The organism is Salinisphaera japonica YTM-1, from assembly GCF_003788585.1.
In the GTDB taxonomy this organism is placed as follows: Bacteria; Pseudomonadota; Gammaproteobacteria; order Nevskiales; family Salinisphaeraceae; genus Salinisphaera; species Salinisphaera japonica.
Map to the genome: position 1 here is coordinate 1 of NZ_AYKG01000010.1, position 55,870 is coordinate 55,870.

Sequence of the window (55,870 nt, forward strand, 5' to 3'; positions counted from 1 at the left end):
TGTTTGATCCGGGTCTCACTGATCGCTTGCACGTATGGCGACGATCGCGGCCAGTGTCGCCAGCGCCAGCGCCACGGCCGCCGCGCCGAACAGGGGCAGATAGCTGCCCAGCGGGGTGTAGGCCCAGGACATGCCATAGGCCGCGATGGCCTGTAGCAGGGCGAACGACAGTGTGGCCCAGCCCCAGAGCTGTTGTTGGCGATGGGCAGGGGTGAGTGCTGCGATCGAGCCGGAGGTGAGCGTAACCACGCCGGGCACGAGCATGCCGACGAGATAAGACGATACGACGAGCGCGATCGGCGCCTGGCTGACAAGCACCAGCGCCACGGCGGCGGTCTTCACAGCCAGGGCGATGGCAAGCGCCACGCGAAAGCCCAGCCGACGGGCCAAGGCCCCGGCGACCCACGGCCCGCAGGCCGCACCCACGCCGAACACGATCCAGTACCGGCTGCCGGCCGCCAGGCCACGATCCAGCTCGCGGGCGATATAATCCACCCAGAACAGGGTATGCGGCACGAAGCCGGCCGCATCCAGGCCATAAGCGATCATCACCAGAGCGATCGCGGCTACGGGCAGGCGCGGGTCGCGGTGCGCGTCGGTCTGTTCGTGGGCCAGAGGAACGAGATTTCGGAACTGATCGAGCCAGGCCCAGGCGGCCAGCCCGGTGGCCAGGAGAGCCATGGCCAACCAGGTGACGGCCACGCCGTGCTCGGCCAGCCACGGTACGAGGGTACCGCTGGCCGCGATACCCAGACCGATGCCGGAAAAGACCAGGGCGCCAGTGGTCGGCCGCTCGGCCGGGGCCACCCGTGACAGCGCGGCCGGCACGCCGACCACGACGAGCGCGGCCCCGCTTGCCCCGCAGGCCAGGCGCCAGACGCCGTACCAGACCACGCCCCAATCAAGCGCACAGGCATAGAAGCTGGCTACGGTGACACCGAGTGCCGCGGCCAGCACGGCCCGTGCACCGAACCCGCGCGTGGCCGGATGCGCGCCGGCGGCACCGATGAGATAGCCCAGCAGGTTGATGGCCCCCAGATAATTGGCGCCATGAATACTGAACCAGTCGGCCTCGACCAGGGCCGGAATCAGCGGCGTATAGGCAAAGCGCGCCATGCCGATGCCCAACAGCGTGGCGATGCCCCCGGCCAGGCCCAGTCGTGTGGCAGAAACCGCCATCTCGTCTCTCGGTGTTCTCGGCGAAGCTGCAGCCTACAGCCAAAAACCGATACGATGAACCTTGTTTGATCCTGTTTGCCCTGTCATGACCGGCTATACGCTCGACCAGATCTTCATCGGCACGCCCCAGGCGCTACCGGAAGGCTCGCCCAGTGCAATCTACAAACACGACGTGGCCCGCCGCATCGCCGTCGAGCACGCCGGTTTGGCCGGCGATGCCCAGGCGGATCCTGATAACCACGGCGGGCCGGAGCGGGCAGTGCATCATTACCCGGCCGAGCATTATGACTTCTGGCAGGCCCGACTGAACTCGGCCGAACCGTTCGTGCCCGGCGTGTTCGGCGAGAATCTCTCGATCGCCGGGCTCACCGAGGCCGATGTGCACGCCGGCGATATCTTCACGCTGGGCACCACGCGGCTACAGCTCAGCCAGCCCCGCTGGCCCTGCTGGAAGCCCGGCGACCGGCTGGCGATCAAACCCATGGCCCGTGAACTCATCGAACACGGGCGGGCCGGATGGTTCTATCGCGTGCTGGAAACCGGCGACATCGCGCCCGGCGATACGCTTACCCGCGTGGCGGTCGCCGAACACGGCATCACCCTGGCTCGGCTATGGGCGTTGAAAAACACCCGCGAGCCGGACGCACAGATGCGCGAGGAGATCGCGTTTATGGTCAGCTACGACGGGCTGGCGCCGGCCTGGCAGGACCGGCTGCGCGGGTGATCTAGATCACATCTAGATCCACATCGCGGCCAGACCGATGACACAGGCCGCCGGCCAGACGATTTCATGGTTGGCCTGCAAGCGGGTCAGCGAAAAGCGTTGGGTGTCGCCGCTGGCCCACGGCGTCAGGCGCGGCCAGAAAGCCGGCACGTGCGCGGCATGGCGCGGGGCATCGTCGGGAAAGATTTCGGCCATACGGGCATGCTCGCGTGAAAACTTGCGCGGCAGATAGCCCAGAAAGAACACGCCGATGCCAATGGCGCCGGCCACCCACAGGGTGATACCGGCCGCGCCGTCGTTGTTGCCGGCGGCGATGGCGATGCCCACCAGAATAGCCAACGAACCGAGATAGGCCGGATTGCGCGAATGGGCATACGGCCCGGTCGTGGCCAGCCGATGATTCTTTTCCAGATGACCGAAGGTCCAGGCCCGCAAGGCCAGGCCCGCGGCCACGAAGATACAGCCGACGATAAAGGTTTCGACATCCGGCTCGGCCAGAATCAGCACCGCCAGGGCCGCGGCCCAGACCCCCCACTGGCGCGGGCTCAGCCGTCGGGCGGCCAGACGTTTCCAGAACGGCGGCGTCTGACGATAAGCCTTTTGATCGCGCATGCAGGGTCTCGACGTTGAAAAACACGAATCTACGTCATCATCGCGCGGCATCAGACAACACTGATCAACGAACAATCAAGCTCGCCTGAAGACAGCCTTCACGCGCCGGATCAATCGCGTTGACGGATCAGGCCCTCCTGGGCCACTGAGGCCACCAACCGCCCGTCACGGGCGAAGATCAGCCCGCGCGACAAGCCGCGGGAATCCTGGGCGCCGGGGCTGTCCATGCAATACAACAGCCAGTCGTCAACTGCCAGATCCCCGTGGAACCACAGCGCGTGATCGATGCTGGCCATCTGCATGCCCGGTGTGAAAAACGATACGCCGTGCGGCATCTGTGAGGTGGTCAACAGATTGAAATCACTGGCATAGGTGAGCACCGCACGGTGTACCGCCTGATCCTTGGGCACGGCGTCCTTGGCACGAAACCAGACATATTGCTTGGGCGCGCGCTTGTCCGGCGCCAGCAGGTTCCAGGGCTCGACCGGGCGCATATCGATGGCGATCTCGCGCCCGACGGCCTCCTTGAGCGAGTCCGGCACACGATCCAGCTCGCCGACCCAGGCGTGACGCAGCTCGTCGTGGCTGGCCAGTTCTTCCGGGCCGGGCACGTCAGGCATATCCATCTGATGGGTATAGCCGGTTTCGGCGACATGAAACGAGGCCAGCATGGAAAAGATCGGCCGGCCGTGCTGGATGGCCTGGACCCGTCGCGTCGCGAAACTGCGCCCGTCGCGAATGGCATCCACCTCGTAGACGATAGGCTTGGCCATATCGCCCGGGCGCAGAAAATAACCGTGCAGCGAGTGCGCCAGCTGACCGGGGTCGACCGTACGCGTCGCCGCGACCAGCGCCTGGCCGGCGACCTGGCCGCCGAAAACGCTCTTGCCGCCGATATCGCGCGAGCTGCCTCTAAACAGCCGATCCTCGAGCACTTCCAGGTCCAGCTGGGCCAGCAGATCGGCCACCAGTTGACGAGACGATTTCATGCACTTTCCTGCGTTAGCCCGGTATGACAACGCCCAAGTTTAGGGGCTGTTGCCGCTTGGCACGAGCGCTTCGACCGCAACGCTCATACGTTACGCAGCACGAACGCCGAACGCCCGAAGGCGATCGGCCGATCGACGTGTTCCTGGTAGCACACGGCCTGGGCCTGGGCCACGTGGCGGCCCGAGCGGATCAGGCGCGCGGTGGCCGTACAGCGCACCGGGCCCGCCGAGCGCCAGTAGTCGATGGTCACATCCACCGGATCGGGCAGGCGCGGGGCCGGCATATCGATAAGCGCTTCGAACTGCATGGCCAGCGACAACAACGAGGCCACGGTTCCGCCGTGCAGGGCCGGCAGGCTGGCGTTGCCGATCAGATCATCGCGAAAATCCATCACGTACCGCCGGCTGCCGTCCTCGGCCAGCTCGACGGCCAGGCCCAGATAAGTCGCGTACGGCACCGCCTGTACGAGTGCCGGGTAATCCGCGCCCGCCAGCGCGGCAGTCAACGCATTGGCCCGCGTGCTCATGCCAGCACCGACTTGCCGGTGCGCGTGAAGGTTGCCGTGGCCCGAGCCACGCAGCGGGCCGGGTCATCCTGATGCAGATCGGCGTTGACGAAAGCCATGCGCTCGGTCACGTGATGACACGTGGCCTCGATGACCAGATCCGCCCCGGCCAGAGCCGGGCGCAGATGATCCATGCGCAGATCCAGTGTGGCGATGGCCTCCAGGCCGGGCAGAGCCAGAAATACCGCCAGCCCGCAGGCCGAATCCGCGGCAGTGAAGGCAATACCGGTGTGCCAGAGCCCGGCCTCCACGTTGCCGATAAACGCGGCTTGATAGCCCAGGCGCATGCGCACGGTATCCGTGGCGGCGTCTTCCAGCACCAGGCCGATCGCGGCGTTGTGCGGGATCGCGGCGGCAAAGCGCCGGGCGATCTCGGCGCGCACGGCCGGATCGGTCTTGTCGATAGTGTCATCCATTGATGACACCGTAGCCCGTGCGCCTGACGCTGTCATGTGCGCCCGGCAACGAATTCTGAATGAACGTATGCTGGGGCCAGTATTCTCAGCCTCGGAATCGTCGTGGCGCCAAGCTCTGCCGAGCATCCGGTCTTTCCGTTATCCACCGTGGTCTTTCCCGGTGGCGTGCTGCCCATGCGTATCTTCGAGCCGCGTTATCTGGATATGGTCTCGCACTGCATGCGCGAGGCCAGCTCGTTCGTGATCTGTGCAGCCCAGGCCGTCGAGGACGGCGGGTTCGCTGCCCCCAGGGCGATGGGCACCGAGGTGCGCATCATCGATTTCGACCGGCTGGACGACGGCGCGCTGGGCATCACCGTGCAAGGCCAGGCCCGCGTGGCCCTGGACAACGCCCGCTGCGCGGCAGACGGGCTGTGGTGGGCACGCATGCGCTCACAGATCGAGGCCGACGATGCGCCCTGCCCGATCGAATTCACACAACTCAAGCAGATCGCCGCCGCCCTGATCGACCAGACCGGCCTGCCCTATCCCGAGGCCGAGCGACGCTATGAATCCGCGGCCTGGCTGTCGGCCCGGCTGACCGAGCTGCTGCCTTTCGATGCCGCCACCAAACACGAACTTCTCGCCATGGACGATCCGGCCGAGCGCTTACAGCGTATCCGCCCCATGATCGAGATCGAGAACACCGGCCGCCGCGCCGAATGAATCAACGAGGACACTGCATGAGCTTATTCCCAAGCGCCCGCCGCGGCGTGTTTGCCCCGCGCCTGGCCGCTGGCCTGGTCACCAGCCTGACCGGTCTGGCCCTGCTCGCCGGCGCGCCGGCCGTATTGGCCCAGGATGGAAATCAAACCGCTAGTGAGACCCCCGGCAACAACGCCGATAACCAGCCCGGCCAGCCGTTGAACACGCCGCCCGAGGCCAAGGGCAAGATGGCCAAGGCCGTGGCCCGTCGCCTGGACGGTCTGACAACCGATAACGAGCAGATCAAGGCGATCAAGGCGTTCTACCAGGGCAATGCCTATGCTCTGGCCTGGTTCGACAAGGACGGGGCACCCACCGATAACGCACGCGATTTCTGGCAGGCGATCGATCGCGTGAGCGATCAGGGCCTGAACCCGGCAACCTATCGCGATGACCGGCTGGGCCAGGTTTTCACCGACAATCGTCGGCCGGGCTCGCCCGACCAGCTCGCCGATCTGGATGTCGATCTGTCCGAGCGTTTCATCGCCCTGGCGCATGATCTGCACAGCGGCGTGATCGATGACCCCGCAATCCACGTGCAGTGGCAAGAGCCCAAGCAGCCGCTGGATTTCAAGAGCGCGCTCATGGCGGCCAGCCAGGGCAACGCGGCCGGCAAGCTCGCCGATCTGGCCCCGCAACAGCCGGCGTACCAAGCCCTGGTCAAGGCCTTGGCGCGCTATCAGGATATCGCCGATCAGGGCGGCTGGCCCCAGATCCCCGAGGGCGAGGTTCTGCGCGAAGACATGAAGGATCCGCGTATCGCCACGCTCTGGCAGCGCCTGCAGGTCACCGGCGATGCCCCGGACAATACGCCGGCGCCCAAGACCTATGATTCGACCATCATGTCGGCCATGAAGCACTTCCAGACCCGCAACGGGCTGAAGGTCGACGGTCTGCTGGGCCCGTCCACGCGCGATGCCCTGAACGTGACCGCCGACGAGCGTGTGGATGACATCAAGCTCAACATGGAGCGCTGGCGCTGGATGCCGGCGAGCTTCGGCAAGCGTTATATCGCGGTCAACGTGCCGGCCTTCGAGCTCGATGCCCATGATGCCGATGGCAACGATCTGTCGATGAAGGTCATCGTGGGCGGCAGCTATAACGACAAGGAAACACCGATCTTTGGTGATTCCATGCAGTATCTGGTCTTTCGGCCGTTCTGGAACGTGCCGCCCTCGATCGCCGCCGACGAGATCGTGCCCGAGCAGCGCAAGAACCCAAACTACATGGCCTCGAAGCACTATCAGATCGTGCGCAGTTTCGGGCCCAACGCCGAGCCGTTGGCCGTCACGCCGGCCAACGTGAACGCCGTGGCACAGGGCGATCTACTGGTGCGCCAGGCCGGCGGGCCGAACAACGCCTTGGGGCTGGTGAAGTTCATCTTCCCCAACGACATGGCGATCTACCTGCACAGCACCGCCGCCACCCAGCTGTTCGACAAGACCGAGCGCGATCTCTCGCACGGCTGTGTGCGCGTCGAGAATCCGGTCGCCCTGGCCACGTTCGCCCTCAACGGCGATCCGGAATGGAGCCGGGCCGATATCGACCGGGCCATGCACTCCGGCGGGCGCAAGCGCGTGGATCTGCCGGCCTCGATCCCGGTCTACATGCTCTATTGGACCGCCTTCGTCGAGGACGACACGATCAATTTCCGTGCCGATCTGTATGACCAGGACGACAAGCTCGACAACGCCCTGAAGGCCAAATCCGCTGTTTCGCTATGACCCCAGGCAAGCGATTGCTGGCCGCTGCCACGGTAGCGGTCAGCCTGGCCGCGGGCCTTGCCACACCCAGCCTGGCAGCCGACAAGACTGACGCGGATTTCGCGCTGCGCGTGGGCGACGGCCTACTGGATCGCCACGTGACCAGTGCGTTCGTGGTGCCGGCCGGGGCCATCCGTATCGCGGCGCGCGATCTGCCAAAGAATGCTGTGATGCGCTTGACCAGCACCGCGGATCTGGCCATCACGGCCACCGGCAAGAACGCCTGGCAGGTCGCTGCGCCGAAGCAGCCGGGCGTCTACCCGATCAAGATCGCCAACGCCGAGACCGGCTCGGGCCGGCGTATCAATCTGTTCGTGATGACGCCCTTCGACCCGGACCGGGCCGAGCTGAACGGGTATCGCATCGGTCACTACGAGGCCAAGGCACTGCGCGGCCGCGCGATCTATGCCCCGCCCGAGGCGTTGATGCCGGTCACGCGGCAAACGATCGACGCCCGGCTGTCGCCCCATTTCACGATCGGCCAGTTCCTGTGTCATCAGCAGGCCGATCACTGGCCGAAGTATGTGCGCGTGCGTCCGCGGCTCGTGGCCAAGCTCGAGGCCGTACGGGCCGCGCTGGGCGAACGTGGCATCAAGGCCGACACGTTGACTGTCATGAGCGGCTATCGCACGCCGCAGTACAATCGCGATATCGGCAACACGACCTCGTACAGCCGGCATCTCTACGGCGGCGCGGCCGATATCTTCGTCGATACCAACGACGATGGCCGGATGGATGATCTCAACGGCGACGGGCAGGTGGATATCGAAGATGCCCGCTGGCTGGCCGACCTGATCGCCGGCATAGACGGTGCCCACCCGCGCTTTGCGGGCGGCTTGTCGGCTTATCCGGCCAACGCGGCCCACGGGCCGTTCGTGCATACCGATGTACGCGGCGTGGCGGTGCGCTGGTAGCGCCGGGCCGCGTCGTCGCGCGGCCGGCCGCCGGCTATAAAATGGTCGTTGCTAAGACGATACGCCCGGGCTGATACCAGACGCGATGCCCGAGCTAAAGCCGGCCCCGACGCCTGAGCCGGCGCCCGGGGTGATACTGGAATCGATGCCCGGGCTGATGCCTGGGCCGTTGCTCGCGCCGTTGCCAAGGCCAATGCCGGGTGCGATACCAGAGCTGGCGTTCGTGCCGGCTGCCTGATCCACCAGATCGTCCAGCAGCTCGCGCAGGTCGTCGGTGGCGCCGTCGACGTCGCTCAGGTCGTGGCGGTCGGCCAGGTAGTCGGCCGTGTCGTGATAGATCGTCACGTCGCCGGCCTCGTTCCGCGAGACCAGCACGCGGATCGGCAGATCCACGGCCACGGTCTGGCCGCCGGCGATCAAGCGGCTGACGATATCGGTGGCATCAATCACGAACAGGATCGCCGGGTCGTTGTTGTCGGTCAGCATGGCACCGACCGACTGGGCCGCCGCCCGGTGATCGAACTGGGCCAGTAAAACAACATCGGCGCGCCCGTCGATGGCCTGGGTGAGGTTGTTGACGGTGGCCTGGAAATCGTTGTCGCTGTTCTGCTCGGCGATACCCTCGCCCTCGGTGATCCCGTCCGTGGCTCCGGTCACGGACACGCTATTACCGGCCGTATTGGCTGCCAGGCGCGACAGATCATCCTCGTAGGCATCGAGCGCGTCGTCGACCGCGTCCAGGTCATAACGCGCGGCCAGATAGTCGGCGGCGTTGTAGGCGATGCCGACGTTGGCATCATCAGCGCTCGTCGGCGTGGTCGCACCCAGCCCGGTATCGGTGTCCGGGGTCAGCGTGGTGTCGTTGTCATCGGTCTGGTAGACCAGCACGGCCGGCGGCAGATCCAGCCCGGCGCGTGGGTCGGCCGCGATCAGCGGGCTCACGCGACCCGCGTCGTAATAGAACACCACGCGGGTCGGGCGGATATCGGGGCCGCCCGTGTCGGCCCGGTTCTGAAAATCGACGGTGAAACGCCGAAACGGGAGGCGGCTGTCGATATTGTCGGTCAGGCTATTGAACGTGCTGTCGACGTCGAAGTCCGAGACCGCCAGATTCAAACCGGGGATATCGGTGTCGGCCACCGGCGCGGTCGTATCGCTGCCCTGGCTGTTGTTATCGTCATCGGGATCGAACACATCCAGCCAGTCGATATCACAGCCGGCCAGCGCCACGACAACGAGCCCGAGCAGCACAACGGCCAGCCCGTGCCGATAAGCCCGTCGTGCCGGGCGCCAGGTCGTGATGTCCATCCCGGGTTCCTCTATTCGAAATGGCCGCGCCAGCGTTTGACGGCGACCTGATCCTTGACCAGTTCGAGCACCTCGACCAACGCATCCTGTATCTCGGGCGTGGCCTCGCCGACGTTTTCGGCCAGCAGGCGCTCGATCACACTATCCACGATATTGCCCACCAGCGCATCGAACTCGCGCGAGCTCAGCCCGGCCACGGCCTCGTCGAGCACGTTGTTGACCGTGTCCTGGATCGCGCCGTCCAGTGCCTCGGAGACGAAAGCACCCAGCATGGGCACGCGTTCGAGGTTCCTGAGCGCGGGGTTCTGATCCACTGCGCGATTGACCACGTCGGCCACGTAGGACTGCATCTGCTCGCGGTTGTCGCCATAGGCCGCGGCGATCGCATTCTCGGCCTGGCTGCTGATGGCTGTGGTCAGTTGCGCCCGTCGCGGGGCGATCACATCGTGGACCACGCGCCGGGACAGCGTCTGGCCGCCCGAGCGCATTTCGTCCTGGACCCCGGTGAGCACCTTGGTGACCACGCGATCCGAGATCTCCTCGACCACGATGTCGGCATAGATCATGGCCTGGCGATAGAGCCACCAGTCGCGTATCTCGATGACCTCCAGACGTTGCAGACGCATGAGGATCGAGATCACGCGCAGCACACGCAGCACGCGCAGGCCGGCGACCGGAATACAGCCCAGCACGTCATACCAGTGCGCGAACGGGTAGAAATACCAGCGCAGATACCGCTGCTGATAGATCGCCAGCGCCCAGCCGGCCAGCACGTCGGTGACGAACAGGGCCACGAAGACCAGATCGATGGTCAGAAAATGCGCGTGGATGCTCGCGTCGTACCAGCCTGCCAGGCCCGGCGTGGCGGCATGCAGCGCGTTTTCGACAAAGCCCAGCGAATAGAGCATGTCGATGAGGATCAGACCCAGGTTGATCGAGACCAGCCCGATCATCGCCAGATCCCAGGCCAGCAGTGCCCGCTCGGTCTTCGAGCGATCGGTATCCAGCACGGCCAGCGGATCCGGGCCGCCGCCGGTCCCGCCGCGATTATCACTCACGGAGTGACACCGGCGGCTTCAAGATCGACGGGCTCGAGCATGGCCGACACCTCGGCCAGATGATCCTGCATGGTCTGATACCCCCATTCCACCGCCAGGCGCAAACCATCGACACCGGGCACAAGATTGACCGGTGACAGCGCCCGGTTGAAGCGCACCATCGTATCCGCATACACCCGGTTGGTGCGCATCTGGCCCTGCACGAGCTGGGTGATCGGCCATAGCCAGGCGTTTTTCGGGTCCAGATGCGGTAGAAAACAGTCGAAGGCCAGATAATACGCGTTGCGCGTAATCGCCCGGCCCGCCGCCACGCCGCGCCAGGCCGCACGAGCCGGCACGTTATCGGCGATGCCGCCGTCGACCAGCGCGGCCAGGCGATGATCGTGCATCAGCTCGGCGAATATCTCGCGCGTCACCCCGGCACGGGGGCTGGGCTCGTACTGCAGTATCGAGGGCACCGCGGCGGAAAAACCGGCCGCATCCACGGCATGCACCGCGCGGGTGCGCGCGGATCGGCCCAGCACGATCGGCTCGACCATGTCCGAGCGAAAGAATGTCGTCAGCCGTGACAGCCGAGCGGCCACACGTACCGGCAACGGCAAGAACCGCGCGGCCGTGCCTTCGTGGCCCATGGTGGTCGGCACGAGCCGTTCGTAGGGCTCCTGCTTCAAGCCGGCCACCACCAGGTCCAACGGAATCTCCATTTCGTCCAGGCGCAGCGGGCGTTTGAACTCGCCCACCGACAGGCGTTGATGCAAGGCCGACAGATGCAGATGCAAAAGCCCCGGCATGCCGAACTCGGCCCGGCGCCGGGCCACGGAGAACAGATCACGATTGCGCAGCTTGGCCGCGAACGTGACGTGATCGTTCAGGCCGGCGTGACGTTTCTCGGCGCGCATGAGCCCAAGAATCGCGCCCATGGAGTTGCCCACGATGTAATCCGGCACCAGCCCGGCATCGTCCAGACAGGCAAAGGCCCCGGCATAGACGTAGCCGGCCCCGCCGCCGCCGCCGGCCACGATCACCAGCGCCCGGTGGGCGATCTCGTGATCCAGCATGGCCGACGAAAACTGATCCGTGTGGGCGGCCAGCAGCGCCGCCCGTGCCTCACGCGCCCGGGCCGTGGCCTGGCCGGCGGCATCGCTGGCATAAGCCAGTTTCTCGTCGTCGGTCGCCGGGCTGCGCAGGGCATCGTGCAGATGATTGAGCAGCCAGTCGCGCAGGCTGCGAATCGGGGCTCGCGACAGCTCGATCGTCTCGTGCCCGTCGCGGGGCAGCACATGCAGCCGGGCCAGGCCCAGCGCATAGCGCAAACCGGCATAGCCGGTCGTCGACAGCTTGCCCGGCCGCGCACGATGCGCCCGCACGAGCGAGCGCTCCATGCGTTGCAGCGCCAGGCGGCCGCGCTCTTCGGCCTCGTCGCTCAGGCGCGCGGACATGGCCGGCCTGCGACGGGAAACACGGGGGCAAGTGCGGCCTCGTGGCACGGTTTCACCGTTCAGTCCTCCTCGCCTTCCGGGCCATCGGCATAATCGGTGATCAGCGGGGCGGCATCGATGCCAACGCTCCCCAGATAATTCACGAGTACATCGGTGCGCCCGTGGGTGGCCAGCACGCGACGGGCCCCGGTCGCTCGGATGGTATCGATCAGCCCCGGCCAGTCGGCGTGGTCGGACAGCACGAATCCGCGGTCGTAGCCACGGCGACGCCGGTTGCCGCGAATACGCATCCAGCCCGAGGCAAAGCCGGTGCGATGCTCGCCGAAACGCCGCATCCAGCGCGAGCCGGCCGCCGACGGCGGCGCCATGATCAGGTCGCGCGAGAAATCGTGATCCTTGTCGGTCTCGCTGACCGGGCAGGTATCCAGCATATTGACACCGGCCTCCCGATAGAGCCGCGTGATCGGGACCATTGCCCCGTGCAGATAGGCGGTGCCGGTGGTCAGGGCACCGATCTCGGCCAGCAGGCGCTGGGCCTTGCCCAGACTGTAAGAGAACACCACGCTGGCCCGCCCGGCCGCGGCATTATCGGCCCACCAGGCCACCAGATCGGCGGCCACCTCGCGACACGGTGCCCAGCGATAGACGGGCAGCGCGAAGGTGGCCTCGGTGATGAAGGTGTCACAGGGCACCACCTCAAAATCCTCGCAGGTGGGGTCGGCATCGCGCTTGTAGTCGCCCGAGGCCACCCAGACCTTGTTGTCATCGGCCACGCGAATCTGGCTCGAGCCCAGCACATGCCCGGCCGGGTGAAACGACACGGTGGTATCGCCGAACGTCAGCGCCTGACCATAAGCCACGCCGGTGATCGATATATCCGCGCCCAGGCGTTGTTGCAACAGCGCCACGCCCGAGTTCTCGGCCCAGTAGTGGCCGTGTCCGGCGCGGGCATGATCGGCATGGGCATGGGTGATCAGCGCCCGCTCGACCGGCCGCCATGGGTCGATATAGAAATCGCCGGCCGCGCAGTACAGACCGTTGTCCCGGGGCTCGATCAACATGGCGTGCCTCATATCTTGCAGTGCGCAGTGACACGATATCAGGCGCGAGGCCGACCCATCGCCCCCGACCGGTGCACGACTCGGCCCGAGTATTGCATATCAATCGATTCGATCGATGCGGGGCCCAAAAGCCTCGGCACACGGGCCGTATTGGCGCAAACAACGTTTCAGTCGTAACGAATAGAGTGGTATGTTCGCGCCGCGGATTCGGGGTCCGCACGATCTGAAGGGGGATCTTTCGCACCCAACGCTGAAAATACGCGTGCGCAGACTGCGCCCAACCGCGTATGGCCGGTGTGTGTGATCCCGTGTATCACGGTTTGGGCACGGCGAAGCGTGTCACCAAACGCTTGCAACGGCCGCACTCATCACGCGTCGTCGCACCAGCTCAGGGAGTCAGACAAGGATCATGCGCAAACAACAAGCACGAGCGCTGGGACTGATCATCGCGGCCGGCACGCTGGTGGCATCAGCACCGGTCATGGCCCAGGGCGCCGACAGCGCGACGCTCAAGCAGCTCCAGGAACAGATCCAGATGCTGCAACAGCAGGTACAGACCCTGCAGCAGCAACAGGCCAGGAACACGAACTCGCCGTATCCGGACAACGCAGGCACCGAGTCCACGGCGCTGCAGAACGCCGCCGGCGATGTCGGCGTCGAGGAGAACCCGGGCGCGGAGACCCAGACCGCGGAAATCGGCGACGAAGAGAACCAGACCGAGCAGGTCGCCAGCCAGGACGGCGTGGACGATCGCGAGTCGAAAAAAGACATCGAAAAAGCCGAGAAAGGCCCGGTCAAGAAACTGGCCGTGGGCGGCGCCGTGGCGGCCAACTATCAGGTTCGCGGCGACGACGTGCCCAACCAGCGCGACGGCGGCAACCTGAACTTCAACTATTTCGCGGTGAACTTCTCCGGCCAGTACGGCAAGCTCACTTATGCCGCCGAGCAGCGCTTCTCGGAAGTCAACTTCGGCGACTCGAGCTATCTGCACTATGGTTGGGGTGCCTACGACTTCAACGACCATCATCAGTTGAAGGTGGGTTACTTCCAGCGGCCTTTCGGCAATATCCCGATCGGCTATCAGTCGTTCTGGGGCAACCTGGGTTTCTATACCGGCTTCAACGACAACCAGGCCGGCGGCGCGGGCTATCGCTACACCAACGGCCCGTGGCAGGTCGACGTGGATTTCTTCAAGAACGCCACGCTCAACCAGCCCAGCACCTACGGTGCCAACCCGGTCGATGGCTATGACCAGGTCAACGGCGGCAACGGGCGCCTGGGTTATACCTTCAACCAGGGCGGCGACAAATCGGTCAACGTGTCGCTGTCGGCGCGCGGGGGCGAGCTTGAAGTGGGCGACGGCGCACCGGGCGAAGGCACGACCAGCGATTACGGCAGCCACTGGGCGGTCGCTGCGGCCACCCACGCGGTGCTCAATGACTGGACGCTCGACGGCCAGTTCACGACCTACAAGTACAACGTGCCCGACGGTCGCACCGCCGGCGGCAACGATCTGCCCACCGACTCGGTCACGATCCAGAACTACGGTTTCCGGTATCAGATTCCGGCCGAGGGCAATCTCTACACCGCCGATATCGGCCACAGCTTCACCGTGGATCGTTGGACGTTCAACAACTTCAACGTCTATGCCGAGTACGGCTATCTGGATGTGGGCACCTCGGACGGCACCTACAGCAGCGGCCTGCCGGTCAACGGCAACATGGGTGAAACCGGCAACGTGCAACTGGCCACGGTCGGCGCCTATGCCAATGCGGGCCCGTTCTATGTCTGGGCCGACATGATCTATGGCCGCAACGCTGCCATGGCCTTCACCGGGCCCAACGACGGCGACTGGCATCCGCGCTTCAACCTGGCGCTGGCCTACTACTTCAGCGCCGACGTGATCGACTAGATCAATCGTCAAAGCCTGAAACGAAAAGAGCACGCCGCGGCGTGCTCTTTTTTTGCCTGGCGTTATCGTGTCGTTATTCGTCTGCGAGGTTGCGATCGATGGCTCGATGACCAATATCGCGGCGATAGGTCATACCGGGCCAGTCGATGACGGCAACGCCTGAATAAGCGCGCTGCTGGGCCGCGGCCACATCCGTGCCCGACGCACAGACGCTCAAGACCCGCCCGCCGTCGGTGATGACGTCCCCGGCTGCGTCGAGCTGTGTGCCGGCATGAAACACCACGCAATCCGTTTGGCCGATGGCCTGTAGCCCGGCGATCCTGTCGCCCTTGTCATAAGCGCCGGGATAACCGCCGGCCGTCAGCACGACGCCAAGTGCGGCCTCATCGCGCCAGCGCGCCTCGGTTTGATCGAGCGTACCGGCCAGGGCGGCCTCGATGAGTGCCAGCAGATCGGACTCAAGACGCATGAGGATCGGCTGGGTTTCGGGATCCCCCAGACGCACGTTGAACTCCAGCACCCTGGCGCTGCCGGTCGCGTCGATCATCAGCCCGGCATAGAGAAAGCCCGTGAACGCCCGGCCTTCTTCGGCCAGGGCGGCCACCGTGGGCTCGATGATCTCGGCCATCGCACGCGCCGCGATCTCGTCGGTGACCACCGGCGCCGGCGAGTAGGCGCCCATGCCGCCGGTATTGGGCCCGGTATCGCCGTCGAATGCCGCCTTGTGATCCTGGGAGCTGGCCATGGGCAGGATGTTCCTGCCATCGACCAGCGCGATGAAACTGGCCTCTTCGCCGACCAGAAATTCCTCGACCACGATCCGGGCACCGGCATCGCCAAAGCGATTGTCCTCGAGCATCTCGCGGGCCGCGGCCAGGGCCTCGGCCTCGGTGTGGGCCAGGGTCACGCCCTTGCCCGCGGCCAGGCCGTCGGCCTTGATCACGATCGGCGTGCCCTGGGCGCGAATATAGGCGGCCGCGGCCTCGTAATCCGCAAAATTGGCATAGGCGGCCGTGGGAATCGCGTGATGGGCCAGAAAATCCTTGGAAAACGTCTTGCTGGCCTCCAGCGCCGCCGCCGATCGCTTCGGGCCGAAACAGGCCAGGCCCGCGGCCTCGAACACATCCACGATGCCCGCGGCCAGCGGTGCTTCCGGGCCGACCACGGTCAGCGTGATGGCATTGTCCCGGGCGAACGCCAGCAAGCCGTCGATATCATCGGCGGCGATCGCCACATTGCTGACATGATCCATACCGTGCGTCCCGGCGTTGCCCGGGGCCACGTAAATATCGGCCACGCGCGGCGAGGCGGCCAGTTTCCAGGCCAGGGCATGCTCGCGCCCGCCGTTGCCGACGATCAGAAGACGATGAGAAGAAACGGTCATGGTGTGGGGCGCGTGGAAAGCCAGGGGCTGCAAAGCCTAGACTGAGCGCGACCCTTTTCCAACCAACCCCAATCATGAGCGAGCAACACACGCTGTATGAAGGCGACTATCTGCGCCTGTGTCGAACCGGAACCTGGGAATACGTGCAGCGCGTCAATGCCCGCGGGGCCGCCGTGATCGTGGCCGTGACGCCCGATGATGCCCTGCTGCTGGTCGAGCAGCCTCGGCCGGCGCTCGGCGGGCCGGTCATCGAGCTGCCGGCCGGGCTGGTCGGCGACATTGTCGGCGCCGAGGACGAAGACCGGGCCACCGCGGCCGCGCGCGAGCTGGAAGAAGAAACCGGCTGGCGGCCGGGCCGCATGGTGTATCTGACCGGCGGGCCGCCAAGCGCGGGCCTGTCCGGCGAAACGCTGTGGTTCTATCGCGCGCTCGCACTCACCCGGATCGATGCCGGTGGCGGCGACGACAGCGAAGACATCACCGTGCACACCGTGGCGCTATCCGACGTCGATGCCTGGCTGGCCGAGCGCGAAGCCGCCGGCGTGCCGGTCGATCCCAAGGTCTATACCGGGCTGTACTTCATCCGCTGCCGGCCTGATCTGGTTTGATTTGTTATCCGCAAATGAACGCGAATAAGCGCAAATGAATACAGGCATTTATCCGCAGATGAACGCAGATTAGACGCAGATTGCTTGGGTGGATCGACTCGTCTCAGCCGGACGCATGCCGCGACAACGCATCTTGCAAGATCTGATTCATCGTCTTTCATCGGCGTAAATCGGCGTGTATCGGCGGATTGTCTTTCTTTTATTCGCGTTTGTTGGCGCTCATTCGCGCACGATTTTCTTCTGCGACCAGCGCCCGGCCGTCGATTTCTTCGCAGCTAACGTCTTCGAGTGACGCCGCGGCGTCGGGAGCTACGGCCAGGCAGGCCGCATAGCCGGGTGCCAGGTCCAGCCAGCGCAGGGGCCAGTCGGCGTTGTCGAGCCGGGCATGGGCGCTGCCCAGCTCGATCGCGCGCACACGGGCCAGGCCCACGCGGCCGCTGGCCTTGACGGTGGCCTCGCGCGCGCACCAGGCGGCAAAGAACTCGTGCTCGGCGGTGGCGATACGGGCGATCAGTCTAGGCGAGACATCATCGCGGCGGGCCTCGATATCCAGGCCGATCGGGCCGACATCGGCGATCGCGCAGGCCACCCGATCCTTGGAGTGCGAGATCGAAAACGACGGCCCGCCGGCGATTTCCGGGCGGCCCGTGGCAGAGCGGCCCAGCCGCCACCAGCAGGCGTCGTCAGCCAGGGCATGGCGTAACAACAACAGCCCGGCGATTGTCTGCGCCTGCGCGCGGCGATCCTGCATGCCCGCCACCCGATGACGCGCGGCCGGCGGCAACCGATTGATCGCCCTCGTGGCAAATACGGATTCCGCCTGCGTTATTCGAGTGCAAAATACTCGCATTACTGAAAGATGACCGTCTGCTGTACCGCAGATGATGCCCGGTTTGGCCACGTGACGATCTCGATTGCTTCTGATTCCGTCGATCAACGGGATACGCCCGTCAGCGCGACACGCCCGTTTGCGCTGGCCCCGGATGACGCCACGCGGCGCGCGCTGGCCGAGCTACAGGCCCGCCACGGCGATCTGTTCACCGTGCCCGACCCCAGGACCGGCGCGCATCACTGGGTAGTCAACGACCCTGAGCTGGTCCAGCAGGTGCTCGTGCGGCGCGCGGGCGATTACACCAAAGGCATGGGCCTGGACCGGGTCAAGGTCCTGCTGGGTAACGGCATCATGGTCAGCGAGGGCGATTTCTGGACACGCCAGCGCCGGCTCATGCAGCCGGCCTTCCGCCCGACCCGGCTGGCCGACTACAACACGATGATCGTTGCCGAGAATCAGCGCCTGGCGGACACGTGGCAGGCCGCCGCCGAGGCCGGCCAGCCCGTCGAGGCCGAGGCCGCGGTCAGCGAGCTGATATTGATCATCGTGCTGCGCTCTATCTTCGGGGCGGACTACGACACGTTGGTGGCCGACGGCGCCAACCCTTTTGCCATCCTCACCGAAGAGCCGGCCCGGGATCTCAAATTCGCCGCGCGTTTTCATACCCTCAAGAAGACCGTGGGCCGGATCATTGAAGCCCGCCTGGCCCGTCCGGTTACGGCTTATGACTTCCTGGGCCAGCTTTTGGCGGCCCGCACGCGCGATGGCCACGCGATGAATCGCGCTGCGCTGATCGACGAAGTGATGACGCTGATCGTGGCCGGCCACGAAACCACGGCCAGCGCCCTCGCCTTTGCCTGGGTTCTCGTGGCCACGCACACCGAGATTTGCACGCGCCTTCAGGCCGAGGCCGATGCTTGTGATCCGGATCAGCTGGCGCGTACCGGCGGCCACGATGACCCGAACCTGGCGTTGACCGATCGGGTGATCGCTGAAACGCTGCGCCTGTATCCGCCGGGCTGGCTGCTGTCTCGCCGCGCCGCCACCGATCATGCGCTGGGCGGTTATCCGATCACCGCCGGTACCCAGGTCTTCATCTGCCCGTGGCTGTTGCATCGTCACCCGACCTACTGGCCCGAGCCGGATGTCTTCGATCCGGATCGTTTTCTGGGCACGCGTCGACCCGCGCAGCGCATGGCTTATATTCCGTTTGCTGCCGGGCCGCGCCACTGTATCGGGGAACATCTGGCCTGGACCGAGATGCGCGTGCATCTGGTCACGCTGCTGGCTCGTTTTACACCGATCTGGCGCGGGGCGCGCGCGCCTGGCGTGGTATCGGCGATCAATCTGCGGCCGGCCGACGGAATACCGCTACAATTACGGGTTCGATAACGACGAATCCGCTGCGCGACCCGGCTGCGGCGCGCCTCGAACATACCACGCTTATGACCCGTTACGACACGCTCACACAGATGCTGGACGCCGCCGCCGAGACCCCGGGCGAGATCGGCTTTATCGACGGCGCCAACGACGAACGCCGGCTTGGGTATCGCCTGCTCAGGCGCGCCGCCGAGCGCATGCTGGCCGTGCTGCAGGCTCGCGGGGCAAGCGCCGGCGAGCCGTTGATCCTCTACGTACCCGACACACTGCGGTTTCTGCAGTTCTTCTGGGCCGGGCTCTATGGCGGGCTGGTGCCGGTACCGATCGCCGCGGGGGCCACGCGCGCCCATCTGGACAAGCTGGTGCGCGTGTGGCGCCACATGGGCGAGCCCCGGCTGGTCATCGATACCAAACACTTGGCGCGCGTACGCGAACATCTGGAAGCCGCCGGCGATAGCGAAAGCGCCGAGCGGCTGGCCGCGCGGGCGATCTCCGACGAGCCCTCGGCCGTGGAAACACCGGCCGAACCGGCCCTCGTGCGCCCGGAACAGACGGCGTTCATCCAATTTTCCTCCGGCTCCACCGGGGATCCCAAGGGCGTGGTGCTCACCCATGCCAACGTGCTGGCCAACGTGGATGCCATCAGTGCCGGCTCGGATCTGGGCGCGCATGAAATCGCGCTCTCGTGGATGCCGCTGACCCACGACATGGGCCTGATCGGCTTTCATCTGACGCTCGTGTATTCGGCGTTCACGCATTATCTGATGACGCCGGATCTGTTTGCCCGGCGGCCACTCCTGTGGCTGGAAAAAGCCAGCGAAAAAGGCGCCACTCTGCTCTGCTCGCCGAACTTCGGCTATCGCCACACCCTACGCGCGATCAGCGCCCGCGGCCTGCCCGACGGCCTGGATCTATCGCGCGTGCGCCTGATCTATAACGGCGCCGAGCCGATCTCGGCGCCACTGGCGCGCGAGTTCGCTGCCCGGCTTGCGCCCTGCGGGCTGGCCGACAACGTCATGTTCTGTGTCTATGGCATGGCCGAGGCGAGCCTGGCGGCCAGTTTTCCGCCGGCCGGGCGGGGGCTGGCCAGTATCCGCGTGGCCGCGACCACGCTGGGCGTGGGTGATGTGATACAGCCCAGCGAGGCCCCTCAGGCCATCGAGCTGGTCGACCTGGGCCAGCCGGTTAAAAACGGGGCTATTCGTATCGTCGACGATAGCGAGGCACCGCTGGCTGCCGATCACGTCGGGCATGTCTGGATCCGCGGGGCCAACGTCACCGCCGGCTATCACGACAACGCCGAGGCCGACGCGGCCGCCCAGCGCGGCGACGGCTGGCTGGCCACCGGTGATCTGGGTTTCATTCACGCGGGCAACCTGTTCATCACCGGCCGCGCGAAAGACATCATCTTCGTCCACGGGGCGAACTTTTATCCCCAGGATATCGAGGCCGTGGCCGCGGGTGCGCCGCAGATCGAGCTCGGCAAGATCGCGGCCGCCGGCGTACGCAGCGAGGGGGCCGAGGCCGACGCGCTGGTGCTGTTCGTGGTCTTCAAAGGCCGCGACGACGACTTCGTGCCCATCGCGCGCAACGTGGCCCAGTACGTGAATCAGCAGACCGGGCTGGTCGTCGATCAGGTCGTCCCCATCGAGCGCATGCCCAAGACTACCAGCGGCAAGCTGCAACGCACCGACCTGGCCCGGGCCTATACCGAAGGCGCCTACGGCGAGCGCCTGGCCACGCTGGCGGCCCTGATGACCGCGGGCGAGGCCCCGGCCGTACCGGCGCCAGACACGAATGCCCCGTCGGCGGCCACGCTATTGGCCGGCATCTGTGCCGAGGTGGCCCCGGACAAGCAGATCGGGGCCGACGACAATCTCTTCGAGGTCGGCCTGTCGTCGCTGGAACTGGCCCAGATCCATGAAGGCATCGAAGCCCAATGGCCGGGCCGGCTCGAGGTCACCGATCTGTTCGACTATCCCACCATCAACGACCTGGCCGAAGTGCTCGACACGACCGATTGACCGGGCGCCGGCGGGCCTGCCTCAGGCCGCCCCGCCGGCCTGGGGCACGCCGCCGTCGGCGGCGATCCGGTTCAGCGTCTTGAGCCGCTGGCCAAGCTCGCCGGCCAGCGTCTGGGCGTGGTCCGGGCCGTCCAGCGCGCCGACCGACCAGGGCCTGCCGATGGCGACATCCAGCCGACAGAACGGCATGGGGATATGACAGGCGTCCCAGGAGCGTAGCTGCAGGTAGCGGCTGGCCACGGCCCCCACCAGCAGCAACGGCGCGCCGCTGCGGCTGGCGAGCACCACGGCACCGGGCTTGAACACCTGGGCCGGGCCGCGCGGGCCGTCGCCATACATCATGGGCGAGATACCGCCGCGCACCGCCTCGGTGAGGGCCGCCATCGCCGCCTTGCCGGTCCGGCTGGACGAGCCGCGTATGGCCGTCATCCTGTGGGCGTGGGCCACACCGGACATGAAACGCCCTTCGCGCGACGGGCTGATCAGAAACCCGACCTGCAGGCCGCGCCGTCGCTGGGCGCGCATGAATATCGCGCTGGAGACCAGGCTCTGGTGCCAGGCACAGGGCACGACCGGGCGCTCGTCGGCCCGACCGGCCGCCAGCACCGCGTCAAGATCGGCCCCGCCGTGCACCACCCGGATCCGACAGGTCAGACACAGCAGCCAGATATAGCGCGACAGCACCCATTCGGCCAGGGCCGTCAGAACCCGTTGATGCAGACGGCGGCGTTTGTTCTCGGAGCGGCGCTTGGCACGGCCGGGGGGTGGGTCTGACGGCACCATCGCATGACCTCTACGGGGGATCGCGGACCGAATTCATCCACGACCACCAGCCTACGAGCCCGATTATGGCCGCGCGCTTAAGACGCCCCCACACGCGTCTCGGCGAGGCCGCTAAGCGCGTTCAGCCGCTCGGCCAGCGTTTCGGCCACGACAGAGGGCGCCTCGCCGCGGGCCACCTCAAGCGGCTCGCCGATACACAGGGCCACGCGCGCGAACGGCTTGGGAATCATCATCTTGTCCCAAGAGCCCAATTGCCAGTACCGGTCCGCGGCGAAGGTGATCGGCAGCACCGGCGCTTTCGTCATCTGGGCCAGCATCAGCGTACCGGGTTTGACCTGCAGCGCCGGGCCATGTGGCCCGTCCACCGCGATGATCGGCGACACCCCCGACTGGAGCGTGGCATACGTATCGCGAAACGCCTTGGCGCCGGTCCGGTTGGCCGAGCCGCGCAACACGCGGGCCCCCATGCGGCCCACCAGGGCCGCCACCAGCTCGCCGTCGCGCGAGGGCGAGACCAGAAAGCCCGGCGCAAACCCGGCTCGGGGTGTTTCCAGCAACCAACCCACGCAGTATGGCAGGCGTTGATGCCAACAGCACAGCAGGGCCGAGCGCTCGGCCTCGATCAGGCCCTGTAGATGCCCCAGGCCCTCGACCGAGACACTGCGCCGGGTGGCCATGAGCAGCCGGGCCAATAGATGCAGCAGCGGCGTGGCCACGGCCACCAGCAGGCGCTGGCGCCGTGAGAGCGGCGTACGTCCGGTCTTTTGTTGATACTCGCGCGATTGACTCATGGTGCGGCCTGTTCCCAGCAGGCGATGTCGGTAGACTGGCAGCGCCGGGCGCCACCCATCACGACGCCCGCGAGCGGCGAGCATCTCGCGTCCCGACGCGAAAACATTCGCTATACAGCTTAACCGATCACAGGCGCGATGCGCCGTGGATCGGCACGACCCAGCCCATGCGATGTCTGCAATCGAAAAACTCTACGGCCAGGCACCGGCCCTGCTGACCGACCTCTACCAGCTGACCATGGCCTACGCCCACTGGCACAACGGCACCGGCCAGCGCGAGGCGGTATTTCATCTGTTCTTTCGCTCGGCCCCGTATGCCAACGGCTTTGCCATTGCCGCCGGCATCCAGACCGCGATCGACTACATCACCCAGATGCGGTTTTCCGATGAGGACATCGCCTATCTGGCCACGCTGACCGATAACGCCGGCGAGCGCCTGTTCGCCCCCGGCTTTCTCGATTATCTGGCCGATTTCGGCTTCTCCGGGGAGGTACACGCCGTGGCCGAGGGCACGGCGATCTTCCCGCACCAGCCGATGCTGCGCGTGCGCGGGCCGATCATCGAGGCCCAGCTCTTGGAAACCGCCCTGCTCAATCTGGTCAATTTCCCCACGCTGGTGGCCACCAAGGCCGCGCGGATTGCCCATGCCGCAGCACCTGACCCGGTGCTGGATTTCGGCCTTAGAAAAGCCCAGGGCATTGACGGCGGTGTGACCGCCGCCCGTGCGGCCTATATCGGCGGCTGTGCGGCCACTTCCAACGTGCTGGCCGGGCGGCTGTTCGGTGTGCCGGTCTCGGGTACCCATGCCCACGGCTGGGTCATGGCCTTTGACGACGAGCTGGATGCCTTTGATGCCTATGCCGCGGCCTTGCCCAACAACTGTGTGTTTCTGGTGGATACCTACAACACGGTCGAAGGCATCGAAAACGCGATCCGTGCCGGCGAGAAACTGCGCGGGCGCGGCTACGAGATGGCCGGTATCCGCCTGGACTCGGGCGATCTGGCCCAGCTGGCGCGCCGGGCGCGTCGGCGCCTGGACGCGGCCGGTTTCCACCAGACCAAGATCGCGGCCAGCTCCAGCCTGGATGAAGCCGTGATCGCCGACCTGAAAGCCCGCGGGGTGCCCATCGTGCTGTGGGGTGTGGGCACCAAGCTGACCACCGCCCAGCCGGATGCCGCGCTCGACGGCGTCTACAAGCTGGCCGCGCTGAAAAACGATGCCGGGCGCTGGTCGTATCGCATGAAGATGAGCGACACGCCCGGCAAGCAGACCCGTCCCGGCGTGCAACAGGTCCGGCGCTTCATGGACGGCGACACCCCCCGCGCGGATCTGCTCTTCGACGAGGCCGCCCCCGCCACGGCCTGGGCCGGCGGTGTCGCCGAGCACGAACAGTGCTTTGGCGCCGACGACGCGCATGTCGACCTGCTACAGCCGGCGGTCGCGGCCGGTAAGCGCCTGGCCGCGCCGCCCACGCTTGCCGACAGCCGCGACCATGCCGGCGCGCAGTTCGCGCTGTTCACCGCCCGGCCTGATTATCCCGCGCTTGTCGATCATTATCTGGATCAAGCCACCGACGACCTGCGCGACTGGCTGGCCGATCGTCACCGGAACCAGCACTGATGCCCGATACGCTGCTACTGGTCGATATCCAGCACGATTTCCTGCCCGGCGGCGCGCTGGCCGTGCCGGGCGGCGATGAAATCATCCCGATCGCCAATGCCTTGATGCCGGCGTTTGCCCACGTCGTGGCCAGCCAGGATTGGCATCCGGCCGATCATGGCTCGTTTGCCGAACACCACGCCGGGGCCCGTGCGTTCGACATCGGCCAGCTCGCCGGGCGCGAGCAGATCCTCTGGCCCACCCACTGTGTGCAGGGCACGCCGGGCGCGGCTTTTGCCAGCGATCTGGATATTGCCGGTATCCATGACGTGGTGCGCAAGGGCGACAACCCACGGCTGGACAGCTACTCGGCGTTCTATGACAACCACCACGAGCGCGCCACCGGGCTTGGCCAGCGCCTGGCCGCCCGCGGCACGCGTCATATCCACGTCATGGGCCTGGCCGCGGATGTCTGCGTGAAATACACCGTGCTCGATGCGCTGGCCGAGGGCTTTACCGTGACCCTCATCGTCGACGGTATCCGCGGCGTGGACATGGCCCCCGGCGATACCGAGGCCGCCATCGAAGCCATGCGCGCCGCCGGTGCGGTCGTCGTTACCCATGACATGGTTCTGGGCTAGTTTTCGCGGGAGTCGTCGTGGCTCGCCGGGCGGTTCGAGTGTTTTTTATCCGCAAATAACGCAGATTGCGCAGATGTGGGCCTGGTAGCGCGCAAGAATCATGGCACGCGCAAAGCCTTGGCAGGGGCGAAGGATTTTTGGGTGAAGACCAGGATTATTGCTGTGCTCTGGTCTCTGCAATGGCAACGCACAAAACGCCGGAGCCTGACGTTCCCGCGCACCCGAAATCTGTGAAATCTGCGTCATCTGCGGATAAATAAAGCCGCTGCCGCCCGCGTGCCGTTAACTCACGCCCATGATCCAGTCATCTCGCCCAACCCACATCGGCGCTCATCGGCGGCCATCTGCGGATAAAAAAGAACATCCCGCGAGCCCGAACACAGGCACGCATGTTTTGTTTGCCGCCCGGGCTTGCTAGATTGCCGTTACTTGCCTGTCTTTAAACCCTTGGTGGTCTGCCATGAGTGCTGTTCCGAAGGATCTGGCCGTCGGCGCACGGCTCGACGATGCCATGCGCGTGCCGTTCGCCGGCTCATCGCGCGTCTATGTCGAAGGCTCACGGCCCGATATCCGCGTGCCCATGCGCGAAGTCTCCCAGTCCAATACCCCGGCGACCTTCGGCGTGGAGAAGAACCCGCCGATCACGGTCTATGACTGCTCGGGGCCGTATACCGACCCTGACGCAGCCATCGATCTGACCATGGGCCTGGCACCGCTGCGCGCGGGCTGGATCGACGAGCGCGGCGATACCGAGGCGCTATCCGGCCTGTCGTCGCAGTTCGGGCGCGACCGCGCGGCTGATACCGCCACAGGGCATCTGCGTTTTCCCGATGTGCGCACGCCGCGCAAGGCGCGCGCCGGGGCCAACGTGTCGCAGATGCACTATGCCCGCCAGGGCATCGTGACGCCCGAGATGGAGTTCGTGGCGATCCGCGAGAACGCGCGTATCGACGAAATCAAGGACTCGCGCCTGCTGCGCCGCCATCCCGGCGAGAGCTACGGCGCCAACATCCCGGAATACGTCACGCCCGAGTTCGTGCGCGACGAGATCGCGACCGGGCGCGCGATCATTCCCAACAACATCAATCACCCCGAATCCGAGCCGATGATCATCGGGCGTAATTTCCGGGTGAAGATCAACGCCAACATGGGCACGTCGGCGGTGAGCAGCTCCATCGCCGAGGAAGTGGAAAAGATGGTCTGGGCCACCCGCTGGGGCGGCGACACGATCATGGATCTGTCCACGGGCAAGCATATCCACGAAACCCGGGAATGGATCATCCGCAACGCGCCGGTACCGGTCGGCACGGTGCCCATCTATCAGGCGCTGGAAAAAGTCGACGGCAAGGCCGAAGACCTGACCTGGGAGATGTTTCGCGACACGCTGATCGAGCAGGCCGAGCAGGGCGTGGATTATTTCACCATCCATGCCGGCGTGCGCCTGCCGTTCGTGCCCATGACGGTCAACCGCGTGACCGGCATCGTCTCTCGTGGCGGCTCGATCATGGCGAAGTGGTGTCTGGCCCACCACACCGAAAGCTTCCTCTATACGCACTTCGAGGATATTTGCGAGATCATGAAGGCCTATGACGTGGCCTTCAGCCTGGGCGACGGCCTGCGCCCGGGCGCGATCGCGGATGCCAACGACGAAGCCCAGATGGCCGAATTGCGCACCCTCGGCGAGCTGACGAAGATCGCCTGGGAACACGATATCCAGGTGATGATCGAAGGCCCGGGCCATGTGCCCATGCAGCGCATCAAGGAAAACATGGACGCCGAGCTGGCTGATTGCCACGAAGCGCCCTTCTATACCCTGGGCCCGCTGACCACCGATATCGGCCCCGGCTATGACCACATCACCTCGGCCATTGGTGCCGCACAGATCGGCTGGTACGGCACGGCCATGCTCTGTTACGTGACGCCCAAGGAACACTTGGGCCTGCCTGACAAGGATGACGTGCGCGAGGGCATCATCACCTACAAGATCGCCGCCCACGCGGCCGATCTGGCCAAGGGCCATCCCGGTGCCCAAATTCGGGATAATGCCCTGTCCAAGGCGCGCTTCGAATTCCGCTGGGACGACCAGTTCAATCTCGGCCTGGACCCGGAAAAAGCCCGCGGCTTCCACGACGAGACCCTGCCCAAGGACAGCGCGAAGGTCGCGCATTTCTGCAGCATGTGCGGGCCGAAGTTCTGCTCGATGCGCATCTCCCAGGAAGTGCGCGAATTCGCCCACGAGCGTGGTATTCATACGCCACAGGACGCCATCGACGCCGGGCTGGCCGAAAAAGCCGAAGAGTTCCGTGACGGCGGCCACGAGCTTTACAAATAAACCACCAAGGACACCGACATGAAAAAGACAGCTCTCATCGCCAGCCTGGCGACCGGCGCCCTGGTCTTGCCCGGCATGGCCCAGGCCCTGGACAAGGAAGATTTCACCACCACCGCCAGCACGGCCGCCACCACGGCTTATATCGTCGGCAAGGACGATAACGATCTGGTTAAGGCCCGCGACTTCGCCGACAGCGAAGCAGTGGCCCTGGCGCGCGAATCCGCCCAGGGCGGCGGCGAGCACGTGGCCTCGTTGGCCGAGCTGCTGGGCGAAAACCCGAACCAGTTCGGCGCCTGGATGCAGAATAACTACAGCGCGCTGTACGACACCGAGGCATCCGCCAACTTGGTCGATCGCATCGCCGCGCTCAAGACCGGCTAGCCGGCCCGCATGACGACGGCGTACTACACCGCCGATGCGATCTGTCGCGCCCACGACATGGGCGAGGGCCATCCCGAACAGCCCGGCCGGCTGATCGCGATCGAAAAAGGCCTGGACGTCGTCGGCATCGCCGATCGGCTGGATCGGCGCAGCGCGCCCCCGGCCGATACGGCACTGGTCAAGCGCGTCCACGACCCGCTGCATATCGACCAGCTCTATGACATGGCCCCGCGCCACGGCCGTATTCCGCTGGACGAAGACACGCTGCTGACCCCCGACACCCTGGCCGCGGCCCGTTATGGCGCCGGGGCCGGCGTGGCCGCGGTGGATGCGGTCATGGCCGGGGACATCGCCAATGCGTTCTGTGCCATACGCCCGCCCGGGCATCACGCCGAATATTCAAAAGCGATGGGCTTTTGTTTTTTCAACAACATCGCCATCGCGGCCCGCTACGCGATCGATCACCACGGGCTCGAACGCGTGGCGATCGTGGATTTCGATGTTCACCACGGCAACGGCACCGAAGACGTCATGCGCGACGAGCCGCGTGTGCTGTTCTGCTCCAGCTACCAGAACCCGCTGTTCCCGCATACCGACGACGCCAGCATCCCCGGCAAGCTCATCAAGACGCCGCTTCGAGGCGGCACCGCGGCGCGTGTGTTCCGCGACGCCATCGAGCGCGACTGGATACCCGCCCTGCACGAACAAAAGCCCCAGCTCATTTTGGTATCCGCCGGTTTCGACGCCCACCGATCCGATCCGCTGGCTGATCTCAACCTCGAGGCCGAGGATTTCGCCTGGGTGACCGAGCGTATTCTAGATGTGGCCGAAACTCACTGCGGCGGCCGTGTGGTCAGCATGCTCGAAGGCGGTTATGCCCTGGATGCTCTGGCGGCATCGGCGGCCGTGCATGTGCGCAGTCTTTTGAAACGCGGCGCCTAAGCCTGTAAGCACAGTAGGCACACGCGCCGGGCGGTGGACTGATAATGCTGGGTTGTCGAGGCTTATCCGCCGACTCCTTGGATCAACCCGGTTGGGTCAGCACCGTCAAACTTCGTGTAATTCCTGTCGCAGGATCGTGCGCAACGTGTCCGCGGTCAGCGGCGCTTCGGCGAAAAGCGCGTCTCGAAGCGCTTGATTGATCGCCGTTTGATAGCCCGTGCCTTTCGCTTCAGCTTTCTTTCGAAACGCTTCGATCACGTCATCGTCAAGCATGATGGTGATTCGTTTCTTGCCCGGTGATTTGACAACGGGGCCACGTTTAGCGCCACTAAAATCGTAGTCTTTACGCATGATATTGCCTTGCCTCGCTAGGGCTTGCCTTACGAGCGGAAATAAGACGCGTCCGCTCTGCGCGTTGGGTATGAACGATAACGAGAACCCGGCCAAGCGCATCCATTCCCAGAGTGACGAAACGTGGCTCACCCGCCGCATCTGGATCTTCGATCGTCAACGCCGACAAGTCCCGGAGCGCTTGTTCGGCATGAGCAAAGCTCACGCGATGCTTTTTAAAATTTGCAGCCGCCTTGTTCGGGTCAAACTCAACGTCCATTTATCGAGTATGCATCATATGCATATAGCCAGCCAAGTAATCCTGTCGACGGTCCGCTCTCAATAGAATCCCAATGAAAAACCCGACCGCGTAGCACGCGCCGGGTTCTGGTTCACAGCGGGTCATGGATGGCTAAAACAAAATATTCACGTCATTCGCCGTCGACAGCACGATGCCGTAGGTCAGGTACATCAAGTAAAAGCCGGTCACGGTATGTGCCAGGCCGAGCAGTTTTTCGGTGGCCGGCACGGCGATACCGAAACTGGCAAAGAACTCGAAGAAATAGACCGCGGCCAGGCCGACGAACAGAACGGCTGCCGGTGCATCGCCGCCGGTCGCGAACGAAATCACGCCGAGCACCGAAACTAAAAAGAAGGCGATCGACATGAACCCGTTTGGCCGGGCATCGCCTTCAACGAACTTGATGATCCCCATGGCCAGCCAGTGGATACCGAATACCGAAAACGCCACGGCCGCGGTATAGAGTTGGGCTTCCTTGAAGGATTCGAACCAGGTCAGGCCGACGAAAAGATACAGGCCGACCAGCGCCTGACACAGCCCCGGCATGAAGAATCCCCAGACCCCGTTGGATCGCGCCAGAGCTCGGCCGCCGTCTTTCGGCCAGCCGAACAGCTCCTGTGGCCCCAGAATGATGTACCCCGTGCCCAGACCGAAAAAGCCGAGCGCAACCGGGGCAAATTCTGACGCCGCAAACGTGATGGATGCCATGTAAAAGCTCCCTTAAGCGAGTTGAATGATTCATGGTACACATATTTGTGCACAATAGACCATGATCGTTGCCATCGCGTTCGCCGCGTCTCGCGCCCGGCTGGCATGGCCGCGGCGCGGCTTGCTCGTCAAGAAAATTGAGGGGTATGCCCGCTTGGTTGCGTTTCGACAGGCCGCCGAGCCTCGTATGATGACGGCTCGTTTTCGCCGACCGGAACTGTGATGAATCTCTTGCTGCTCAACGGCCCGAATCTGAACCTGCTCGGCACGCGGGAGCCGCATCTCTACGGTCACGACACGCTGGCCGATATCGAAACTGCGGCACAGGCCCATGCGCACCAGTTCGGTGCAACGCTTGCAACACTACAGACCAATCACGAAGGCGAGATGATCGATCGCATACACGCCTCACGCGGCGTGATGGATGCCATCATCATCAATCCGGCGGCGTGGTCCCATACCTCGATCGCCCTGCTCGACGCGTTGAACGCCTTCGAAGGCCGCGTGGTCGAGGTGCATCTGTCCAACATTCACAAGCGCGAGTCATTTCGACACCACTCATATATCTCGGCGCGCGCCGATGCGGTGCTGGCCGGGTTGGGCGCTTACGGCTATCGCGCGGCGATCGACTGGCTGGTGGGCTGATCCGTCAACTGGCGCGACTCTTGCTGGATGTTCGCAATCATTCTGATCGAACGCCTCTATGCAACGCTCACTGTGTGCTTTCACTTTCGCCGGCCTGGCACTGACCAGCCTCTCGGCCCCGGCCGTGGATGGTGTGCCTGCCGATAACTTCGAGATTCTGCAGCCGATCACCCAGACGCCCGGCGCCCTGTCCGGCGAGACCGCGGCCGGGCGTTATTACGTGCCGGCCACGGTGAACACGAGCCGCTGGGGCCATCTGCCCAACCGCCAGGCCGAGCCGGTGTTGACTGTGCCTTCCGGGGCCACTGTGGTCATCGATACGATCTCGCACGAAGGTATTCTCGAAGACCAGGGGCGTGACCCGGTGGCGTGGTTCGGTGAACACGGCGTGGCACGCGAGCAGGTCTTGAGCGATGCCATCGCACTCACCGATTCCGATATCAAGCACGATTTCAAGCACGACGGCCCGCACGTGGTGACCGGCCCCGTGGCCGTGGCCGACGCCGAGCCGGGGGACGTGCTCAAGGTCGAGGTCCTGGATCTGGCTCCGCGCGTGCCTTATGGCGTGGTCTCCAATCGTCACGGCAAGGGCGCGCTGCCCGGCGAATATCCCATAACCCCGGCACAAGACGGCGCCTCGGCCGAGCATCCCGAGCGCTACGGCAATGTCTCGATCTATACCCCGATCAAGGAAACCGACGACGGCTGGGTGGGCCTGATGTCTGGCCCGAACGATGCACCGGTCGAGTTCCCGCTCAACCCGTTCATGGGCCTGATGGGCGTGGCGCCGAACACGGATGAATCCCCCAGCTCGGTGCCGCCGCTGGCCGTGGGCGGTAACGCTGATATCAACGAGCTGGGTGAGGCCGCGACGATCTATTACCCGGTCAAGGTGCCAGGTGCCTTGTTCTATACCGGCGACGGGCACTTTGCCCAGGGCGACGGCGAAGTTGCCCTCACCGCACTGGAAGGCTCCATGCGAGCGACGTTTCGTCTGACGCTGCTGGAGGCCGGCTCGCCGGAAATCCCCGGCGGCCAGATCAATCGCATGCTCGGCGAGACCGATACGCACTGGGTGACCGTGGGGCTCGACCCGAGCCTGGACGAGGCAATGAAAGACGCCACGCGCGAATCCATTCGTTTTCTGCACGACTACTACGGCATCGATCAGGCCACGGCGTTGGCGTATCTCTCGGTGGCCACCGATTTCGAGGTTTCACAGGTCGTGGATGCCACCAAGGGCGTGCACGGGCTGATCCGCAAGGACGATTTCGCGGCCGTGACCGCCGAGGACTGATCGGCTCGTCGATCCCGGCTTGATCCGTGTGAACGGACCGGGATTGGCGCTTTGATGCCGACGGCCTATAGTGGCGGCCGATTTTCGTCGCGGCGGTCGTTGTCATGAGCCTTGCCACGCTGTCGGTGTTCTTGCCGACCTTCTTTCTCGTCTCGCTCACGCCGGGCCTGTGCATGACGCTGGCCCTGAGCCTGGGCATGACCGTGGGCGTCAAACGCGCCGCCTGGATGATGATCGGCGAGCTGATTGGCGTGGGCACGGTGGCCGTGCTGTCCGTGATCGGCGTGGCCGGTGTGCTATTGCAGGTACCCGCGCTTTTCACGGTCTTCAAATGGGTCGGCGGGGCCTATCTCGTCTGGCTCGGCATCGAGATGTGGCGCTCGCGTGGCAGCCTGGCCATCCCCGAGATTGCCCAGGACGCCGACCAGCACGCCCCGGCCCCGCCCCGCGGGCGGCTGGCGCTTCAGGGCCTGGTCACGGCGATCGCCAACCCGAAAGGCTGGGCGTTCTTCATCGCCCTGTTGCCGCCGTTTCTGGATTTCGACGCCCCGCTGGCGCCCCAGCTTGCCCTGCTGCTGGCGATGATCCTGTCGATGGAAACAGCGTGTCTGCTGCTCTATGCCACCGGCGGCTCGGCCGCGCGCCGGCTGCTCGAACAACAGGCCAATGTCCGTCTGCTCAATCGTATCGCCGGCACGCTGATCATGGCCGTGGGGCTGTGGCTGGCGCTGGGCTGACGGCCTGTCTCACCCGGTCCAGCCCGGTACACAACGCCTCGGTGGCATCCGCCATGCGCACCGTCGGCCGGCTGATTTCATCGCGCGCCAGGCGGATGAACCGATCATGGCGCACGGCTGACAGGGTGTCGTAGCGGCGCCAGAACACATCGTCGGCGGTGTCCTCATCGCCGCTGCGGGTCGTCACGATAGCCGCCGGGTCGCGGGCGATCAGCGATTCCACCCCCACCCGCGGTGCCGCCACATCGGCGTCCTCGAAAACATTGCGCCCGCCGCACAGCCGAATGGCCGCCCCGATCATGCTGGCGCCGCCGATGGTGATCAGCGGCTCGGTGGCCACGGCGTAGAACACCGAGACCGGCGCACGCGCGCTGTATTGGTCTTTGAGGGCCTGCATACGCGCGATAAAACGGGCCGCGGCGTCTTCACCTGTCTTCGCCTGCCCGCCGAGGCGGCCCAGATCACGCAGCGTGGCGGCGATATCATCAAACGCGGTCGGATCATCGACATACACCGGGATTCCCAGCGCGCGCAGGCGGGCGACCAGATCGCCCTCGCTGGCCGGCGCCCAGGCCACGACCAGATCGGGCCGGCGCGCCAGGATGGCTTCAAGGCTGACGGAGCGATACCCGCCAACCCGCGGTATTGAGGTGGCCGCAGGCGGATAATCGCTATATCGCACCGCGCCCACCACGGCGCCGCCGAGACCCGCCGTGAACAGGTTTTCCACAAGATGAGGGGTCAACGCCACGACCCGCTCGGCCGGCTGATCAAGCGTGACCCGGTGGCCGGTAGCATCTACCGCCGAAACCGCCGCAAATGCGGGCCCGGCAAGCATTGCCACCCCCACCAGCGCAGCGACGAGCGGCACAACGATGCCAACGGCCCGCGGCATTATCGCGACCCGGCATGGGACAAATCTGTGCATAACTTATCGCCCCTGTGGATAAACGCCGGCGCGCTGTACCCCGGCGAGCAGCCGGGCCCGGGCCGCGTGGGGTGCCAGCCCGACACGCAGCCAACGATTATCATCGCCCAGCCGGGTCAGAATACCCTGGCGGGCGAGTGCAGCATGCCAGCGCGGGGCAGGCGTCTCGTTCTGGAACAAGGCCGTGACGAACAGCCCGCCGGAGACGATCCGTGCGCCCTGCGCCGCGGCCAGCACATCACGCAGCCACGCCTGGCCGTCATGAATACGCGCGCGTTGGTCGATCTGCCAGGCCGTATCCGCCAGGGCCCGGCGCCCGATCCAACGCGCTGGATGCGCGACGCCCCAGGGCTGCACCGCCTCGTCCAGCGGGGCCAGGGCATCGGGCGGCCCACAAACAAAGCCCAGCCGAATACCGGCCAGGCCAAAGAACTTGCCCACCGAGCGCAGCACGATGGCCGAGGCCGGTAACGCCGGCGGCGCGTCGACACAATCCATGAACGCCGCATCCACGATCAGCCGGCCCGGGCCGAGCGTGGCCGCCAGTGCCCGTAGCTGATCGGTATCGGGCATGTCACCGAGCGGGTTGTTCGGTGCCAGCACCACGGCATGATCAAGCTGTGCGACCTGGTCGACCAACGCGGCCGGCGTGTCGTAATACACAAGCGTATGCCCGGCCCGCGCCCAGGCCCGGGCATGTTCGCGATACCCGACAGACGGCACGCCGACCCGCCCCGGGCGCCGCAAGGCCGGCAGGGTCTGAATCGCGAATTGGCTACCCGGCACCGCGACAAGCCGCTCGGGGGATACGCCGTAGTACGCGGCGGCCACCGGCATCAGCCCGTCATCGGCCTCCGGCAGGCGGGCCCAGACCTCGCCCGGCACGTCGCCCACCGGCCACGACCAAGGCGCGATACCGGTCGAGACATCCAGCCAGTCGGCCCGCGGGATCTGCCACGTTTCGGCCGCATCGAGCAGCCGGCCGCCGTGCAACGTGTTGCCTGCCTCGCTCATAGCAGGGCCCAGCCGGCGATGACGCTCGCCACGAGCGCCACACTCCGGTCAACCAGCCCCAGCGCGCGCTCGATATCCCCGGCCACGGGCGGGCGGCCCTGCCCGATCTCAGGCTTGGTCTGCCACTGGCCGTGATACGAGGCCGGCCCGCCCAACGTGATCCCCAGCGCCCCGGCCCCGGCACACATCACCGGCCCGGCGTTGGGGCTGGCACATTTGCCGGCCTGGCCCTGCCAGCAGCGCCAGGCGGCCCGACCGCCGAAGACCACGAAGGCTCCCGCGGTCAGCCGCGCGGCCGGCCAGTTCAGCGCATCATCCAGCCGTGCCGCAGCCCGGCCAAAAGCCTCAAAGCGCGGCGTGCGATAGCCCCACATCGCATCCAGCGTATTGGCCAGGCGATGCAACACCACACCCGCCGCCGCGCCGGGCGGCCCGGCCAGGCTGCCGATCGCGGCCCAGACCAGTGGTGCCACGATGGCATCACTGCTGTTTTCCAGAACGGATTCGATGGTCGCCCGGCGCATGGCCTGTGCGTCCATATTTTCGGTATCGCGCGACACCAGTCGGCCGGTGGCAGCGCGCGCCCGCACGATGTCATTGTCGGCCAGCGCCTGGGCCACCGGCCGGGCATGATCAGCCAGCGCACGGCGACCGATCGACACGGCCACCAGGCCCGCCACCACCAACCAGCCCAACAGGCTCGGCAGCCAAAGCGTCACCAACGTGATCGCCAGCACCGGCCCGCCGATGAGGCCCCCGGCCGCACGCGCGCCCGCGGCCACCGTGCCATCGTTGGCCCTGGCCTCCAGCCGGTCGGCCCAGCCGCCAAAGATGACCAGCGGATGCCCGCGCGATGGCTCGCCGAAGCGCGCATCGGCGACAAGTCCGGCCAGCACTGCGAATATCAGGCCCATAACGCCGGCCCGGCCCAGGCGATCGTCATCAGCAGCACCGCCTCCACCCACTCAATCAGCGCGCCGACGATATCGCCGGTATAGCCACCGATGCGTTGCTGCCAGAGCCGGCGCCAGAGCCAAGTGACGGCCAGCGTAAGTACCGCCAGAACCAGCGCGCCGATCAGCGAGGTGGTCAGCGCGATACCAACGTACGCCAAGGCCAGCGAGCCCCCAATTGCCGCCCGTGAGGCCCAGGCAGCCTGATCGGCCGCGATCCCGTCGCGCCGGACATAGGCCGTCGTCATCATCAACGCCGCCGCGGCGCCGCGGGCCGCCAGCGGCACGGCACACCACAGGGCAAGCGGCAGCGTGGCGGTCTTCAGAATGGCAGCCAGAGCCGCGAACTTCGCCAGCAGCATCAGCACCAACGCGATGATCGCCATCGGCCCGGCCGTGGGCTCGCGCATGACCGCCAGCGTGCGTGTCGTATCGCCATGGCCGGCGAAAGCACCGTCGACACAGTCAGCCAAGCCGTCGAGATGCAGCCCGCCGGTTAGCGCCGCCCATGCCACGAGCACGAGAATCGCCTGCACCATCGCCGGCGCGGCGCTCGTCAGCAGCATCACCAGCCAGAGCACCAGCCCGATCAACGCGCCGACCCACGGATACCAGGCCACCGAGCGGCCCTGATCGCGGGCCGTCATCTCCGGGCCGATCCAGCGGCCGACCGGCAGCGTGGTCAACAACACCATCGCCAGCCATAGCGGGCGCAGGCGCTGTGTCATACCGCGTTATCGAGGTTGTAGCCCATCAGCCGTGCCATCCGGTGCTCGCTCGGGCCATCCGGGGCATGCGTGACATCAATCCGCGCCCGGCAGCCATATGGCATACCGAAGCGATTGGTGGCGCCCAGCGGCAAATCCAGCACGTGGCTGATCAGATTCCGAATCACCCCGCCATGACAGACCAGCAACACATGCTGGCCGGTATAGGCACTGACCAGATTCTCCCAGGCCGCGCCCACGCGCGCCCGGATATCGGTCAACGCCTCGGCGTTGGGCGGCGCGTGATTGCCCGGATCGGTATACCAGGCCCGCGCGGCCTCGAAATGGTTATCCCAGATCTCTTGAATCGGCCGACCTTCCCAGTCGCCGAAATTCATCTCGCGAAAACGCGCATCAACCGTCACCGGCAAATCACGCTCATGCCCCAGCCAATCCGCAAACGACCGACACCGCGTCAACGGCGACGTCACGATCCGGTCCCAACCGGACAATGCCCCCGTCACCCGCTTCAACCGCGCCCAACCGTCATCAGACAACGCCACATCGGTCGAGCCCCGAAAGATCGAGCCCCCCTCGCATTCGGCGTGGCGCAGGATATCGACCTGCGTGGTGGGCATATTGAACTCGGCCATGCGCGCTTCCCTCGATGAACAGCCGCTGGCGGCTGTGTATCTGAATGACTAGGCGCGAAGGTTAACGCAGAAGCAATCACGAACGCCGGGGCCCCTCGGTCATTCCTGTCACTCGATTAAAAACCCGTTGTTTAGCCTGAGCCGCAAGTAACGACTGCCAGCCGCTTCATATATGCGGCTTCGGCGATGCCGTGCCCAAGCGTCGTCGTGGCACGTCATCAGCAAATGCCTCGGCACGGGTCCTGTTCCCTCGCGACACTACCGCCACGTCTGCGACCACACGCTCGAGCCAACTCGCTGCTAGACCGTCGCAGGGCTGACCGGCGCCTTGTCCGGCAAGTCGCCTCGAATTAAACTAAACCCACTTAGTTCAACTTGATCGCCGCATGAACACATTCAATATCCACGAAGCCAAGACACATCTCTCGCGCCTGATCGAAGACGCCGCCAACGGCGAGCCCTTCATCATTGCCAAGGCCGGCAAGCCGTTGGTGAAAGTCAGCGCAATAACCACAGCCGACGATAAGCAACCGTCACGCATCGGCTTCATGGCCGGCGAGTTCGACGTGCCCGACGACTTCGACACGCTGGGCGCAGACGCGATCGACGACGCCTTCTACGGCCAATCGTGATCGTCCTGCTAGATACACACCTGCTGCTATGGGCAGCCGCCGGTTCAAATAAGCTTCCCCCAAGAGCGGCCGATCTCATTCAGAACGAGACAAACCAGTTACTGTTCAGTGCGGCCAGCCTATGGGAAGTAGCGATCAAGGCCGGGCTCAATCGGCCCGACTTCAAGATATCCGCCGGAAGATTCCGTCGCGCCTTGTTCGAGAACGGTTACGACGAACTGCCAATCAGCGGGCGACACGCCGCCGCCATCGCCAATTTGCCGGATATTCACAAAGACCCGTTTGATCGAATTCTAATAGCACAAGCCCAGGTCGAAGACCTCACCCTCTGCACCAGCGATCGCATCGTGGCGCGCTATCCGGGCCATATCGAGCTCTTTTAGCGATACGAGTCTGGGTCAAGCTCATTGCAATCGGTAGACCGATACGACACGCAACTGGACCCTCTTAACTTGCAGCGACTCGGAAACGATTCTTAAGCGAGCTCCTGCTACAAGTTGAAGCTGTCCACAGAAGCAATGGCCGAGGCAGCTGAGCGGTCTCAAGTTGGCGAACCGCGCCGCGTCTCAACACATCGGGCACGCTGTCACCGGAACCCGGACGATCATGGCGCTTGGCGTTCCGCCGGCCGTCAGGAGCCGCTAGAGCCGTGCGGCGGTCGCACATCTTTCGAGAGCGTTCTGTCTGCTAAACATCGCAACGTCGTTAAAAATCGACCGAGCCAATCTCGGCGCGGCAACTCGATCTTTCTGGTCAACATCTGCGCCGATTCTGTAATCAGCTCTATGTCGAATCGTTCGAAGGCTATCCAGACGCGCCGCGATCCTATTCAAGGTCACAATCTGATCCTGCGGCGTGGCGGATTTATGTGATCGCAAGGCTTCGCCGACAGCCTCATGCGAGCCGCAATCCGTCGGCAGTGGGCGCGATAGCTCAACGCGAAATTGTTCGCAGATGTGGAAACAAGCGTAATAGAAACGCCCAATTGCACAGCGTAGCTTCACCTCGTCATCGCTCGTCATCAATTCAGAGCCAAGCCGGTACAAATCGGCGGCGACCACGCTCATGCCGCCACTACTTCTATCGGCGCTGAACGCTGATCGCAAAACTCAATGACGAGAGTGCCCGCTAGACGTTGCGATAGATCTGTATGAGCAAGCCGATCGATTAGCTCTTCATCAAGATCGACCAACGACTCAGCGTCCGTCTTGACGCTGATCGATACGCGAAGCCAAGTAGCGCTCTCATCGCGGAGCATTTCGAATTGCGAGATACGAGGCGCATATCCGTGGTCGCGTCCGAGCTGAGTTGCTAACGCGATCGCATCGCCGATCGCTTCAGGTTCTGCTCTCGGATGATCATCGAGTGCCAATTGAATGATATCGCGCTGGTCGAGAACGGACTCAGACATATCGCGATCGGGAAACATGCGTTCCCACTGATCAATCAAAGCAGACGCCGCCGCGATCTGGCCGGACATGAGCGAGTATCGAATTAATCGCTCCAACAAATGCGAACTTTTCTCGGACATATCCCAAACGTGCCGCGCTTGGCTTAAGGCGCGATCAAGAAAACCGAAATGCATCAACGCCGTGATCAGGTTTAAACGCGCGGCCGGCTCGTAAGGAAGGCGCGCAACCGCGTCCTCGATCGTGCGGATTGCCGAGATATCATCGTCAGCACACATGAAAATCCCGCGAGCCATCAGCCCCTCAGGATCACCGGGGACGCTACCAAGAAGCTTATCGATCGTATTTAAGGCGCGCTGACGTTGAATGTCGTTTGCGCGACCAACTTCTGCGGACCAATAATAGTTGATCGCAGTTTCTAGAAGCTGTCCGCCCTTGGACGCTGGCTTCGAAGACATAACAATCTCCTGCCGTTGGGCAGTGAGTATGCGTTGGTTTGCTCTGTCTGTGCAAACCAATATCTTGTAGGCTTAAACGGCACGCGCGACGCGGTGAATCTGGAGACCGCGCCTGCCCTATGCGGGTACGAGCGCTTTGTGGGGACTTCCAGTCCCACCGCGTGCATCCATCGAGCAGCCCGCACTGACTCATGGTCGCTACGGGCTTTTTCGTATTGGCGTGGCTTGTGGCGGTGGAAGCTCTGCAAACAGATCTTGCGCCGATCTTAACCCTCGGGAACAGACCGCGGTTTCTATCCCCTCAGCTAACCGGGCTATCAGCCGACCTTACCCTTCAAGCGAGTCCGGCCTCGGCAAACGTGACCATTTCGGCATGTAGTGTGCTAAAGCGTTCTGGATAACAGGCACAGCCATCATGGCCCCGCTCCCCTTGCGCATCTTGTGCAAAGCAACAGCCTAATTCGCGTCGGGTCTTGGATCGCGAATGTCGGCGATAGCATCGTGCTCCGAAAGCGCCCCAAGCACAGCATCCGGACGACGATCCAGTACGTTGAGTAAAACACGGGCCGGGCCGTGCGGTTGACGGTCGCCTCGCTCCCAGTGTCGTAGCGTGCCAAGACTGATGCCGAATGAGGCGGCGAACTGACGCTGGGTCATGCCGGTCTTGGCGCGCACGGCCTTTACGTCTGCGGCGGCCATTTCATGGACGACTACTTGGCTTGGTTCGCTGGCTTGATGCGCGATCGCTTGCTCGAGGCCGGCCTTGATGCTTTCAAACGCGTCACTCATGTTCAAACTCCTGCTGCCTTGGTGAGCAGTGCGACAAGCTGGGCAAGTGTATTGCGTTCAGCTTGAGAGATATTGGCTTTCTCGTTTTTTCCGAAAACCGTAGCAGGTAAAGCGGTATGCGCTCATCGTGGACGTAGTAGATGACACGAACGCCGCCACTTTTTCCGGCGCCATCGCGCGCCCATCGCAATTTTCGTATACCACCCGTGCCTCGCATGATATCGCCCGCCTGAGGGTGTTCAGCTAGATACGCGATCAGTGCTCGGTAGTCGGCATCGCCGACGAGCTTGCGAATTTTCCGCGCGAACTCCGGCGTTTCGGCCACGGTCTGCATATGACCAGGGTAATCCAAAGGATTACTTTTTGCCACCCGGGAATAAGTTAAGGCTCTCGACACTCTCGCGTGACCGAACGTATTGATCCGCCCTGACCACTTTCGAATCAAGCAAACCCGGCCTCGGCGAACGTGGCCATTTCGGCATGTAGTGCTAAAGCGTTCTGGATAACAGGCACGGCCATCATGGCGCCGCTGCCCTCGCCCAGGCGCATGTCTAGATCGAGCAGGGGGTGGGCGTTCAGGTCGGCGAGCACTTGGGCGTGCCCAGCCTCGGCGGAGCGGTGGCCGTAGACGAGCCAGTCGGCGACACCTGGGTTGATACGTACGGCGGCCAGGGCGGCGACGCTTGCGATGAAGCCGTCGACTACGACGGGCACGCTGCGTTGGGCGGCGGCAATATAGGCGCCGGTGAGTGCGGCAATCTCCAGGCCGCCGAGGCAGCGCAGAATTGTTTGTGTGCCGTTGGCCTGGTCTTGGCCGGCCCAGGCGGGGGCGTGACGGGTGAGGCCGCGCTCGACGGCGGTTTGTTTGGCGGAGAGGCCGGTATCATTTACGCCGGTGCCGCGGCCGACGACGGTGGCGGCCTCGCGGCCCGCGAGTGCGGCATAGACGGCCGCGGCACTGGTGGTGTTGGCGATGCCCATCTCACCGCCGACGAACAGGGATAGGTTCGGCGCGACATGGTGTGCCCCAGCGGCCAGGGCTTTGGCCAGCGTGGCTTGTGACATGGCCGGTGCCTCGGTGAAGTCTGCCGTGCCCGCGGCCAGATCGTGATTGATGACGCCGGGCACGTGCGCGGTGGCGCTGACGGTGCCGAGATTGACGACGGTCATGTTGGCACCGGCGCGCCGGGCCAGTACGGCGACGGCGGCCCCGCCGGCGGCGAAGTTGGCGACCATTTGAGCGGTGACGCTTTGCGGAAACGCCGATACGCCCTGGGCGGCCACGCCGTGGTCGGCGGCGAAGACGGCCAGGCCGATGCGATCGATCGCGGGCACGCTGCGGCCCTGCCAGCCAGCGAAGTCGACGGCGACCTGCTCCAGCCGGCCGAGTGAACCCGGCGGTTTGGTGAGTTGGGCCTGGCGGGCCTCGGCGGCCGCGCGGGCGTTGGTATCCACTTGGGCGACCGGCACATGCAGCCAGGCCAGGTCGGGCGTTTGGGTGAACTGTGTCATCGCTGGCTCGGTTTCAGGTTCAGGGGCAGGCCGGCCACGACGAGATCGACCCGCGCGCAGCGCGTGGCCAGGGCTTGATGCAGGCGGCCGGCCTCGTCGGCGAAGCTTCGCGACAGTTCGCCCAGCGGCACGATGCCGGAGCCGACCTCGTTGGAGACCATGAGCACGCGGGCCTGGCAGGCCGGGAGCGCCGCCAGCAGCGCGTCGCGCTCGCTGGCCCAGCAGTCGGCGGCCAGGGCGTTGGACAGCCACAGGGTGAGGCAGTCGACCAGGATCACCGTGCCCGGCTTGTTTTCCGCTTCTAATACCTGCGCCAGGCCGAGTGGGGCCTCCACCGTGTGCCAGCGCGCATCGCGATCGGCGCGGTGACGAGCGATACGCGCGGCCATGGCCGCGTCGTGGGCCTGACCGGTAGCGATATAGACATGCCGGCGCGCGTTGTCATCGGCCAGCCCGCAGCGTTCGGCGTAGCCGCTCTTGCCGCTGCGGGTGCCGCCCAGAATCAGATGATGATCAGCCATGCAGCACCACCGGGCGGCCGGTATCGGGGTGGGTAATGACGCGCGTGCGTGCGGCGAATACATCAGCCATCACGGCCTCGGTGACGACCTCGGCCGGCGTGCCGCTGGCGACTACCTGCCCGGCGCGCAGGGCGATGAGCCGATCGGCGTAGGCGGCGGCCAGGCTGACGTCGTGCATGACGAAGACCACGGCCACGCCGTCGGCGGCCAGCCGGGCCAGCGTGGCCATCACTTGGCTCTGGTGGCCAATATCCAGCGCGGCCACCGGCTCGTCCAGCAAGAGCAGGCGCGTGCCGGCGTCTTCGGCCCGCCAGATCTGGGCCAGCACGCGGGCAAGCTGTACCCGTTGACGCTCGCCGCCCGACAGGCGTGTATAGGCCCGGGCCAAGAGATGCGTGATATCCATCGCGGCCGCAGCCTCGGCGATGATGGCCGTATCGACCGCGCGGCCGGTGGCGTGCGGGCTGCGGGCCAGGGCCACGACCTGGCGCGCGGTGAAAGGAAAAGCCAACGATTGTTGCTGGGCCAGACAGGCCACCCGGCGCGCGCGCTCGATACGGCCCAGATCGGCCAGCCGCCGGTCGGCGAACCGCACGTCGCCGCGGGCGGCAACGTCGCCGGTGATCGCGCCCAGCAGCGTGGACTTGCCCGCGCCGTTGGCCCCGATTACGCCCAGGCGCTGGCCGGCGGCCACGGCCAGATCCACGCCGTGCAGGCGATCCGGCACGTAAAGATCCCGTACGGCCAGGCTCATAGCGCGTAGTCGCGCGAGCCGCGCAGTAGCAGTATGAAAAACGGTGCGCCGACGAGTGCCGTGAGCAGGCCCACGGGCAGCTCGGCCGGGGCGACCAGCAGCCGGGCGGCAACGTCTGCGCCCAACAACAACACTGCCCCGGCCAGAGCCGCGCCGGGCAACACAAGCCGATGATCCGGGCCGATGACCAGCCGCACGATATGCGGCACCACCAGCCCCACAAAGACGATGGCCCCGGCCAGCGCCACCGAGACCCCCACGCCGAGGGCGACCAGCCCGATCAGCGCGGTCTTGATCGTATCCACGGCAAACCCGAGATGCCGGGCCTCGGACTCACCCAGCAACAGCGCGTTCAGCGCCGGGGCAAGCAGGATCAGCCCGGCGACTACCGGCACGGCCACACCGGCCAGCAGACCCGCGCGGGCCCAGGTCGCCCCGTCGAGCCCGCCCATCTGCCACAGGCTGATCCGGCGCAGCATTTCGTTGCTGGCTGAAAACTCGAGCAATGAGGTGGCCGAGCCGGCGAGCGCGCCGATGGCGATACCGGCCAATAGCATGGTCGTGACCGAGGTGCGCGCGCCCCGCGTGGCCAGGGCATAGACCAGCAACACGGCGAGCACCGCGCCGATGAAGGCGCCGATGGAGACGATCGTGAGCCCCAGCGCGCCGGCCAATGCGCCGCCGAACACGATGGCCAGACTGGCCCCCAGTGAGGCCCCGGCCGTCACACCGATCAACGATGGATCAGCCAGCGGGTTACGAAACAGGCCCTGCATGGCCGCGCCACTGATCGCCAGTATCGCGCCGACCAGCGCGGCGAGCACCGCGCGCGGCAGGCGAATGGCCGTAATGATCAGGGCATTCTGATCAGCGGCGGCGGCCCCCGGACATAGCGCGGCCCATACCTCGCCCGGGGCGATGGGCACCGGGCCCAGCGCCAGTTCGGCGATGAAGACCGCGCACAAGGCGATCGCGAGCACGCCGAACAACGCCGCGGGCTTCACGGCAACGCCTCGATATCCATCGCGGCCTCGATGGCATCGGCCAGACGGTCCAGGCTGGCCTCGCGCCGGGTGTTCTGATCCACCGCGCCGCCATCGGCGTGCCCCGCCCAGGCCAGAATCGCGTCACAGCCGGTCGCGGTATCGAACAGACCGTGTAGATAGGTGCCGGCGAGCTGGCCGTCGGCGGAGAGCGCGCCGTCCGGGCCGTCTTCCAGTTCCACGAACGGCCGACCGCAATCCGCGCCCGTGGTGACGCCGCAATGGATACGATAGCCGGTTACCGCCGCACCACTGGCCAAGCGCCCGGCCCTGTTCTGCAAGCGCTTGTTGGCATCCAGGCGCGTGGCCAGATCGAACAGGCCGAAGCCGGCCGTGGTGCCGGGCACGTCCTCGATGCCGTCGGGGTCGGCGATTTCCCGGCCCAGCATCTGATAACCACCACAGATGCCCAGCACCTTGCCGCCGTAGCGCAGATGGCGCTTGAGCCGCGCCTCCCAACCGGCGGCCTTGAGCCAGTCGCAGTCCGCGCGGGTATTCTTGGAGCCGGCCAGCACGATCAGATCCGCTGGGCCGGGCGTCTGGCCGGGGCCGATGAATTGCAGATCCACGCCGGGATGCGCGCGCAGCGCATCGAAATCGGTGTGGTTGCTGATTCGCGGGGTGACCGGGACCTGAACGACGAGCGCGTCCGCCCCGGCCTGCTGGCCGGTCTCCAACGCGTCCTCGGCGTCCAGATGCAGCCCGGTTAAATACGGCAGCACACCCAGTACTGGCTTGCCGGTGCGCGCCTCCAGCCAGTCCAGTCCCGGCTGCAACAACGCGATATCGCCCCGAAACCGATTGATCACAAAACCGGCCACGCGGGCGGCCTCGCTGTCGGCCAGCAGTTCGAGCGTGCCAACCAGATGCGCGAACACCCCACCCTTGTCGATATCGGCGACCAGAATCACCGGGCAATCCACCGCCTCGGCAAAGCCCATATTAGCGATATCGCCCTCGCGCAGGTTGATCTCTGCCGGGCTGCCCGCCCCCTCGACCAGCACCCGGGCATATTGCGCGGACAGGCGGCCGTGCGAGGCCAGTACGGCCGTCATCGCTTCGCGCTTGTAGTGGTGATAATCGGCCGCATTCATCGCTGCAATCGCATGGCCGTGGACGATGACTTGAGCGCCGATATCGCTGGAGGGTTTCAACAGCACCGGGTTGAGATCGGTCGTGGCTGGCACCCCAGCCGCCTGGGCCTGCAAATACTGCGAGCGCCCGATCTCCCCGCCGTCCACGGTCACCGCGCTGTTAAGCGCCATGTTCTGAGGCTTGAAGGGTGCGACCGCCACGCCCCGGCGTGCCCACGCCCGACACAGCCCCGCCACCAGCGTCGACTTGCCGGCGTCCGATGTCGTGCCCTGGATCATGAGCGTTCTGCCTGGCATTGGGCTTCGTTCTCTTTTTAGTCCGCAAATGACGCTAATGAAAGCAAATGGAAAGAAGACAATCCGCAGATGTACGCCGATTAACGCAGATTAAAGACAAGATGAAAGCAAATTAAAAATCACTCGCGTGAGCGTTCTGGCTGGCATTCGGCTTCGTTCTCTTTTGTTTATCCGCAAATAGACGCTAATGAAAGCGAATGTATTGACGTGGTTTTACGCAGGCCTTGGTGGTTGGGTGGACTTTCTCGTTTCGGGCTTTGTTCCCTGATGAGTGTCCGCAAATGAACGCGAATAAACGCGAATGAATACAGACAGGTTTATCCGCAGATAGACGCAGATGTAACGCAGATGACTTTCGTGGGGCCAGAAACCGCCATGTCATCGCTGCTCGCATGATTAACCGCATGTCCGGGCAAGCGATTTTCCATTGCTTTCATCCCGTCTTAATCGGCGTTAATCGGCGTATATCTGCGGATTGTCTTTCTTTTCATTCGCGCTTATTCGCGTCCATTTGCGGACCGTTAAAAAAAAACCAGCCCGCAAACCAGAACGAAGCTAGGGGGCCTAGTAATCCACCCCGGCACGCGCTTTGATGCCGGCTTTGAAGGCGTGTTTGACGTTGTCGACTTCGGAGACGGTATCGGCCGCTTCGCGCAGGGCGGAGCCGCCGCCGCGGCCGGTGACGATGACGGATTGTTCGTAGGGCCGGTTGGCGATAGCGGACAGCACGCGGTCGTCGTCGAGGTATTTATAGCCGAGCATGTAGGTCAGCTCGTCGATGACGACAAGGTCATAGGACGGGTCGGCCAGCATCGGCTCGACCTGGGCCCAGGTGCGCTCGGCGGCTTCGATATCGCCCGAGCGATCCTGGGTGTTCCACGTGAATCCCGTGCCCATCTGGTAAAAAGTGACCTGCGGGCAGTGGTCGCGGATATAGATCTCTTCGCCGGAGAGCTGCACGCCCTTGATGAACTGCACCACGCCGACTTTCTGGCCGTGGCCGAGTGCGCGCATGACCATGCCGAAGGCCGAGGAGGATTTGCCCTTGCCCTTGCCGGTGATGAACACGAACACGCCGCGCTCGGTGTCGGCCGCGGCGATGGCCGAGTCGACCTTTTCTTTCTGTTTCTGCATGGCTGCCTTGTGGCGCGCATCGCTTTTGGTTTGATCGGTCATGAAGTCCTCGAAAATCAGAGTTCGCCCGGCGCATAGCGCAGGGTCAGCGTGGCCGTGCGGCCGGGCTGGTTATAGAAGGCCACGGTCTTGTAGTCGCGATCCAGCAGGTTGTCGATCTTGGCCTGGACTTGCCAGTCATCGGCCAGATCCATCGAGCCGCGCAGGCCGAACAGGGCATAGCCGCCAAGCTCGTTGGTGTTGGCCAGATCGTTATAGCGGCGGCCCATCACGCGCGCCGTGGCCCCGGCGGCAAAACGGGTGAACAGATCCCGGTCCACGGCCAGCGAGGCCGCGTACTGCGGCCGGCGCGCCAGATCATTGCCGGCGTTGGCATCCTGGGATTCGTTCTTGGCCTCGAGCCAGTGAGCGGCGGAATGGACCCGCCAGCGCCCGAGATAGGCCGTGGTCTCGCCCTCGATGCCCCTAATCCGCACGCTGTCGACGTTCTGCGGCGTGAAGTTGGCATCCAGCACGATCTCATCGTCGATACGGGTTTCATAGACGTGCACCGACCAGCGCCCCCAGTCACGCGCGGCCTTCAGGCCCAGCTCGGCGGTACGCGATTCTTCCGGGTCGAGATCGGGGTTGGAGGCCGGCGGAAAGCCCGGTGTGTCGGGATAGTAGAGATCGTTGAAGGTAGGCGCGTTGAAGGCGTTGCCGTATGAGGCCGTGACGGTATGTGCCGCATCGATATCGTAGCCATAAGTGGCCGAGCCGGTGACGTTGGACCCGTAGGCCTGGTTCTCGTCGCCGCGGGCGGCCAGCTGGAGAGCGTGGCGCCCGTAGCGGCCCTGGTACTGGCCGAACACGCCGGTGTTGGCGCGCTTGTTCTCCTTGAAATCGACCGAGCTTGTGACCTCGTCCTGGCGATGATCCACGCCGATGATGGCAGTCTGATTGTCGGCCAGCCGGAAATCATTCTGGAAGCTGACCGTATCGCGCTCGGTATCGAAACGGCTGGCGAACACGTCGCCCAGATGATTGGTCGATAGATCCCGGCTGCGTGCCAGTGCCAGCGAGGCCGTCCAGAAATCGGTGAGCGGCGCGTCCAGATCCAGGCCGTAGACTTCCTGGATAGAATCCGACTGGTCGGTGGTGGTGCCGTCGTACTCGTTGTCGCCGTCGGCGCGTAGATAATGCCCGGACAATTGCCAGCCGTTATCGAAGCGATAACCGGCCCGCGCCGAGCCGGCGTAGCGGTTATAGCCGTCGTCATCCGGCTGGTCGGCAAAACACCCGGCCCCGCCGCCCGGCGCGCCAAACGGCCGGCCGGTGCAGGCATCAAAGCCGTCGCTGGTCAGCCCGGAGAGGCTGACGTTGTAATGGCTGCGCTGGGTTGCGCCCTGCACGCCGAGATTGCCTTCGTAGGTCTTGTAGGTGCCGGCCGAAACCGAGCCATAGGGCCGTGCGCCGGCGCCCGCGCCCTGGCCGTCGCGGGTGAAGATCTGGATCACCCCGCCCACGGCATCGGCCCCGTAGAGCGACGAGCGCGGGCCACGCACGATCTCGATGCGCTCGATCTGGGAGACCGGGAAATCAGCCAGTGCGGCCAGCCCGGTCGAGGCCGCGCCGTAGCGCACGCCGTCGACCAGCACCAGTACCTGATTGCTGTCGGTGCCGCGCAGGTTGATCGAGGTCTGTTTGCCCAGGCCGCCGTTGTTGGTCTGGGTGATGCTGGGGATATCGACCAACAGATCGGCCAAGGAATTGGCCTGGCGGCGCACGATATCGGCCCGGGTGATCACCGAGGTGGCGGCCAGGGTCTCGCGGGTGCGCTGCGGGCTGCGGGTGGCGGTGACCACCACATCGTTTAAATCTTCGGCGGGTGCTGCGACCGGGGGCGCCGCCCAGGCGCTGCTGGCCCCGAGTGCTGCGGCCAGGCCGGCGGTGAGTCGTATTGTCATGTCGTGTTGTCTGGCTGGCGGGCACGCCCATCCGCGGCCCGTGATCCGACCCGTTGCCGGGCACCTTGTCGCGGCCGGTATCCGGACTGGCAGACCGAGCGCCGGGCTTGAGGCCCGGACTCGGCTATCGGCCTTCCCAATGCGGCTTGGCATCAGTGGCGAATCGATAGTCAGGCTCACCGTGGGGCGAGGCTGTCTGCTTACCGTTGCGGAGGCAGTGTCGGCCTTGTCGAGTTCTCGACGCACCGACTTCCCGTTTAACCGCCCGTACAACGAGCGGCACCTGCGACGAGCGCATCGTAGGCGCGTGCCGGGTGTGGCGCAACGCTCGAGAAATGCCGTGCACGGCTGGAACACGCGGCCACGGGCATCGGCGTGATTTTCGCCTATCCGGATAAGCGGATATAATCCGACGCTGTGATTTGTGATTGCGCAACGAGTCGTCGTATGGAAAAGACACTTGAGATGATCGAAGACGTGCTGGCCGACAAGATTCTGGTCATCGACGGCGCCATGGGCACGATGATCCAGAACCACGGCCCCTCGGAAGCCGAATACCGCGGTGCGCGCTTTGCCGATTGGGAATCGGACCTGCAGGGCAACAACGATCTGCTCACGCTGACCGCACCGGATCTGATCCGCGGCATCCACCGCGAATACGCCGAGGCCGGCGCCCAGATCATCACGACCAATACGTTCTCCTCGACCACGATCGCCCAGGCCGACTACCACATGGAGGAGCTGGCCGACGAGTTGAACCTCGAAGCGGCCAAGCTCGCGCGCGAGGTCGCCGAGGAGTTCGAGACCGACGAGAACCCGATGTTCGTGGCGGGCGTGATCGGGCCGACCAACCGCACGGCCTCGATCTCGCCGGACGTGAACGACCCGGGCAAGCGCAACACGAGTTTCGACGAGCTGGCCGAGGCTTATGGTGCTGCCGCACGGGCCCTGCTCGAAGGCGGCGTCGATATCATCCTGATGGAAACCATCTTCGACACCTTGAACGCCAAGGCCGCGATCTATGCCGTACGCCGGCTCATGCGCGAGCGCGGGGTGACGATTCCGTTGATGATCTCGGGCACGATCACCGATGCCTCGGGCCGCACGCTGTCGGGCCAGACCACCGAAGCCTTCTATAACTCGGTGGCCCATGCCCGCCCGCTGACCATGGGCCTGAACTGTGCGCTGGGCCCGGATGCGTTGCGCCAGTACGTGGCCGAGATGTCACGTATAACGCCCTGCTATGTGCATGCCTATCCCAACGCCGGCCTGCCCAACGAGTTCGGCGAGTACGATCTACAGCCCGACGAAATGGCCGAGCATATCGGCGAATGGGCCGACTCGGGCCTGCTCAACATGGCCGGCGGCTGCTGTGGCTCCACCCCAGCGCATATCGGCGCGATCGCCAAGGCCGTGGCCGGCAAGACGCCACGCCAGCGCCCGGACATCAAACGGGTCATGCGCCTGTCCGGGCTGGAGCCGTTCGCAGCGGCCGGGGCCGACGAGACCGACGAGGACGTCGCGTAAAACAAGACAATCCGCCGATAGACGCCGATGGCCGTAGATAAAGACAAAAAGACGGATCACGATCCACAGACGTATGCGGTGATCGGCGCGGCCATGGAGGTTCACCGGGTCTTGGGCAGTGGATTTTTGGAAGCGGTGTATCAGGAAGCCTTGGCGGCCGAGTTCGAGGTTCGAGACGTATCGTTTCAGCGCGAGGCGTCGTTATTCGTGGCCTACAAGGGCCGCCGCTTGAACTGCCCTTATCGTGCGGATTTTGTTTGTTTTGACGATATTATCGTCGAAACCAAGGCACTCGATCGACTGACGACGAACGAGCAGGCACAGGTACTGAATTATCTGAAGGCCACGGGTTACGAACGCGCACTGTTGATCAATTTCGGGCAGACGCGCTTGGAATATCGACGACTCGTACGCTCACGTCCATGACATTCTTCATCCGCTTTAATCTGCGGCCATCTGCGTTCATCTGCGGATAAATATCTTATGACCTCAGCAGCGAACTTCATCAACATCGGCGAACGGACCAACGTCACCGGGTCCAAGCGCTTCATGCGTCTGATCAAGGAAGAGCAGTACGACACGGCGCTCGATGTGGCCCGGGCACAGGTGGAAAACGGGGCCCAGGTGATCGATATCAACATGGACGAGGGGATGCTGGATTCGGAGGCCGCGATGCGGAAGTTCCTGAATCTCATCGCCGGCGAGCCGGATATCGCCCGTGTGCCGATCATGGTGGATTCCTCCAAATGGGAGGTCATCGAGGCCGGCCTGCAGTGCATCCAGGGCAAGGGGATGGTCAATTCCATCTCGCTCAAGGAAGGCGAAGACGCGTTTCTGGACAAGGCCCAGGCGTGCCTGGACTACGGCGCGGCCGTGGTGGTCATGGCCTTTGACGAAGAGGGCCAGGCCGATAACGAGGACGAGCGGGTACGCATTGCCCAGCGGGCCTATGACCTGCTGCGCGAGAAACTCGATTTTCCGCCCGAAGACATCATCTTCGATCTGAATATCTTCGCCATCGCCACCGGCATCGAGGAACACAACAACTACGGCGTGGATTTCATCGAGGCCACGCGTCGCGTGCGCCAGGCCATGCCGCATGTCCACGTTTCGGGCGGGCTGTCGAACGTCTCGTTTTCCTTCCGTGGCAACGAGCGGGTACGCCAGGCCATGCACTCGGTGTTTCTCTATCACGCCATTCCGGCCGGCCTGGACATGGCCATCGTCAACGCCGGTCAGCTGGAGGTCTACGACGATATTCCGGCCGAGCTGCGCGATGCCTGCGAGGACGTGGTCCTCAACCGTCGCGATGACGCCACCGAGCGCCTGCTCGAGCTGGCCGAGCAGTACAAGGGCGGCGGCAAGAAAGCCGAATCCAAGGAGGATCTGGCCTGGCGTGAATGGGAAGTCACCGACCGCCTGGAGCATGCCCTGGTCAAGGGCATCGACACCTATGCCGTCGACGACACCGAAGAAGCCCGCCAGAAGGCCGACAAGCCACTGGAGGTGATCGAAGGCCCGCTCATGGACGGCATGAACGTCGTGGGTGATCTGTTCGGGGCCGGCAAGATGTTCCTGCCGCAGGTGGTGAAATCCGCCCGCGTGATGAAGAAAGCCGTGGGCCATCTCATCCCTTATATCGAGGAAGAGAAGAAGAAATCCGGCGACGCCTCCAAGAACAACGGCACCATCATCATGGCCACCGTGAAGGGCGACGTACACGATATCGGTAAGAACATCGTCTCGGTGGTCTTGCAGTGCAACAACTTCGAGGTCATCGATCTCGGCGTGATGCAGCCCATGAACGATATTCTCGACGCCGCCGAGAAACACAACGCGGACGTCATCGGCCTGTCCGGGCTGATCACGCCCAGCCTCGATGAGATGGTCAACGTGGCCGCGGAAATGCAGCGCCGCAAGATGACCACCCCGCTTTTGATCGGCGGGGCCACCACGTCGCGTGCCCATACCGCGGTCAAGATCGACCCGGCCTATGACGGGGCCGTGATGTGGGTCAAGGACGCCTCAAGATCGGTGCCCGTGGCCTCGAAGATGGTGAGCAAGGAAGCCCGCGAAAAGCTCGTCGAAGAGCTGCGCGAGGACTACGACAAGATGCGCGAGCGTCATGCCGCCAAGCGCCAGACCAAGTTCCTGACGTTAGAAGACGCCCGCGCCAATCGGGTGCAGCTGGACTGGGCCGACTACACCCCGCCGGCGCCCAAGCTGCCGGCCGAGACGGCCTATGCCAAGCGCCAGCCCTTGCCGCATGCCGACCAGGACGCCGGCGACGACGCGGTATCCGGGCTGTATGTGCTCGATGATTTCCCGATCAGTGAACTGATCGAGACCATCGACTGGACGCCGTTCTTCATGTCCTGGGAGATGAAGGGGCGTTATCCCGATATCCTGAACGATCCGCACAAGGGCAAGGAAGCCCGCAAGCTCTTTGATGATGCCCAGGCGATGCTTAAACAGATCGTCGATGAGCACTGGCTGACGGCGCGCGGCGTGGTGGGCATCTGCCCGGCGCGCACGGCCGACAACCTCGACGATATCGAGGTGCTCTCGGATGATCGCTCCGAGGTCGTGTCGGTGATCCATCAGCTGCGCCAGCAGGCCGAGCACCGCGAAGGCGTGCCCAACCGGTGCCTGTCCGATTTCGTGGCCCCGGCGGATTCGGGCCGCGACGACTGGATCGGCTGTTTCGCCGTGACCACGGGCCTGGGCGCGCCCGAGTTGGTGGAACAGTTCAAGCAGGCCAACGACGACTACAACGCCATCATGGTCGAGGCCCTGGCCGACCGGCTGGCCGAGTCGTTCGCCGAGTGGCTGCACAAGCACGTGCGCACCGAGATCTGGGGCCACGTGCCCGACGAGGGCTTGTCCAACGATGAGCTGATCGCCGAGAAATATCAGGGCATCCGCCCGGCCCCCGGTTATCCCGCCTGCCCGGAACACACCGGCAAGGACACGCTCTGGGACATGGCCAACGTCGAGGCCAATACCGGTATCCAGCTGACCGAATCGCGGGCCATGTGGCCGGGGGCCGCCGTGTCGGGCTGGTATTTCAGCCACCCGGAATCGCGTTATTTCGTGGTCGGCCGCGTGGCCAAGGACCAGGTGCGCGACTACGCCGAGCGCAAGGGCTGGGACGTGGAGACAGCCGAGAAATGGGTCGGCCCGAACCTGGGCTACGAGCCCGAGGCCTGACCCAGGCCGGCGCGCCGGCCTGCCTCCAGACACACGCCTTGTCACATATAATTCATATGGTGTGTGTCTGGACGGTTGTTTCATGAAAGCGTGTTTCTGGTGTCGTCGGCCGATGCGGTCAGCATGAGCATGCCGACCCAGACCGGCCTGTCCGCGGCACCGATTCGCTCGACGGCCGAGGCCGGCATTGTGATTGTGCTCACCGCGGCCCTGCTCGGCCTGGCCACGCTGGGGCTGGCGCTGGCCGGCGTCGCCGGGCCGGTCAGCGCGCTGGTCGCCCCGCTGGGCTTTGCCGTGCTGGCCGCCGGGGTGATGATCGCTCTACCGGCCCACCCCCATCCGCGTTTCGGCCTGGCCAACACGCTGACCACGATACGCGCCGGCCTGGCGGCATTGCTGGGTACGCTGATCGTGGAAGCCGATATCGTGGCCCAGTCGTCGGCACTGGCCTGGCTGGCCACCGGTGTCGCCGGGCTGGCCCTGGCACTGGACGCCCTGGACGGGCCGATCGCCCGCCGCGCCGGCCAGACCTCCCGCTTTGGCGCCCGCTTCGACATGGAGATCGATGCCCTGTTGATCGCGCTGCTGGCCGGGCTGTTGGTGGCCATCGACAAGCTCGGCACATGGGCATTGGCGCTGGGTGTGATGCGTTATGGCTTTGCGCTCGTGCGGCTGGCCTGGCCACGGCTGGCCGCCACGGATCTGGCCCCCAGCCAACGTCGACGTATCGTGTGTGGCGTGCAGGGCATCGTGCTCGTGGCCTGTCTGGCGCCGGTCGTGCCCCGCCCGTGGGCGGCCGGGCTGGCCGGCGCCGCACTCCTGGCGCTGACCGGTTCGTTCACCGCAGACCTGATCCGCCTGTGGCGTCAGGGGGCCAGCCGTGGCAAGTCTTACTCGGCGCAGCTCGGGCTCTGGCGGTCACTCGTGGTCTATTACGGCCAGCCGTGGCGCACCATTGCGCTGCGCCGGTTTCATGATCGCTTGATCCGCCCCGGCGACCGGGTCTTTGATATCGGTGCGCATGTGGGCCATCGCAGCCGGGCGATGGCACGCGCCGGCGCCCGGGTGATCGCGGTGGAGCCACAGCCGCTGTTCGCCGATTTCTTATCGCGTCGCGTGGTGGATGACCACATCACGCTGGAACGTGTGGCCGTGGGGGCGACATGCACGACGGTCACGCTACAGATATCGGCTCGTCACCCCACCGTGTCCACGGCCAGTCGTGCCTGGGTGAATACCGTGGGCCAGAGCCCGGGCTTTCGGCATGTGCGCTGGGCCTCGCAGGTCGATGTGGCACAGACCACGCTGGCCGCGCTGATCGCGCGCCACGGTGTCCCGGCGTTCTGCAAGATCGATGTCGAGGGCCTGGAGGCCGATATTCTGGCCGGCCTGGACCAGGCCCTGGCGCTTGTGGCCTTCGAATGCCTGCCCGCGGCCCGCGAGATCGGCCTGGCCTGTATCGACCGGCTCGAGGCGCTGGCCGATGATTACCGCTATAACTGGGTGATTGGCGAGCAGCATCGCTGGGCGCGCCGTGACTGGCTTGGCGCCACCGACATGCAGAGGGTGATTCGGGCGTTGCCGGCCGCGGGCTGCGGCATTGATATCTACGCCCGGCGCGATGCCCCATGAGGCGTGCGCGGTCGCAGCCACCACACCAGCGCCCCCGGCGCGGCGCCGACCAGGCTGATGAGCCCGTAGACCAGGCTGGCCGCCACGCCGTCGGCGGCACTGGCCCCGGCCAGCGGCCAGAGGGCGGCGGCGGCGGCCTCGCGCAGGCCCCAGCCGGCGATCGAGACCGGCAACAACATGGTCAAGAGCGTGATCGGGATCAGCGTGACGATGGCCAGGCCCGACAGCGGCGCGCCGATGGCCTGCGAGGCCAGGGCGAACGCTGCCAGATACGCCGCCACGATGACCCCGGAATAAGCCAGCTGAACCACCGCGACACGCCGGGTGAACCAGGCTTTTTGCATGGCCTGCCCGGCTCTATGCAGGCGCGCCGCGCCGGCCGGCACCCGCATCAGTACCGCCACCAGGCCAAACCCGGCGACGAACACCAGCGCCACGGCCGCCCAGCTGGCCCAGGCCGCCGGCACGACCGGCTGGCCGAGCAGGAACGAGACGCTCAGCCCCATGAAGGCGATCACGAACAACATGATCTGGCCGGCCAGGCGTTCCAGCACAATGGCCGCCACCCCGGTCTGCCAGGCCGTCGAGCCACGCGCGGCCACCCCGCGCCCGGCACGGATGATATCCCCGGCGACACCGCCCGGCAGAATCTGGTTGAGCAACGAGGCCAGATAGTATTCCCGCACGGCGTGGCTGCGCGAAAACCGCTCGCCCAGACAGGCCGCGGTGAACTGCCAGCGCAGCGCCGAGGCCACGATCTGGCACTGCACGAGCCCCAGGCCCACCAGTACCCACGGCCAGCGGATATCTGCCATCAGGCGCCCGAGATGGCCCGTATCAATCACCGCCCACAGCCCGCCGAGCAAGGCCAACGTGATGGCGATCCGGGTGAGCGGGTGGCGAAATATGGTGATGCCCATGGTCATGCGCTTTGTCATTGCAACCGCCCGAGGCCTACGCCATGAATCATCCGAGCGTTCGTTGTGTGCTGGCCGCGCTGATTCTCGGCGTGATCGCGATCCTGCCCGAGGCCGGCCGCGGCTGGACGCCGGTGATCGCGATCTCTGCGCCGGCGATCGTGGCGGGCCTGTCGGTGGTGCCGGGTCGTCTGTTTCAACTCGCCCGCCTTGTGGTGATGGTGGTGGTGGCGCTGTTCGCGCTGCTCAGGATCGCAGACTACGGGGCGGGGCGGGCCTACGGGCGGGCCTTTGATCCGCTGGTGGACATGGGGCTGTTGCCGGCCGCGTGGCAGCTGG

54 protein-coding genes, 3 pseudogenes and 1 riboswitch (1 of these 58 cut by a window edge) are annotated in these 55,870 nt (G+C 65.0%); of the genes and pseudogenes, 24 read left to right on the forward strand and 33 right to left on the reverse strand.

Annotated elements, in window-relative coordinates:
• Window positions 1–15 precede the first annotated feature (15 nt).
• On the reverse strand, window positions 16–1,179 hold the full coding sequence (locus tag SAJA_RS04140; RefSeq protein WP_123657401.1) for a YbfB/YjiJ family MFS transporter: 1,164 nt from the start codon (window positions 1,177–1,179) through the stop codon (window positions 16–18).
• Between the two features lie 85 nt (window positions 1,180–1,264).
• Here SAJA_RS04140 and SAJA_RS04145 point away from each other — a divergent pair, with 85 nt between their 5' ends.
• A complete protein-coding gene (locus SAJA_RS04145; RefSeq protein WP_123657402.1) occupies window positions 1,265–1,903 on the forward strand; it encodes an MOSC domain-containing protein in 639 nt (212 codons plus the stop codon).
• A gap of 12 nt (window positions 1,904–1,915) precedes the next feature.
• Here SAJA_RS04145 and SAJA_RS04150 read toward each other — a convergent pair whose 3' ends face one another.
• The 4 genes from SAJA_RS04150 to SAJA_RS04165 all read right to left on the reverse strand — a co-directional run bounded on the left by SAJA_RS04150 (window position 1,916) and on the right by SAJA_RS04165 (window position 4,486).
• The gene (locus tag SAJA_RS04150) at window positions 1,916–2,515 is read right to left on the reverse strand and encodes a methyltransferase family protein (protein WP_123657403.1); all 600 of its coding nucleotides are present in this window, start codon (window positions 2,513–2,515) and stop codon (window positions 1,916–1,918) included.
• Between the two features lie 110 nt (window positions 2,516–2,625).
• The gene (tesB, locus tag SAJA_RS04155) at window positions 2,626–3,504 is read right to left on the reverse strand and encodes an acyl-CoA thioesterase II (RefSeq protein ID WP_123657404.1); all 879 of its coding nucleotides are present in this window, start codon (window positions 3,502–3,504) and stop codon (window positions 2,626–2,628) included.
• Window positions 3,505–3,587: 83 nt separating this feature from the next.
• A complete protein-coding gene (locus SAJA_RS04160) occupies window positions 3,588–4,031 on the reverse strand; it encodes a PaaI family thioesterase (protein ID WP_123657405.1) in 444 nt (147 codons plus the stop codon).
• Window positions 4,028–4,486 carry a PaaI family thioesterase gene (locus SAJA_RS04165; protein WP_123657406.1) on the reverse strand — a complete coding sequence of 153 codons (459 nt, stop codon included), beginning with the start codon at window positions 4,484–4,486 and terminating at the stop codon, window positions 4,028–4,030. Before SAJA_RS04165 ends, SAJA_RS04160 begins: the two co-directional genes overlap by 4 nt.
• A gap of 102 nt (window positions 4,487–4,588) precedes the next feature.
• Between SAJA_RS04165 and SAJA_RS04170 the strand changes: the two genes are divergently transcribed.
• From SAJA_RS04170 to SAJA_RS04180, 3 genes are read left to right on the forward strand one after another with little or no spacing between them, the layout of a single operon-like run.
• Window positions 4,589–5,191, forward strand: a complete 603-nt coding sequence (locus SAJA_RS04170; RefSeq protein WP_123657407.1) for an LON peptidase substrate-binding domain-containing protein — start codon at window positions 4,589–4,591, stop codon at window positions 5,189–5,191.
• Window positions 5,192–5,208: 17 nt separating this feature from the next.
• A complete protein-coding gene (locus SAJA_RS04175; protein ID WP_184999742.1) occupies window positions 5,209–6,954 on the forward strand; it encodes a L,D-transpeptidase family protein in 1,746 nt (581 codons plus the stop codon).
• Window positions 6,951–7,907, forward strand: a complete 957-nt coding sequence (locus SAJA_RS04180; RefSeq protein ID WP_123657409.1) for a D-Ala-D-Ala carboxypeptidase family metallohydrolase — start codon at window positions 6,951–6,953, stop codon at window positions 7,905–7,907. The genes SAJA_RS04175 and SAJA_RS04180 overlap by 4 nt, the downstream gene beginning before the upstream one ends.
• A 51-nt stretch (window positions 7,908–7,958) precedes the next feature.
• Here SAJA_RS04180 and SAJA_RS04185 read toward each other — a convergent pair whose 3' ends face one another.
• Genes SAJA_RS04185 through SAJA_RS04200 form a run of 4 tightly spaced genes read right to left on the reverse strand, consistent with a single transcriptional unit; the run spans window position 7,959 to window position 12,773 of the window.
• On the reverse strand, window positions 7,959–9,215 hold the full coding sequence (locus tag SAJA_RS04185) for a DUF302 domain-containing protein (RefSeq protein WP_123657410.1): 1,257 nt from the start codon (window positions 9,213–9,215) through the stop codon (window positions 7,959–7,961).
• Between the two features lie 11 nt (window positions 9,216–9,226).
• The gene (locus SAJA_RS04190) at window positions 9,227–10,273 is read right to left on the reverse strand and encodes an ion transporter (protein WP_123657411.1); all 1,047 of its coding nucleotides are present in this window, start codon (window positions 10,271–10,273) and stop codon (window positions 9,227–9,229) included.
• The gene (locus SAJA_RS04195) at window positions 10,270–11,712 is read right to left on the reverse strand and encodes a patatin-like phospholipase family protein (protein WP_123657412.1); all 1,443 of its coding nucleotides are present in this window, start codon (window positions 11,710–11,712) and stop codon (window positions 10,270–10,272) included. The genes SAJA_RS04190 and SAJA_RS04195 overlap by 4 nt, the downstream gene beginning before the upstream one ends.
• A gap of 59 nt (window positions 11,713–11,771) precedes the next feature.
• Entirely contained in the window at window positions 11,772–12,773 is a 1,002-nt protein-coding gene (locus SAJA_RS04200) for a ligase-associated DNA damage response exonuclease (protein ID WP_123657413.1), read from the reverse strand.
• 409 nt (window positions 12,774–13,182) lie between these two features.
• On the opposite strand from SAJA_RS04200, the gene SAJA_RS04205 reads away from it, so the two are divergent.
• A complete protein-coding gene (locus SAJA_RS04205) occupies window positions 13,183–14,685 on the forward strand; it encodes a hypothetical protein (protein WP_123657414.1) in 1,503 nt (500 codons plus the stop codon).
• 73 nt (window positions 14,686–14,758) lie between these two features.
• On the opposite strand, the gene purD is transcribed toward SAJA_RS04205, so the two are convergent.
• The gene (gene purD, locus SAJA_RS04210) at window positions 14,759–16,069 is read right to left on the reverse strand and encodes a phosphoribosylamine--glycine ligase (RefSeq protein ID WP_123657415.1); all 1,311 of its coding nucleotides are present in this window, start codon (window positions 16,067–16,069) and stop codon (window positions 14,759–14,761) included.
• A gap of 74 nt (window positions 16,070–16,143) precedes the next feature.
• Here purD and SAJA_RS04215 point away from each other — a divergent pair, with 74 nt between their 5' ends.
• Window positions 16,144–16,677 carry an NUDIX hydrolase gene (locus SAJA_RS04215; RefSeq protein ID WP_123657416.1) on the forward strand — a complete coding sequence of 178 codons (534 nt, stop codon included), beginning with the start codon at window positions 16,144–16,146 and terminating at the stop codon, window positions 16,675–16,677.
• 199 nt (window positions 16,678–16,876) lie between these two features.
• Here SAJA_RS04215 and SAJA_RS04220 read toward each other — a convergent pair whose 3' ends face one another.
• Window positions 16,877–17,428 (reverse strand): 4'-phosphopantetheinyl transferase family protein, encoded by a 552-nt coding sequence (locus tag SAJA_RS04220; protein WP_123657417.1) that lies wholly within the window; start codon window positions 17,426–17,428, stop codon window positions 16,877–16,879.
• Between the two features lie 150 nt (window positions 17,429–17,578).
• On the opposite strand from SAJA_RS04220, the gene SAJA_RS04225 reads away from it, so the two are divergent.
• Entirely contained in the window at window positions 17,579–18,901 is a 1,323-nt protein-coding gene (locus SAJA_RS04225; protein WP_184999743.1) for a cytochrome P450, read from the forward strand.
• A gap of 53 nt (window positions 18,902–18,954) precedes the next feature.
• Window positions 18,955–20,913 (forward strand): non-ribosomal peptide synthetase, encoded by a 1,959-nt coding sequence (locus tag SAJA_RS04230; protein ID WP_123657419.1) that lies wholly within the window; start codon window positions 18,955–18,957, stop codon window positions 20,911–20,913.
• Window positions 20,914–20,934: 21 nt separating this feature from the next.
• Here the strand turns inward: SAJA_RS04230 and SAJA_RS04235 are convergent, their stop codons facing one another.
• Window positions 20,935–21,696 carry a lysophospholipid acyltransferase family protein gene (locus SAJA_RS04235; protein WP_123657420.1) on the reverse strand — a complete coding sequence of 254 codons (762 nt, stop codon included), beginning with the start codon at window positions 21,694–21,696 and terminating at the stop codon, window positions 20,935–20,937.
• A 77-nt stretch (window positions 21,697–21,773) separates the two neighbouring features.
• Window positions 21,774–22,487: a lysophospholipid acyltransferase family protein gene (locus tag SAJA_RS04240; protein WP_184999745.1), complete on the reverse strand. Its 714-nt coding sequence runs from the start codon at window positions 22,485–22,487 to the stop codon at window positions 21,774–21,776.
• 172 nt (window positions 22,488–22,659) lie between these two features.
• On the opposite strand from SAJA_RS04240, the gene SAJA_RS04245 reads away from it, so the two are divergent.
• From SAJA_RS04245 to SAJA_RS04265, 5 genes are all read left to right on the forward strand, one after another.
• Window positions 22,660–24,108, forward strand: coding sequence for a nicotinate phosphoribosyltransferase (locus SAJA_RS04245; RefSeq protein WP_123657422.1), 1,449 nt, complete (start codon window positions 22,660–22,662; stop codon window positions 24,106–24,108).
• Window positions 24,108–24,728 (forward strand): bifunctional nicotinamidase/pyrazinamidase, encoded by a 621-nt coding sequence (pncA, locus tag SAJA_RS04250; RefSeq protein WP_123657423.1) that lies wholly within the window; start codon window positions 24,108–24,110, stop codon window positions 24,726–24,728. Before SAJA_RS04245 ends, pncA begins: the two co-directional genes overlap by 1 nt.
• A 460-nt stretch (window positions 24,729–25,188) precedes the next feature.
• Entirely contained in the window at window positions 25,189–27,060 is a 1,872-nt protein-coding gene (gene thiC, locus SAJA_RS04255) for a phosphomethylpyrimidine synthase ThiC (protein ID WP_123657424.1), read from the forward strand.
• An 18-nt stretch (window positions 27,061–27,078) separates the two neighbouring features.
• Window positions 27,079–27,441, forward strand: a complete 363-nt coding sequence (locus SAJA_RS04260) for a DUF3015 family protein (RefSeq protein WP_123657425.1) — start codon at window positions 27,079–27,081, stop codon at window positions 27,439–27,441.
• Between the two features lie 9 nt (window positions 27,442–27,450).
• Window positions 27,451–28,383 carry a histone deacetylase family protein gene (locus SAJA_RS04265; RefSeq protein ID WP_184999746.1) on the forward strand — a complete coding sequence of 311 codons (933 nt, stop codon included), beginning with the start codon at window positions 27,451–27,453 and terminating at the stop codon, window positions 28,381–28,383.
• A 105-nt stretch (window positions 28,384–28,488) separates the two neighbouring features.
• Here the strand turns inward: SAJA_RS04265 and SAJA_RS04270 are convergent, their stop codons facing one another.
• From SAJA_RS04270 to SAJA_RS04280, 3 genes are all read right to left on the reverse strand, one after another.
• A complete protein-coding gene (locus SAJA_RS04270; RefSeq protein ID WP_123657426.1) occupies window positions 28,489–28,734 on the reverse strand; it encodes a BrnA antitoxin family protein in 246 nt (81 codons plus the stop codon).
• Window positions 28,727–28,993, reverse strand: a complete 267-nt coding sequence (locus SAJA_RS15520) for a BrnT family toxin (RefSeq protein ID WP_123657427.1) — start codon at window positions 28,991–28,993, stop codon at window positions 28,727–28,729. Before SAJA_RS15520 ends, SAJA_RS04270 begins: the two co-directional genes overlap by 8 nt.
• A gap of 132 nt (window positions 28,994–29,125) precedes the next feature.
• A complete protein-coding gene (locus SAJA_RS04280; protein ID WP_123657428.1) occupies window positions 29,126–29,722 on the reverse strand; it encodes a hypothetical protein in 597 nt (198 codons plus the stop codon).
• A gap of 61 nt (window positions 29,723–29,783) precedes the next feature.
• Between SAJA_RS04280 and SAJA_RS15100 the strand changes: the two genes are divergently transcribed.
• From SAJA_RS15100 to SAJA_RS04295, 4 genes are all read left to right on the forward strand, one after another.
• Window positions 29,784–29,945, forward strand: a complete 162-nt coding sequence (locus SAJA_RS15100) for a hypothetical protein (RefSeq protein WP_184999747.1) — start codon at window positions 29,784–29,786, stop codon at window positions 29,943–29,945.
• Window positions 29,945–30,367 (forward strand): type II 3-dehydroquinate dehydratase, encoded by a 423-nt coding sequence (aroQ, locus tag SAJA_RS04285; RefSeq protein ID WP_123657429.1) that lies wholly within the window; start codon window positions 29,945–29,947, stop codon window positions 30,365–30,367. Before SAJA_RS15100 ends, aroQ begins: the two co-directional genes overlap by 1 nt.
• A gap of 58 nt (window positions 30,368–30,425) precedes the next feature.
• Window positions 30,426–31,664 carry an acetamidase/formamidase family protein gene (locus tag SAJA_RS04290; protein ID WP_123657430.1) on the forward strand — a complete coding sequence of 413 codons (1,239 nt, stop codon included), beginning with the start codon at window positions 30,426–30,428 and terminating at the stop codon, window positions 31,662–31,664.
• A 104-nt stretch (window positions 31,665–31,768) separates the two neighbouring features.
• Window positions 31,769–32,401: a LysE family translocator gene (locus tag SAJA_RS04295; RefSeq protein ID WP_123657431.1), complete on the forward strand. Its 633-nt coding sequence runs from the start codon at window positions 31,769–31,771 to the stop codon at window positions 32,399–32,401.
• Here the strand turns inward: SAJA_RS04295 and SAJA_RS04300 are convergent.
• The 5 genes from SAJA_RS04300 to SAJA_RS04320 all read right to left on the reverse strand — a co-directional run bounded on the left by SAJA_RS04300 (window position 32,367) and on the right by SAJA_RS04320 (window position 36,656).
• Window positions 32,367–33,152, reverse strand: a complete 786-nt coding sequence (locus SAJA_RS04300) for a cobalamin-binding protein (protein WP_245963225.1) — start codon at window positions 33,150–33,152, stop codon at window positions 32,367–32,369. The genes SAJA_RS04295 and SAJA_RS04300 overlap by 35 nt on opposite strands.
• Window positions 33,153–33,332: 180 nt before the next feature.
• Window positions 33,333–34,343: a threonine-phosphate decarboxylase CobD gene (cobD, locus tag SAJA_RS04305; RefSeq protein WP_123657433.1), complete on the reverse strand. Its 1,011-nt coding sequence runs from the start codon at window positions 34,341–34,343 to the stop codon at window positions 33,333–33,335.
• Window positions 34,340–35,257, reverse strand: a complete 918-nt coding sequence (locus SAJA_RS04310; RefSeq protein WP_123657434.1) for a CobD/CbiB family cobalamin biosynthesis protein — start codon at window positions 35,255–35,257, stop codon at window positions 34,340–34,342. The genes cobD and SAJA_RS04310 overlap by 4 nt, the downstream gene beginning before the upstream one ends.
• Complete coding sequence (gene cobS / locus SAJA_RS04315) at window positions 35,248–36,024, reverse strand: adenosylcobinamide-GDP ribazoletransferase (RefSeq protein WP_123657435.1); 777 nt, start codon at window positions 36,022–36,024, stop codon at window positions 35,248–35,250. Before cobS ends, SAJA_RS04310 begins: the two co-directional genes overlap by 10 nt.
• Complete coding sequence (locus tag SAJA_RS04320; RefSeq protein ID WP_123657436.1) at window positions 36,021–36,656, reverse strand: histidine phosphatase family protein; 636 nt, start codon at window positions 36,654–36,656, stop codon at window positions 36,021–36,023. Before SAJA_RS04320 ends, cobS begins: the two co-directional genes overlap by 4 nt.
• Before the next feature lie 386 nt (window positions 36,657–37,042).
• Here SAJA_RS04320 and SAJA_RS04325 point away from each other — a divergent pair, with 386 nt between their 5' ends.
• A complete protein-coding gene (locus tag SAJA_RS04325; RefSeq protein ID WP_123657437.1) occupies window positions 37,043–37,288 on the forward strand; it encodes a type II toxin-antitoxin system Phd/YefM family antitoxin in 246 nt (81 codons plus the stop codon).
• Window positions 37,285–37,671: a type II toxin-antitoxin system VapC family toxin gene (locus SAJA_RS04330; protein ID WP_123657438.1), complete on the forward strand. Its 387-nt coding sequence runs from the start codon at window positions 37,285–37,287 to the stop codon at window positions 37,669–37,671. The genes SAJA_RS04325 and SAJA_RS04330 overlap by 4 nt, the downstream gene beginning before the upstream one ends.
• A 258-nt stretch (window positions 37,672–37,929) precedes the next feature.
• On the opposite strand, the gene SAJA_RS04335 is transcribed toward SAJA_RS04330, so the two are convergent.
• From SAJA_RS04335 to SAJA_RS04385, 11 genes and pseudogenes are all read right to left on the reverse strand, one after another.
• Window positions 37,930–38,355, reverse strand: a complete 426-nt coding sequence (locus SAJA_RS04335; RefSeq protein ID WP_123657439.1) for a hypothetical protein — start codon at window positions 38,353–38,355, stop codon at window positions 37,930–37,932.
• Entirely contained in the window at window positions 38,352–39,155 is an 804-nt protein-coding gene (locus tag SAJA_RS04340) for a tetratricopeptide repeat protein (protein ID WP_123657440.1), read from the reverse strand. Before SAJA_RS04340 ends, SAJA_RS04335 begins: the two co-directional genes overlap by 4 nt.
• A 456-nt stretch (window positions 39,156–39,611) precedes the next feature.
• Window positions 39,612–39,944, reverse strand: coding sequence for a helix-turn-helix domain-containing protein (locus SAJA_RS04345; RefSeq protein ID WP_123657441.1), 333 nt, complete (start codon window positions 39,942–39,944; stop codon window positions 39,612–39,614).
• A gap of 2 nt (window positions 39,945–39,946) precedes the next feature.
• Window positions 39,947–40,278, reverse strand: a pseudogene (locus SAJA_RS04350) (type II toxin-antitoxin system RelE/ParE family toxin).
• A 107-nt stretch (window positions 40,279–40,385) separates the two neighbouring features.
• Window positions 40,386–41,456: a nicotinate-nucleotide--dimethylbenzimidazole phosphoribosyltransferase gene (gene cobT, locus SAJA_RS04355; RefSeq protein WP_123657442.1), complete on the reverse strand. Its 1,071-nt coding sequence runs from the start codon at window positions 41,454–41,456 to the stop codon at window positions 40,386–40,388.
• Entirely contained in the window at window positions 41,453–41,977 is a 525-nt protein-coding gene (gene cobU / locus SAJA_RS04360) for a bifunctional adenosylcobinamide kinase/adenosylcobinamide-phosphate guanylyltransferase (protein ID WP_123657443.1), read from the reverse strand. The genes cobT and cobU overlap by 4 nt, the downstream gene beginning before the upstream one ends.
• Window positions 41,970–42,731: a heme ABC transporter ATP-binding protein gene (locus SAJA_RS04365; RefSeq protein WP_123657444.1), complete on the reverse strand. Its 762-nt coding sequence runs from the start codon at window positions 42,729–42,731 to the stop codon at window positions 41,970–41,972. Before SAJA_RS04365 ends, cobU begins: the two co-directional genes overlap by 8 nt.
• A complete protein-coding gene (locus SAJA_RS04370; RefSeq protein WP_123657445.1) occupies window positions 42,728–43,735 on the reverse strand; it encodes a FecCD family ABC transporter permease in 1,008 nt (335 codons plus the stop codon). Before SAJA_RS04370 ends, SAJA_RS04365 begins: the two co-directional genes overlap by 4 nt.
• Window positions 43,732–45,165, reverse strand: coding sequence for a cobyric acid synthase (locus SAJA_RS04375; protein WP_123657446.1), 1,434 nt, complete (start codon window positions 45,163–45,165; stop codon window positions 43,732–43,734). Before SAJA_RS04375 ends, SAJA_RS04370 begins: the two co-directional genes overlap by 4 nt.
• 564 nt (window positions 45,166–45,729) lie before the next feature.
• Complete coding sequence (cobO, locus tag SAJA_RS04380) at window positions 45,730–46,341, reverse strand: cob(I)yrinic acid a,c-diamide adenosyltransferase (RefSeq protein WP_123657447.1); 612 nt, start codon at window positions 46,339–46,341, stop codon at window positions 45,730–45,732.
• A 14-nt stretch (window positions 46,342–46,355) separates the two neighbouring features.
• Window positions 46,356–48,245 (reverse strand): TonB-dependent receptor domain-containing protein, encoded by a 1,890-nt coding sequence (locus SAJA_RS04385; RefSeq protein WP_123657448.1) that lies wholly within the window; start codon window positions 48,243–48,245, stop codon window positions 46,356–46,358.
• 55 nt (window positions 48,246–48,300) lie between these two features.
• Window positions 48,301–48,548, reverse strand: a riboswitch (cobalamin riboswitch).
• A 144-nt stretch (window positions 48,549–48,692) separates the two neighbouring features.
• On the opposite strand from SAJA_RS04385, the pseudogene SAJA_RS04390 reads away from it, so the two are divergent.
• From SAJA_RS04390 to SAJA_RS04405, 4 genes and pseudogenes are all read left to right on the forward strand, one after another.
• Window positions 48,693–49,727 (forward strand): annotated as a pseudogene (locus tag SAJA_RS04390) (homocysteine S-methyltransferase family protein); the annotation flags it as partial.
• Between the two features lie 72 nt (window positions 49,728–49,799).
• The gene (locus tag SAJA_RS04395; protein ID WP_123657449.1) at window positions 49,800–50,198 is read left to right on the forward strand and encodes a GxxExxY protein; all 399 of its coding nucleotides are present in this window, start codon (window positions 49,800–49,802) and stop codon (window positions 50,196–50,198) included.
• A gap of 36 nt (window positions 50,199–50,234) precedes the next feature.
• A pseudogene (metH, locus tag SAJA_RS04400) lies at window positions 50,235–52,982 on the forward strand (methionine synthase); the annotation flags it as partial.
• Between the two features lie 123 nt (window positions 52,983–53,105).
• Complete coding sequence (locus SAJA_RS04405) at window positions 53,106–54,614, forward strand: FkbM family methyltransferase (RefSeq protein ID WP_123657451.1); 1,509 nt, start codon at window positions 53,106–53,108, stop codon at window positions 54,612–54,614.
• On the opposite strand, the gene SAJA_RS04410 is transcribed toward SAJA_RS04405, so the two are convergent.
• On the reverse strand, window positions 54,590–55,552 hold the full coding sequence (locus tag SAJA_RS04410) for a lysylphosphatidylglycerol synthase transmembrane domain-containing protein (protein WP_123657452.1): 963 nt from the start codon (window positions 55,550–55,552) through the stop codon (window positions 54,590–54,592). The two genes, SAJA_RS04405 and SAJA_RS04410, sit on opposite strands and share 25 nt — an antisense overlap.
• Window positions 55,553–55,575: 23 nt before the next feature.
• Between SAJA_RS04410 and SAJA_RS04415 the strand changes: the two genes are divergently transcribed.
• Window positions 55,576–55,870, forward strand: the start of a protein-coding gene (locus SAJA_RS04415) for a sulfatase-like hydrolase/transferase (RefSeq protein ID WP_123657453.1). Its footprint extends 1,271 nt past the window's final position; only the first 295 of its 1,566 coding nucleotides appear in the window; it begins with the start codon at window positions 55,576–55,578; its stop codon lies beyond the right edge, outside the window.

Excerpts from the sequence above, each read along its gene's own strand:
- SAJA_RS04140 (WP_123657401.1), bottom strand. The coding sequence starts at position 1,179 with ATGGCGGTTTCTGCCACACGACTGGGCCTGGCCGGGGGCATCGCCACG.
- SAJA_RS04145 (WP_123657402.1), top strand. The coding sequence starts at position 1,265 with ATGACCGGCTATACGCTCGACCAGATCTTCATCGGCACGCCCCAGGCG.
- SAJA_RS04150 (WP_123657403.1), bottom strand. The coding sequence starts at position 2,515 with ATGCGCGATCAAAAGGCTTATCGTCAGACGCCGCCGTTCTGGAAACGT.
- tesB (WP_123657404.1), bottom strand. The coding sequence starts at position 3,504 with ATGAAATCGTCTCGTCAACTGGTGGCCGATCTGCTGGCCCAGCTGGAC.
- SAJA_RS04160 (WP_123657405.1), bottom strand. The coding sequence starts at position 4,031 with ATGAGCACGCGGGCCAATGCGTTGACTGCCGCGCTGGCGGGCGCGGAT.
- SAJA_RS04165 (WP_123657406.1), bottom strand. The coding sequence starts at position 4,486 with ATGGATGACACTATCGACAAGACCGATCCGGCCGTGCGCGCCGAGATC.
- SAJA_RS04175 (WP_184999742.1), top strand. The coding sequence starts at position 5,209 with ATGAGCTTATTCCCAAGCGCCCGCCGCGGCGTGTTTGCCCCGCGCCTG.
- SAJA_RS04180 (WP_123657409.1), top strand. The coding sequence starts at position 6,951 with ATGACCCCAGGCAAGCGATTGCTGGCCGCTGCCACGGTAGCGGTCAGC.
- SAJA_RS04185 (WP_123657410.1), bottom strand. The coding sequence starts at position 9,215 with ATGGACATCACGACCTGGCGCCCGGCACGACGGGCTTATCGGCACGGG.
- SAJA_RS04195 (WP_123657412.1), bottom strand. The coding sequence starts at position 11,712 with ATGTCCGCGCGCCTGAGCGACGAGGCCGAAGAGCGCGGCCGCCTGGCG.
- SAJA_RS04200 (WP_123657413.1), bottom strand. The coding sequence starts at position 12,773 with ATGTTGATCGAGCCCCGGGACAACGGTCTGTACTGCGCGGCCGGCGAT.
- SAJA_RS04205 (WP_123657414.1), top strand. The coding sequence starts at position 13,183 with ATGCGCAAACAACAAGCACGAGCGCTGGGACTGATCATCGCGGCCGGC.
- purD (WP_123657415.1), bottom strand. The coding sequence starts at position 16,069 with ATGACCGTTTCTTCTCATCGTCTTCTGATCGTCGGCAACGGCGGGCGC.
- SAJA_RS04215 (WP_123657416.1), top strand. The coding sequence starts at position 16,144 with ATGAGCGAGCAACACACGCTGTATGAAGGCGACTATCTGCGCCTGTGT.
- SAJA_RS04220 (WP_123657417.1), bottom strand. The coding sequence starts at position 17,428 with ATGCAGGATCGCCGCGCGCAGGCGCAGACAATCGCCGGGCTGTTGTTG.
- SAJA_RS04230 (WP_123657419.1), top strand. The coding sequence starts at position 18,955 with ATGACCCGTTACGACACGCTCACACAGATGCTGGACGCCGCCGCCGAG.
- SAJA_RS04235 (WP_123657420.1), bottom strand. The coding sequence starts at position 21,696 with ATGGTGCCGTCAGACCCACCCCCCGGCCGTGCCAAGCGCCGCTCCGAG.
- SAJA_RS04240 (WP_184999745.1), bottom strand. The coding sequence starts at position 22,487 with ATGAGTCAATCGCGCGAGTATCAACAAAAGACCGGACGTACGCCGCTC.
- SAJA_RS04245 (WP_123657422.1), top strand. The coding sequence starts at position 22,660 with ATGTCTGCAATCGAAAAACTCTACGGCCAGGCACCGGCCCTGCTGACC.
- pncA (WP_123657423.1), top strand. The coding sequence starts at position 24,108 with ATGCCCGATACGCTGCTACTGGTCGATATCCAGCACGATTTCCTGCCC.
- thiC (WP_123657424.1), top strand. The coding sequence starts at position 25,189 with ATGAGTGCTGTTCCGAAGGATCTGGCCGTCGGCGCACGGCTCGACGAT.
- SAJA_RS04260 (WP_123657425.1), top strand. The coding sequence starts at position 27,079 with ATGAAAAAGACAGCTCTCATCGCCAGCCTGGCGACCGGCGCCCTGGTC.
- SAJA_RS04265 (WP_184999746.1), top strand. The coding sequence starts at position 27,451 with ATGACGACGGCGTACTACACCGCCGATGCGATCTGTCGCGCCCACGAC.
- SAJA_RS04270 (WP_123657426.1), bottom strand. The coding sequence starts at position 28,734 with ATGCGTAAAGACTACGATTTTAGTGGCGCTAAACGTGGCCCCGTTGTC.
- SAJA_RS15520 (WP_123657427.1), bottom strand. The coding sequence starts at position 28,993 with ATGGACGTTGAGTTTGACCCGAACAAGGCGGCTGCAAATTTTAAAAAG.
- SAJA_RS04280 (WP_123657428.1), bottom strand. The coding sequence starts at position 29,722 with ATGGCATCCATCACGTTTGCGGCGTCAGAATTTGCCCCGGTTGCGCTC.
- SAJA_RS15100 (WP_184999747.1), top strand. The coding sequence starts at position 29,784 with ATGATCGTTGCCATCGCGTTCGCCGCGTCTCGCGCCCGGCTGGCATGG.
- aroQ (WP_123657429.1), top strand. The coding sequence starts at position 29,945 with ATGAATCTCTTGCTGCTCAACGGCCCGAATCTGAACCTGCTCGGCACG.
- SAJA_RS04290 (WP_123657430.1), top strand. The coding sequence starts at position 30,426 with ATGCAACGCTCACTGTGTGCTTTCACTTTCGCCGGCCTGGCACTGACC.
- SAJA_RS04295 (WP_123657431.1), top strand. The coding sequence starts at position 31,769 with ATGAGCCTTGCCACGCTGTCGGTGTTCTTGCCGACCTTCTTTCTCGTC.
- cobD (WP_123657433.1), bottom strand. The coding sequence starts at position 34,343 with ATGAGCGAGGCAGGCAACACGTTGCACGGCGGCCGGCTGCTCGATGCG.
- SAJA_RS04310 (WP_123657434.1), bottom strand. The coding sequence starts at position 35,257 with ATGGGCCTGATATTCGCAGTGCTGGCCGGACTTGTCGCCGATGCGCGC.
- cobS (WP_123657435.1), bottom strand. The coding sequence starts at position 36,024 with ATGACACAGCGCCTGCGCCCGCTATGGCTGGCGATGGTGTTGTTGACC.
- SAJA_RS04320 (WP_123657436.1), bottom strand. The coding sequence starts at position 36,656 with ATGGCCGAGTTCAATATGCCCACCACGCAGGTCGATATCCTGCGCCAC.
- SAJA_RS04325 (WP_123657437.1), top strand. The coding sequence starts at position 37,043 with ATGAACACATTCAATATCCACGAAGCCAAGACACATCTCTCGCGCCTG.
- SAJA_RS04335 (WP_123657439.1), bottom strand. The coding sequence starts at position 38,355 with ATGAGCGTGGTCGCCGCCGATTTGTACCGGCTTGGCTCTGAATTGATG.
- SAJA_RS04340 (WP_123657440.1), bottom strand. The coding sequence starts at position 39,155 with ATGTCTTCGAAGCCAGCGTCCAAGGGCGGACAGCTTCTAGAAACTGCG.
- SAJA_RS04345 (WP_123657441.1), bottom strand. The coding sequence starts at position 39,944 with ATGAGTGACGCGTTTGAAAGCATCAAGGCCGGCCTCGAGCAAGCGATC.
- cobT (WP_123657442.1), bottom strand. The coding sequence starts at position 41,456 with ATGACACAGTTCACCCAAACGCCCGACCTGGCCTGGCTGCATGTGCCG.
- cobU (WP_123657443.1), bottom strand. The coding sequence starts at position 41,977 with ATGGCTGATCATCATCTGATTCTGGGCGGCACCCGCAGCGGCAAGAGC.
- SAJA_RS04365 (WP_123657444.1), bottom strand. The coding sequence starts at position 42,731 with ATGAGCCTGGCCGTACGGGATCTTTACGTGCCGGATCGCCTGCACGGC.
- SAJA_RS04375 (WP_123657446.1), bottom strand. The coding sequence starts at position 45,165 with ATGCCAGGCAGAACGCTCATGATCCAGGGCACGACATCGGACGCCGGC.
- cobO (WP_123657447.1), bottom strand. The coding sequence starts at position 46,341 with ATGACCGATCAAACCAAAAGCGATGCGCGCCACAAGGCAGCCATGCAG.
- SAJA_RS04385 (WP_123657448.1), bottom strand. The coding sequence starts at position 48,245 with ATGACAATACGACTCACCGCCGGCCTGGCCGCAGCACTCGGGGCCAGC.
- SAJA_RS04395 (WP_123657449.1), top strand. The coding sequence starts at position 49,800 with ATGGCCGTAGATAAAGACAAAAAGACGGATCACGATCCACAGACGTAT.
- SAJA_RS04405 (WP_123657451.1), top strand. The coding sequence starts at position 53,106 with ATGAGCATGCCGACCCAGACCGGCCTGTCCGCGGCACCGATTCGCTCG.
- SAJA_RS04410 (WP_123657452.1), bottom strand. The coding sequence starts at position 55,552 with ATGACAAAGCGCATGACCATGGGCATCACCATATTTCGCCACCCGCTC.